This window comes from Marinobacterium zhoushanense (assembly GCF_014641945.1).
Lineage (GTDB): Bacteria > Pseudomonadota > Gammaproteobacteria > Pseudomonadales > Balneatricaceae > Marinobacterium_D > Marinobacterium_D zhoushanense.
The window spans coordinates 212691-270361 of sequence record NZ_BMIJ01000004.1; the positions used below are offsets into that span (position 1 = coordinate 212691).

Consider the following 57671-nt stretch of genomic DNA (forward strand, 5'->3'; position numbering starts at 1 on the left):
TCTGACCATCAAGTTTCTGCATCGCGGCGGTGTGATCCGCACGACGCTGCTATCGCTGATGGTGCTGGTGCTGATCTATGTCGTCTTCCGCCTGGTGTTCAAGGTCGTGCTGCCCGAGGGGATCGTCCCCGAGCGCGAGATCCTGGCCTACCTGTCCGATCTGTTTAACACGGGAGCGCCCTGATCATGCTTGAGGCTCTGCAATATTTTTCCATGGCCTGGGTCTCGCCCCAGTTGCTGTTCCTGACCGCGCTGGGCACCTTCCTCGGCATCTATGTCGGCGCCATCCCCGGCCTCTCCGTTACCATGGCGGTGTCGATCCTGATCTCGTTCACCTTCGCCTGGGATATCAACAACGCCCTGTGTCTGATGGTCGGCGTCTACATGGGCGGCGTCTACGGCGGTTCGCGCACCGCGATCCTGCTCAACATCCCCGGCGCGCCATCGGCCATCGCCACCGCGCTGGACGGCTTCCCCATGGCGCAGAAGGGCGAGGCGGGGCGCGCCATCGGCCTGTCCACGGTGATGTCGGTGGTCGGCGGCTTTATCGGCATCTTCATCCTCGCCATCGCCGCGCCCCATATCAGCGAGTTCGCGCTGACCTTCCAGCCCCGCGATTACATGATGCTCGGCATTATGGGGATCATGCTGGTCGGCTCCCTGTCCGGCGAGAGCCTGACCAAGGGTATCTTCGCCGGTGCCTTCGGCATGCTGGTCGGCACCGTGGGCCTGGATCCGCTGACCGCCGAGGAGCGTTTCACCTTCGGCGCGGTCGAGCTGTGGAACGGCATCAATCCGGTGGCGGTGATGATCGGCATGTTCGGCCTGTCCGAAGCGCTGATGCAGCTGCACCACCTGGACAAGGTGGCACTGAAGCAGAAACTGGACCGCATCATTCCGGCCTGGGCCGATGTGCGCAAATACCTGTCGCTGAGCACCCAGTCCTCGGTGCTCGGCACCATCATCGGCGCCCTGCCCGGCACCGGCGGCGATATCGCCGCACTGATGGCCTATGACCACGCCAAGCGGGTGACCAAGAATCCGAAGGTGCCGTTCGGCAAGGGCGCCAAGGAGGGGCTGATCGCCCCGGAATCGGCCAACAACGCCGCCGTCGGCGGGGCCTTTATCCCGATGCTGACGCTGGGTATCCCCGGTGATGCGGTGACCGCGGTGTTCATCGGCGCGCTGTTCATCCACGGCCTGAACCCGGGCCCGCTGCTGCTCACCGAGCGCCCGGAGATGTTCTGGTTCACCGTCGGCAACCTGACCCTGGCCAACATCTTCGTGCTGATCTTCGGCCTCACCGGGATCAAGCTGTTCGCCCGCATCGTCGAGTGCCCGAAGGGGATCCTGATCCCGCTGATCTTCCTGCTGTCGATCGTCGGCGCCTACGCGATCAACAACTCGGTAGCGGATATCTGGTGGATGCTCGGTTTCGGTGTGCTGGGCTACTTCATGAAGCTGTACGGCTACCAGGTAGGGCCGGTGATCCTCGGGGTGATCCTGGCCCGGCTGGTGGATGAGAACTGGCGCCGGGCGATCATCTCCGAGCGCGGCGACCTGGGCGAGTTCTTCAGCCAGCTGTTCTCCAGCCCGCTGTCGATCGTGCTGTTCTCGATCATCACCCTGGTGTTTGTCAGCCAGACGCCGCTGGTGAAGCTGTTCAAACGCAAATCCAGCAAATAAGGCCTATTCCGGCCAGGAGCACGCTCCTGGCCGGGACGTCTCTTGCATCCCATTGCTCCGCAACTTGCCCGATCCCGACTTGCGGCACCCAACAAAAGAGGTTCAAATATGAACCCCGTTCAATATTGAAACCTGCATATGGATAGAGAAGCCCATGGCCGCCAGCCTGCTACCGCGCGCACTGCATATCATCGAGCTATTGGCTGAGAGTCCCAGGGGGCTGAGCCTGCAAACCCTGGCCGATAGCGCCAATATGCCGAAAAGCGGTGCCCACCGGATGCTCGGCGAGATGATCGAACTGGGCTATGTGGAACAGGGCGCGGATAGCGGCCAGTACCGCCTCACCTATCGCCTGGCCGATACCGGTATTCGATTGCTCGCCAACTGCGGCATGGTCGACAGCGCCCAGCCACTGCTCGACCAGTTGGCCAAGGAGTGCCAGGAGCTGGTGCGCCTGGCGGTAATCGATCGCGCTCGCCCGGTGTTCATGTTGAAAGCACAGGGCGCCACCGGTGCCCTGCGTTACGATCCGGAATCGGGTGACGAGGCGCCGCTGTACTGCACCGCCACCGGCTTTGCCTGGCTGGCCCAGTTCAGCGACGATGACGCGATAAGGCTGATTGCGGCCCAGGGTCCGATAGCGCCTGAACTACACGGTCCGGACTGCCCCAGCAGCTTCAGTGACGTGCTGGAGCAAGTGCAACTGGCGCGCAAGCGCGGTTATGGCAAGGCAGTTAATATGTCGTCACCGGGCATGTCCGCGATTACCGCCGTGGTCAAAGCGCCATCCAGTGGCACCGCTGTCGCCATACTCAGCATCGGCGGTCCCAGCGCACGATTGACAGACGAGAGGATGGAGCAATACCTGCCCCTGTTGCAGGCCTGTGCGAAAAAGCTTTCCGCCCTACCGGACCTTATCGGTTATATCGAGCCGCTGGCACTGAACAGCGCAAGTTGATCGGTCCCACCAGCCCCCTCCCCCGTCATCGAGGTCCGGTCGCGCCCCGCTCTGGGAACAACGTATCGATTACGCGCTGGTTGGAGTGCTCGATATGCGCTTTCAACAGACTGCAAGCCTCCTCCTCGTCACGTCGGAATGCGGCCTCCATGATCGCCTCATGCTCATCTCCGGCCGGGGTGGTCTCAGCCAGGCTGATCAGTGACAAGCGACGAAAACGCTCCGACTGATCATACAACGTTGAGATGAATCGCAACTGCCATGCTGACGGACATCCAGAGATCAGCGCCATATGGAAGCGTCGATTCTCCCGAATCAGTTCGCCTGCATGCTCGCTGTAGTGCCCCTCCGCATTGCGCCGAACGGTCAGTTCACGATGTCGTGCACCGGCAATACTGGCCTCCCAATCCAGGTCACCGTGCCTGATTGACTGGCGAAACGCATCGACCTCCAACATCTCCCGTAACCGCGCTACATCGACAAACTCATCGACAGACACAGGGGCGGCCCAGTATCCGCGCTGCCCCTTGCGTATGACCAAACCTTCGGCCGCCAACCGAGAGAGCGCTTCGCGCACCGGCGCGGCGCTGGAGTTGTACCGGCTGCTGAGCTGTGCAATAGAGAGCTTGCTCGAAGGCTCGATGGAGCCATCGAGAATATCGTTGCGGAGCTGGTGATAGGTACTGTTGCTATCGGGCGCGTTCATGCTGCGTAATCTCATACAGAATCTGACTGGAAGCCCATCCCTGTGCGACCTTGCGAAGTTGAGAGCATATCACAGATGCAAGTATCGTTATCAGATACAACTAATAGCACCTAATTCAACAAATACTACCTATAAATTTTTATAGGATATAAAATATCCCCTAGCTACTATTTTGAAGACTCTCTCACCTATACTGAGGGACGCTTGCCTCACTGTGATATTTAGGGAGCCACCCATGCCTGAACACTATTTCGAGCGCTGCAACAGTCTGGATGCACCTGTTTTCGAAGGAGTGGAGTTCGTTGAGATAGCGACTAGGAATCGAGTGGCACTGGAGTCACTGCTTCTCTCTCTGGGATTCGCCGCGCAGGCAAAGCACCGCAGCAAAGAAGTTACGCTCTATCGGCAAGGCAATATCAATTTGCTGCTGAACTCTACCGAAGGCAGCTTTGCCGCCAAGTACGCAGCAAGTCATGGAAGCGCAGTCTGTGCGCTGGGCTTACGCACAGCCAACGCCAGTAGCGCCTACCAAAACCTGATTGCTCGCGGCGCTTGGGAAACCGCCACTTCGGCGGGCGCAATGGAGCTCAATATTCCAGCCATAGAATCGATCGGCGGCTCGCAGATCTACTTGATCGATCGTTATGCCGATGGCATCAGCATCTACGATATCGATTTCAAAGCGATTCCGGATGCGCCTGCAGATCCGGGCTTACTGCAAAATCTCCGCGAGCTGAGACTGACAATGGAGCCGGAGCGACTGGCGCCCTGGCGCGATTTCTTCCGCCAACTGTTTGGATTCCAGGCAGACAGCGCGAACAGCATTGTCATCGATACGCACACTGGTCTGCGGTTTGAAGCCAACGGTCGTCCCGATCTGCTAGATGAGCGTATCGATACATTGGTGTTCACCGCTGAGGATCTGGAGAAAACGCGGGCACACCTGGTCACTCAGGGACTCGAGCTGCGAACGGTCGAGGGGGCGCAAAAGATGTTCGAGGTACTCACCCCATCCGATACCCTTTCGATCCGTATTCTCATCGCCAGTTGACAGCCGCCAGGAGAGGTTCACCATGACAACGCCCAATTTCGCGATCAGTACATTGAGCCTGACCGGCACGCTGGAGGAGAAACTCGATGCCATTAGCGCATCAGGATTCAGCTCGGTCGAGCTTGGCGCGCTAGACCTATCTGGCTCAGCCGATGGTGTTTCCGGTTCGGTCACCAGGCTGAAACAGAGCGGAGTCGGTATCTGCGCATTACAGGAGATCAAGGACTTTGGCGGCCACTCAGGCCGCATACTCGCGTATAAAATGGAGCTGGCCAAATCCTATATCCAACTGATGCATAAGTTGGATTGCAGGCTTTTGATTGTGACCCCAGCCACTTCCGTCCACGTCAAGCACGATATGGACAAGATTGCGTCCGACCTGCGCGCGCTGGCCACACTGGCCACACCCAAGGGAGTACGTATAGGCTTTAAACCCCTGTCTTGGTCGCCCAGCGTCAACACCTATGCCGCAGCCTGGGAGCTGATCCAACGTGCCGACACGGCGAACCTGGGGCTGGTCATCGACAGTTATCAGCTAATGGCCCAAACCCACAGCCCAGAGCGGCTCGACCATATCCCTGCTTCAGCTATCAGCCTGGTGCAACTGTCCGACTTTGCCATGACTTCCGTTCCCCTGGTGGAGGACCTGATCGATATCGCCCGGCATCACCGACTCTACCCGGGTGAAGGCAGTCACGGTGTCGGCGTCTGCGAGCTGGTCAGATACTGCTTGGATAAGGGCTACACCGGTGACTTCGTCTTCGATGTTTACAATGACAAGTATCTGTCTACCTCGCCTGCCGATTCAATCCAGCATGCCGTACAGGCGAGAGAGTGGTTATTAAATCGGTTGAACGGGTGAAGGCTTCATCACCCGACTACGGATACGCTTCACCCGCCGCGGCCACAAACGCCATCTCCACGAGATAGTCCGGGTTTGCCAGCTCCGCTTTGACACAGGCCCGACTGGGTGCCGTACCGTCCGGGAACCAGTTATCCCACAGCGCGTTGAGCGCCGCCAGGTTGGTGAAATCGGTCAGGTAGATCGTGACCGACAGGATCCGCGTCCTGTCACTGTCGATGCGTGACAACGATTGTTCGGCCTGAGCGAAGATCTGCTGAACCTGGCTCTCTATACCCGCCGCAAGATCCGCTTCCGGCACTTCGACGAAGTGGGCGATTCCATTGAATACGGTGATGTCGGACCAGCGCTTGGTAGGATTGACTCTATGGATTTTCATTCAGTTGAAGCTCTTGAAGGAAAGTGAAAGCCGGCGCCGGGGGACCTTGGCTGGCAGCTGCGCAGTATAAGCGAAATATCTGACCACAGCTGACCGCGCGCTCATGAGCATCGGCCAATATCTGCGTTCGGCTGACTGAATAGAGATCAAGACTCTTCCAGTGCGTCCTGCAGTGCGTTTTGACGCGCTTGGGCCGCGAAGCGGATATGCGCATTGGCCTCTCCGTAGCGGTTATAACCGCCTTTGCGCTGAACTACCTCGAAGAATACGCCATGGGTTTCCACGGTATAGAAGTGGAAGAATTCTCCCCCCTCCTCGTTCCGGTCGTAAAGCACGTTGTACTGTTTCAACTGCTGCAGCAGCTCCGGAGCCAAGGCAAATTTGGCTTCGATGTCACGGTAGTAGTTATCCGGCACCAAAAGTACGCGATTTGGCACAACACCCGCCACCGCAGTGAAGATATCCTCGCACTCGAAGGCGATCTGCTGGAACCCAGACCCCTTGGAGCGCTGAATAAAGCGTTGCGGGGAGGTTTGTCGAGCCTCGCTCATATTGATTGGGATACGCACCCTGCCATTGCGACTCTCCGCCGTGCGGCTGACCACCAGACCGTAGATGTCGGGCAGGTCCTGACTTGGCTCGATGGTGAAGTCGAACAGCGACTTGTAGAAGAAGGAGGCGGACAGGAAGTCGGTATTGGAGACGGACTGCCCGATATGGTCTATCCGCGCCAGTCCCAAATCGGCGTTCTTTTCTCCGACAGGTACAAAGTCAATATCGAAGAAACGGAACTTGCCGCTACGCTCGACGAAATAGACCAGACTATCGCCAATCCCCCTCAGCGCCGGGATATTGAGTTCGCCAGGGCCTGCCTGGTTGGCAAAACGTTGCAGATGGTAGCGATCAGCCCGCTCCAGCATCGACTTGAGATCGCTGGTGGCGAGTGCCAGTGCACACACCGACACGCCGTGCAATTGAAAATGTTCGTGCGCCAGACTCTCCGGCTCGCGGTTGAGAATCAGGTTGATATCGCCCTGGCGCATAAGGCTCACATTCTTGGAGCGATGGCGATGGGTCTCGCGAAATCCAAGGCTCTCGAGCAGCTGGATCAGCTCTTCGCCGCTGTCACCCTCGATAGCAAACTCGACAAACTCCACATCGACGATCTCAGGCTCCGGCATGCTTGGCTTCTTGCTGGTCTGCTCCTCAAGCCAGATAAGCGAACGCATGCCATCGACCGCCTTCTCCTTTGGCGACGACGAGCGAAACTCATCGTTGAAAATCTCATGCGACAGATAGTCGTCGAACCCCTTATCCTTCAGGCACTGCACAAACGCCACTACCGGCAGGTCGCCCTGACCGGGAAAACAGCGGAAATGGCGGCTGTACTGCAATACATCCATCTGCATAATCGGGGCATCGGCAACCTGTACCAGCGCGATCTTGTCCACCGGGATCTCGTCACGCAGACAGTCCAGCGTATTGCCACGGGCAAACATATGGAAGGTATCTAGGTTGATACCCAGGTTGGGGTGGTCGGCCCGCTTGATAAGATCCCAAGCGTCTTCATAGTCGGCGATATAACGCCCCCAGGCAAGAGCTTCATACCCGACTCGCAACCCCTCTTTCGCCGCCATCTCGGCGATCTCATGCAGGTCAGCGGCGCACTGGCTGCGGTCGCTGCTGGCATGAGGCGAGACGTTACTGCACATGAGAAACCGGTTGGTGCCCAGTTCATGCATCAGCTCAAACTTGCGCTGGATGTACCGGAGCTTCTGACTGCGGTAAGGCTCAGGCATCCCCTCCATATCGCGGAAGGGCTGCAGGGCAATAATCTCGAGCCCCAAATCCTGAGCCATACGGCGAACATCGGCTGGCGATCCGTCAAACTGGGTCAAGTCGTTCTCGAAGATCTCTATCCCTTGGAAACCCGCTGCCGCGGCCGCTTCCAGCTTGGCCGGCAACGAGCCCGACAGAGTAACGGTAGCGAGCGCTGTCTTCATTATTTTTCCCCACTATCCAGCCCCAATGGCTGTACTCAGTATATGTAATGCCAGGCGCATCCACCTTGGCTTGATGACTCAATTTTATCCATCAATTGCCAAAATATCCTATACTTTTATCGATTGACCGATAAATTCATTTAGATACTATCTAGTCTTTGATGATAGTCTAGGGTGTGTGCGAATTCTGAATATGTGCATGCAAAAAGCTTATTTCACAGGGAGTGAATAAAGGTTAAGAATAGTCCTCCCCCGCGTCAGCCGAAGCCTGCCGGTCGTTCGACACCTTTCGTCTTGCAAAACAAACACCCGGCTCCATAATACAGTCCGCTTTTCATGGAGAGATGCAATGCTCGCCGTTTTGTCGATAACCGCCCCGATCTTTATTCTGATCGCGATCGGCTATACCGCGGTTAAAACCGGTTTAATGTCGCAGGATGCGATCCCGGGCCTGGGCCGCTTCGTGCTCTACTTTTCACTACCTGCGCTGATGTTCAGTACCATCTCTCGCATGGAGTTTGGCGCCGTCATCGAACCCAACTACCTGGCGGTGTATGCTATCGGCTCATTGCTATCCCTGCTGGGAGGGATAGGATTTCATAAGCTGGTACTGAAAAATTCACTGGTGGAAAGCGGCGTCAAAGGGATAGGGATGTCGATCCCGAACAGTGCTTTTATCGGTTTTCCGATACTGCTTCAGGTGTTCGAACCACCGCTGACGCAAGCATTTGCCATGGCGATCATGGTGGAAAATGTTTTTATCCTGCCGATTGCACTGGTGATCATCGAGTATGGCGGTCGTGACAACGGAGCCAATCTGCTTTCGATCTGGAAGTCTGTATTTGCTCGCGTGGTACGTAATCCTCTAATCATCACAATCTGCGCTGGCCTGCTGGCTTCCGCACTATCACTGAAGCTACCGGAAACACTCAATCAGAGCCTCGATATGCTGGCCCGCACATCTGCTGCCACGGCACTGTTCGTGATCGGCGCATCACTGGTAGGCAACCAGATTCGGGGCAATATCCTGAGTATCGGCTCTGTAGTGACCGGCAAGCTGCTGCTCCATCCGCTGCTGGTCGCACTGGTACTCTGGCTCTGGCCCGATTTCGATAACCGACTGGAGCTGGCGGTATTGCTGGTGGCAGCAATGCCGATGATGAGCATATTCCCGATCATCGGCAGTAACTACGGTATGCGTAACATCTGCGCCAGCATCTTGTTAGTTACCACCGTGCTATCCTTCGTGACCATAACGCTCCTCTTGCGTATCGCCACCTGAACGTCAACCAGTAACAGTCAACAAGCAAAAAGGCCGGGAAGCGATCACTACCCGGCCTTTGTTCTTAGGCAAACTTACTCTGCATTCACATATTGGGGATTTCCGTCCCCTTATTGATATGATCGGCCAGTATCGCCACTGCGCCTTCCACGTCGTCTGACAGAAGCGCATCGAGCAGTTCCCGGTGTTCGCCGGCAGCCGCTTCACCGCGAAACGGGCGCTTACTCAGCGCCAGCAGCTGATAACGCATCGACAGCTCCAATATCGAGGCATGATAGCGCATCAGCTGTTTGGAGCCGCAATTGGACACAATCGCCATATGAAAATCACGATCGGCCCTCTCCCACTCCTGCACATGGGCGGTTTCATCCTCCATCATCAGCTTCTCCATACAGCTGAGCCGGTAGTGGGCGCTGATCAACTTGGCTTTCCAGTCGATATTGTCATTTTTGTTTTGGAACGACTTGCGCAGCCCCAGGGTTTCCAGCGTTATGCGCAACTCGACCAACTCTTCAAGGTCCGCCACAGACACCGGCTTGACCTTGAACCCCTTTTGTCCTTCAACCTCGACAAAGCCGTCCGATACCAGGCGCATCAGCGTTTCGCGCAGCGTGTTGACACTGACACCATATTCACTGCGCAGCAGGTTTAACTTGAGCTTCTGGCCAGGCTGAAGCTTGCCCTGCATGATGTCGTTGCGGAGCTGCTCATAAGCCGACTGCCCAACAAGTTTACGATCCACGCTGATATTCATACCGGATTCCAAAACCCTCTTTCTTATAGTGCGATTTTACACCAACGACCCTTTTAAAGCGCGTTGATGGGATGAAACAGGGATCAAACGCTCATCCCGTAGACACAAAAAAGGGGGTTCTCCCCCCCTTAAAAACCAACGCCAGTCGCGAAGGTCGTGGTTTCGGGCTGCTGACACGGAAGAACCCGAACACCCTTTGAAACCGACCAACGGGAAGCTCAGTCGATCAGCTCGCTATGGATATCAAACTTTTGCTTGAACGCTGCCAAGGCTTGAGCCGGGTCCACCTGCATATCGGTAAAGATTTCAAACGCATCGATCCCCTGGTAGAAAAACAGATCGAATCCGGAAACCAGCTGCAGACCGTTAGTGTGTGCGGCAACCAGAAATTCGGTATCCAGCGGGGTGTATACCGCATCGAAGGCCCACCGCTGTCCGCCAAACAGCTCCAGCGGCAACGGATTACCCGGCGTTCTGTAGTGCCCTACCGGGGTACAGTTCACCAGTCCGTCAGCGTTGCGTGCTGCATCGGCCAGCATCTCGGGACTTACCGGTGACGCTTTGAAGCCAGCGGCATTCAACGAATTACAGAGGTCACGTGCTCCCGCTTCATTAAGGTCAAACACCAATACCTCGCTAGCACCCAACTCGAACACGCCAAATGCAACCGCCCGTCCGACGCCGCCAGCCCCCACCAGCAACACCCGCCCCGCTGGCTTATCACCCAGGCGACTGCGGTAACCACGAATGAACCCCGTGTAGTCGGTGTTGGCGGCACGCACCTCATCTCCCAGTGAAAGGGTGTTGGTGGACCCCACCAAGCGTACCGCTTCATTCACCTTATCAGCATGGGATACCGCAATCTGTTTATAGGGAAAGGTGACATTAGTACCCTGATAGCCCTCAGCTCGCAATTGGGCAAGCGTTTCCGCAAAGGCTTCGGGGCTGGCATCACGCGGTTCATGCAATTCATAGCTGACCGCACGACCATAGATCTCCCCCAGCAACATATGCAGCGAGGGTGCGCGGGACTTGGCGATCGACTGACCGATCAAGCCGAGTTTTATCATTCTGTGTTCTCCCGTCTTATCTACACCTTCACGGTGCGATCAAAGACTTTGTCTTAACTTGTTATAGACCCGCTTAGCAGAAGAATAAAAGCGACTCTCAACGCACTTACGTGTGTGAGGCAAACCCTCTGTCGGCGGAGTAGAGCGAGATCAGTATATGATAAAACTTAAAATATAGGAGATTTTATTTATCACCCTCCATTATTGACCATAGTCAATCTTACTGATAGCCTCCCATGAATCGTAAAGTTCCCATCCGACGGGTTATAGCTCCAAGGTTATGGCTTCGAACTGTATGCGATGTTGACCTGTAGTTACCTCGACAATAACAAGCAGGAACGCTGACCCGGTCCCTCCCGGGCAGGCCTCCTCAAAAAGGAAAACAGCATGAAACTTACAACAAGAAAACTCTGTGCCGCTCTGACCACGGCGGCCGCTGCCGGCCTTTTCGCCACTCAGGCATTGGCTGCTGATGTGACGCTAACCCTCGGCCACGTCGACCCGGCCGAATGGCAGACTTCCAAGAAAGGCGCGGCGGCCAAGGTATTCAAAGAGCTGGTCGAGGCTGAGTCCGGCGGTAGAATCGAAGTCAACGTTTACCCCAACGGCCAGCTCGGAGGCGAAACCGACCTGGTTCAGTCCGCCCAGGACGGCACCCTCAGCATGGCCTTCGTATCCGGTGCGTTCAGCAAGGTCTGCCCTGAAGCGTCGGTACTCGACACCCCCTACCTGTTCCCTTCAGCACCTATTGCCTGGGAGGTTTTGGATGGTCAGTTCGGTAAGGATCTGAGCGAGCACTGTCTCAGCAAGACCGGTCTGCGTACCCTGGCCTATGGTGAGACGGGGTTCCGCAATTTCACCAACTCCAAACGCGCAATTAAGGAACCGAAGGATCTGGACGGCCTGAAGATCCGCGTTATGACCGTGCCGCTGTTCGTCGAGATGGTGAAAGCGATGGGAGGTCAACCAACGCCGATCGCCTGGCCGGAGGTACCGTCTGCACTCTCTACCGGTGTGGTCGATGGTCAGGAGAATCCGGTAAGCGTGATCGCCGGTAACAAGTTCTACGAGATCCAGAAGTACATCACGCTGGATGGCCATGTATACGGTACCGACTTCTTCGTCATCAACGACGATCTCTATCAGGGTCTGCCGCAGACCGACCGCGAGATTGTGGCCCGTGCCGCCAAGGTAGCCGGTACTGTTGGCCGCGCCATTCAGCAGTTGAACTCGGCTCAGGGGCTGGGCGAACTGGCCAAGAATGGCATGGAGATCACCGCACTGACCTCCGAACAGCAGGCCCTGTTTCAGGCTGCTGCTCAGCCTGCGGTAATTGAGTGGCTAAAAACGCAGATCGAACCAAACTGGATCGACAAAGCGCTGGCAGCGGTAAAAGACGCCTCCGCCAACTAAGCCACTTTCTACGCTATGCGCCGGGGAGGCCCCCGGCGCACTTTCATCTGTGCCTCCCAGGGTAGTCCTCGATGAAACCTCTCTATAAGAAATTCCTTGCGCTGGCGACCGGAAGCTCACTGTTTGTGGTCTTCGCCGTTGTGTTGACCAGCAGCCTTATGCGCTACCTCTTCAACGCGCCGCTCCAGTGGAGTGAAGAGGTAGCCAAGTACGGCATGATTTACGGCACCATGTTCGGAATGGTGTTGTGCTACCTCGACGACATCCACATCAAGTTTGGTTTCCTCGAATATGGCGTACCCGCTTTCATAAAACGACTGCTTAACCTGGCGCTGGATCTGATCGCGCTGGGTACCGGTGCTGTTCTGGCCTGGTCCGGCTATCAATTTGTACTGAAAAGAGGCGGTATCGACGCACCCGGAACCGGTCTGCCAATGAGCGTGTTCCAGTCCGCCATGGTGATCGGCGGTGTCTGCCTGGTCATCGCAGCGCTGTTCCAGCTCCCGGCCCATTTCAAAGGCAAACAGACCGGGATCGAGGTGTAATATGACAGGTTTCCTGATTCTTCTCGTCCTGCTGATCATCGGCAGCCCGATCGCTTTCGCTATCCTGTTGGCGGTTCTCGCGCACCTGACCGAAACCCCTTTTCCGATCAGTCTGATCAGCCAGCGTATCTTTGCCGGCCTGGATTCGTTCGCCATTCTGGCGATCCCCCTGTTCGTGCTTGCCGGGGAGTTGATGAATGAGAGCGGCATCACCAGTCGTATTATCGCCTTTGCCAGTGCCTGCGTCGGCCATATGCGCGCGGGCCTCGCTCAGGTCAATATCTGGGCGTCGGTCATCTTCGCCGGACTATCAGGTTCAGCGGTAGCCGACACATCGGCCCTTGGACGTATTTTCATTCCGGAGATGGAAAAACGGGGTTATCCGCGTGACTTCGCCGCTGCACTGACGGCCGCCTCATCGGTGATCGGACCGATGATTCCACCCAGTATTCCGGTCATCATCTACGCATTGATCACCTCAGGCGTATCGGTACCGGCACTGTTCCTGGCCGGTGTGGCCCCGGGTATATTGCTGGCGATCGGACTCTCCATCTATGTCCGTGCCTTTGCCGGACACTTTGAAGCCCAGCATGACCCGCTGCCGTGGAAGGCGCGTTTCAAGGCGTTGATCGACGCCTGGGTTCCCTTGTTCATGCCGATATTCATCGTCGGCTCGATCCTGACCGGCGTCGTCACACCGACAGAGGCCGCCGCCCTGGCAGGCGGGTATGCACTGCTGGCCGGCATGTTCATTCTGAAGAGCCTGCACGTTCGCCAGTTGCCGAAAATCTTCGTCACCGCCATGCGCGACTCTTCGGTCATCCTAATCATTATTGCCGTGGTGTCGCTGGCCAACTGGATGCTTACCTTTTCCCAGGTACCGCAGAAGGTCAGTGCGATGGTACTGGCGGAGATCACCAGCCCATGGATGTTCCTGCTGATGGTGAACGGGATCCTGCTGGTGGTTGGCCTGTTCCTAGAGGGTATTGCGGCAATGCTGATTCTGCTGCCGATCCTTCACCCCATCGCAATGAGTCTTGGGATCGATCCGGTCCACTTCGGAATCGTGGTGATCTTCAACCTGATGATCGGCCTGATTACACCGCCCATGGGGATCTGCCTGTTTGTCTCGAACTCCATTGCCAACGTCGGTATCGGCGCCATATCGCGGCGGATTCTGCCGCTATTCCTGGTAGAACTGTTAGTATTGGCAATCATCACCTTCATTCCACAAACGGTGACCTTCCTACCGCGTGTGTTCGGGTTCTGATAAACAGAAGGAGCAGGAACCTTGAGTAAACTGATCTACGTATTGAACGGCCCCAATCTGAACCTGCTGGGCAAACGCCAGCCGGAGATCTACGGGCGCGAGACACTTGCCGACGTCGAGGAGCGGATGCGCAAAAAGGCATCGACTCTGGGTCTGGAGATCGAGTTTTTTCAGAGCAACTACGAGGGCGCGCTGGTCGAGAAGATCCATGAGGCCCGGGAGAAGGCCGACGGTATCATTATCAACCCGGCCGCGTACACCCATACCTCGGTCGCGATCCTCGACGCGTTAAACGCCTTCGACAATCCGGTGGTCGAGCTGCATATATCCAATGTGCACAAGCGCGAAGCCTTCCGTCACCACTCCTTCGTATCCGGCCGCGCTGAAGCCGTCATGGCCGGCTTCGGTACGCTGGGTTACGAGTTGGCGCTGGAGTATTTCAAGTAAGTCTGACAAAGGGCGCATGCCATTGATGGCAGCGCCCGGCGTTACTGTATCAGCCGGATAGAACCGTTCAGGCCGGCACAAATACCTTGATCGCCCCTTCACGGCCTCGGATAGTGGATTCCGCCACCAGCTCCATGGTTCGCCCCGTCACCTGCTTAGCGGTTTCTTCGGAAACCAGGATACGGGTGCCGTATTGCTTGTTCATCTGCTCCAAACGAGCCGCCATATTCACCGTATCGCCATGCACTGTGTAATTGGCCCTGGCACGCGCACCAACCACCCCGGCCACAACCGGCCCAGTACTGATCCCGATACGGCAGTTTAGTTTTCGACCGCTGAAACTTTGCCGGTCAACGCTATCAAGAATCGCAACCGCAGCCTCGACCGCACGTTCGGCGTGGTTTTCCAGCGCTATCGGCACATTGAAACTCGCCAACACCGCATCACCCTGAAATTGGGTAATAACCCCTCCGGATTCCTCCAGCAGTTCCGCCACGACGGTGAAGTAGCTATTGAGAATATCAACGATTTCAGACGGCTGTATCTGTTGAGACAGGGTGGTGAAATCTTGTAGATCACAAAACAGTACCGTCGCCACCACCTCTTGTGGCTCAAGCACTCCTTTGCTCTTACGCAGGCTTTCGACAACGGGGTCCGGTACATAGCGCACAAACTGGCTTCTGACCACCTGGTAATCACGCAGGGAAAGCACCATCAAATTGAACGCCGACGAGATCCGGTCCAGCTCAGATATATGACTGCCTCTTAACCTTGGTACCTGCGAGATCTCTTGGTGGGCGACAATATCGAACGCGGACACTATACGATTGACCGAAAGACTGATACGTCGGCTAAACCAAATCGCTCCGATCAACATCAGCACCAGTAGCACCAGCCCAGCAGCCAGGGTCATGTAGATTCGCTCGATGCCGTCAGAAACCACTTTCCAGCTAAAATAGGTTCCCACTGTCCAAGCGGGCAGACGGCCTGCGGCCAACGTCCTCGTCAAGACAACAAAATGCTCATCGCCAACCTTGACTCTTCGACTAACCAGGCCCGACGGCTGGATCAGATCGAAGGCTTCATCTTCTCCACGTAACAGTGCCGATAGCACCTGGTCGTTCAACTCGTCCATATCCGGCAGATGCTGCCCCGGCTGCAGCTTGACCTCCAGACGCTCGACCATGTTTGGATAGGCGATCACTCTATGTGAGTAATCCTGGAGCACGAATGGAACCCCATCGAATTCCGACTGCAACTCAGCCAAAAAGCTGGATAGGTCATCGATACCGATCACGGCGATAAGCAGTCCCAGAAACTTGCCATCGTAAGACACCGGCATCAATGCCGGGATAATGCTACGGCCCAATGAACTACTCCATTGAGGCTCCATCCACACCATGTCATCGGGCTTGTTCCGGAGGTAGTACCTGATCTGCTCCATACTGCGCTGGCGCCACTCTCCGACCATCACCTCGCCACTATCGCGGTTGGCATAGGTCAGGACGCCGGAGACGCCCATGAAACCTATACCAAGCACCTGAGGCGTGCCTGCCAATGCGCCATTCAAGGTTCTGCCAAGACGACGGTAGTCCCCTGAGTCGATCAACTGGGCAAACTCATCCGCAGACAGATACCTGAGTTGATACTCGACCGGGCTCAGCCTATCGACCAGCTTATCGGTGACATTACGCATCGAATTTTCGGCAAACTGCGTGAGTTGATCGATCAGGCTATCACGTGACTCGCGCACCGCGATGTAGCCTAGCGCGCCGAATCCGACCAGTATCAACAATCCGAATAGCATCACTAGCAGGTGTGTCACTGAAACCCGAAGGTTTTTCATCCCAAGCCTTCTATTCTGAGACACGGATCAGTTGAGCCGTAATCTTTTTCGGCAGTAGATCGTCCTGTTTGCGCGTAAACTCGAGCCACATGCCATCCTTGTTCAGGGTTCGGTTATACACTTGCAGATCAAACCCACCGTCGTCGGTTATGATCATCGCATACACCGTATGGGTATCACCCTTGATCCGCGCCCATACAAGAGGATCCCCTTTCGTCGGATCAAGGGGAACCGCTTTCCCAAACACATCCTGCGCCATCGCCGAAATATGAACGGCATTGCGGCGCGACTGAGTAAAGCGGATGTTGTAAGTGACCCGTTTGGTACGATCGCTGGATTTGTGAATCACTGTCGACCACTTGACATAGTAGTCGTCGCTGCCGGCTATCGGACCGATCGAGACGCTCATATCCCGTCCCAACTCCTCGGCCGTTTCTGCATGCCCTATATAGGTGCCGAAGAAGTCTTTGATCCTGCGGTCATCTGCCGACACACTACCTGTAAACAGCACCAGGAAAAACCAGACAGTTAGCGAATAGCGAACCTTGCGCATATAGATTCCTTAGAGCTGGACCTGAGATACCGATAATACTAGTCCTTCTTCGCCATTCCACTCAATAAAGTGCTTCATTACTCTATGCGGATCAGAACCTTATCTTCTATTATGCTGAGGAAAGGAATCGTTATGCCTATCCATTAAGCTGCAAACAGCACGAAGAACAATAATGCAGTTCAAGCAGGGGAGCGTACGGCCATTAAACCTTTACTTGACATAAAAGAGCTTGCGGTCGAGTTCAGTCTGCATGGAACTGTCGTGCCTGCTGTGAAAGGGGTCTCTTTTACCCTCTGGCCAGGACGGACTTTGGCCCTGGTCGGCGAATCCGGTTCCGGCAAAACGGTCACCGCCCAAGCGATCCTGGGGATCCTGCCTGCCAACGCGAAAATCACCAGCGGGCAGATACTCTTTACACCGCCTAAGCGCGATACGATCGATATCGCCAGCCTGAACCCAGATAGCGCCGCCATGCGTGATATCCGCGGCGATCAGATTTCGATCATTTTTCAGGAGCCCATGGTGTCGCTCTCCCCCATGCACACCATCGGCAACCAGATATCCGAAGCGATACGCTTGCACCGCAACATTCCCAAAGCGGAAGAGAAAGCGCTTACCATCGAGATGCTGGAGCTGGTTGGTTTCGCCAAACCCAACCTCGCCTATGATGCGTATCCCTTTGAGTTGTCAGGCGGATTGCGTCAACGCGCAATGATCGCGATGGCACTTATCTGCCATCCGGCATTACTGATTGCAGATGAGCCGACCACGGCGCTGGATGTTACCGTCCAGGCACAGATTCTCCATCTGATCAAATCACTGCAGTCAAAATTGGAGATGGCGGTGTTGCTGATCACCCACGATCTGGGCGTAGTGGCTAACATGGCGGACGATGTAGTGGTCATGTATCACGGCGAAGTGATGGAGAGCGGCCCCATCGATACACTGTTCCGCTCCCCCCAGCACCCGTACCTCAAGGCGCTGTTCAGTGCTGTGCCCCATTTCGATATGAAAGCCGGGGAACGTCTCAAGCCGATACGGGAGATCGCCCATGAAACGCGTCCATTCACACATGGATTGACTGCGAAAACCGATGCCCAGCGATTGGCCGCGCCGCATCTGAGTATCCAGAACCTGGATAAGAGTTTCGTGTCGCGTAAGCAAAGTTGGTTCGGCGGATCGCCCCAACAGACCATTCAGGCGGTACACGACCTGAGCCTCGATATCGCGGTGGGTGAATCGTTCGGTCTGGTGGGCGAAAGCGGTTGTGGTAAAACGACGCTCAGCAAGTTGTTGATGGGCGCCGTCAAGCCCGATTCGGGCTCTATCATCTATAACGCCCACGGCGAGCTGGTTGATATGTCGACGCTGCAGGGCGAACCCCTGCGCCGCTTCCGACGACGTATCGGCATGGTGTTCCAGGATCCGCATGGCGCATTGAACCCGCGCATGACCATTCTAAATATCCTGCGAGAGCCACTGATCATCCATAACTTTGGCGATGAAGCCAGTCAGCGCAAAAGGGCCGAAGACCTGCTGGCGCTAGTCGGTTTGAGCGCCCGCTTCCTCAACCGGTACCCGCACAGTCTATCCGGTGGCCAGCGTCAGCGCGTCAGCATCGCACGAGCCCTGGCGCTGGAGCCCGAACTGCTGATCCTCGACGAGCCGGTTTCCGCACTGGATGTATCCGTGCAGGCCCAGGTACTGAATCTGTTGAAAGACCTGCAGCGGGAGCTGGGGATGACCTACATATTCATCTCACACAATATTGCCGTCGTCGATTACATTGCGGACCATATCGGCGTGATGTGCAGGGGTCGGCTGGTAGAGGTCGGTCGACGCGAGCAGATTCTGCGCCAGCCGGAACACCCCTATACCCAGGCCCTGATGGCAGCCATCCCCTACCCGGATCTGGAACGGCCACTCGATTTCAAACAGATTATCGAAAGCAACTACAGCGAACCGCAGAAATGGCCCTCCCCCTATGGCCATCGCCCCGATCAACACACCGACTGGCATCCGGTCGCTGATGGGCATCTGGTGAGGGTCGCAGCAACGGGGAGCCAATCATGAAAAGCCTGATTCTGGCGTTGCTGCTGGTAACCTGCACGGTTGATGCAAGCGAACTACCGCAGTTGCATGAGACACCGGCGCTGGAGCAACAGGTACAAGCGGGCCAAATAGAGTCGATTGCACAGCGGCTGCCCGATACCCCCTATGTTGATACCCTGGCAGAGAAGCAGGCGGAGATCGACCTGGGCAGACAGGGAGGATCGATCCGTTTGCTGATGGGCAAAGCTAAAGATGTCCGAATGCTGGTCGTCTACGGTTACGCGCGCCTGATCGGTTTCAATGACCAGATGGAGCTGGAAGCGGATATTCTTGAATCGTTCGACGTAGTGGACAACCGGCAGTTCACTTTTCATCTACGGCCGGGGCATCGCTGGTCGGATGGCGCCCCCTTTACCAGCGACGACTTCCGTTACTTTTGGGAAGATGTGGCAATGAATGACGAACTGTCGCCTTTCGGTCCGCCACCCGCCATGGTCGTCGACGGCCAGCCACCGACATTCGAGGTACTCGACAAATACACGGTGCGCTACACCTGGCAGAGCCCCAACCCTGAATTTCTACTGGCGCTGGCGGGCCCCAGCCCGCTGTATATCTATCAACCGGCTCACTACCTGAAACAGTTTCACGCTCGCTACGCCGATCCGGACCGACTGGCACAGCTGATTGCAGAAGCCGATATCAAGAAAAAAAAATGGACCGGCCTGCACCAACGGCAAGATCATCAGTATAAATTCGATAACCCGGACATGCCGACACTGCAACCCTGGGTTCCGACCACCCCGCTCCCTTCCGAGCACTTCGTATTCAAGCGCAACCCCTATTACCACCGAATCGACAGTACGGGACATCAACTCCCCTACCTGGACGAGGTCGTGATCAATATCTCCAGCAGCAAGCTGATTCCGGCTAAAACCGGTGCCGGAGAGAGCGATCTGCAGGGGCGCTATCTTGAAATGAGTAACTACACCTTCCTGCGCGAAGGCGCTGAACGCAGTAAATTAGATGTTCGGCTCTGGAGCAGCTCACGCGGGTCCCGAGTAGCGATCTACCCCAACTTGAACGCCAACGACGATACCTGGCGCCCGCTAATGCGGGATGTTCGCTTCAGGCGGGCACTCTCTCTAGCGATCAACCGGCATGAGATCAACGAGGTGATCTATTTCGGCCTTGCGCTGGAGGGTGCCAACACGCTGATACCCGCATCGCCTCTGTACAAGCCGGAATACCGCAACGCCTGGAGCCGTTTCGATCTGAAGACAGCCAACCAGCTGCTGGATGAACTGGGGTTACATAAGCGCGATGCGCGCGGCATAAGGCTGCTGCCGGACGGGAGACCAGCGGAGATCATCATTCAGAGTGCCGGCGAGAGTACCGAAGAAACAGACGTGTTGGAGCTGATCCATGACAGTTGGATGGAGGCCGGCATCAAACTTCATGTCAAACCCACCGAGCGCGAAATTTTCCGCAACCGAGTTTTCGCCGGGGACGCCCTGATGTCGGTCTGGTTCGGCCTGGAGAACGGCCTCGCCACTGCCGATATGACCCCGGCGGAACTGGCCCCGACCTCACAACAACAACTGCAGTGGCCCAAATGGGGCAAGCATTACGAAACCGGACAGGATGAGCCGCCCCAACTGCCCGAAGCTCAGCATTTACTCGAGCTTTATCAGCAATGGCGTCACGCCAGCGCAACAGAGGAACGACGCCGAATCTGGGGCGAAATGCTCCAGATCCACGCGGATCAGGTGTATAGCATCGGCACAGTCACCGAGGTCAAGCAGCCTATCGTCGTCAACGCTCAACTGCACAATGTGCCCAAAACAGCGCTCTGGAACTGGGAACCCAATGCATTTTTCGGACGTTTCCGACCCGACCGTTTTTGGCGTGAAGCAGATGGCTCAAACGCGATAGCGGGAGGTCAATAATGGCGCACTATATCGGCCGACGCCTATTACTGATGATTCCGACGCTGATCGTGATCAGCTTCATCATTTTTGTCATCATTCAGCTGCCACCCGGGGACTACCTGGAAAGCTACGTCGCGGAACTGGAGAGTCAGGGCGAGTCCGTCGACCCAGCTCAGATCGCTGCCTTGCGCGAACAATACGGGCTCGACGAGCCGTTTCTGGTCCAGTACCTGACCTGGAGCACCGGCATGCTGCATGGCGACTTCGGTTACTCTTTTGAGTACGGGCTGCCGGTAACCGATGTGGTCGGTGACCGTCTGTTCCTGACCGTCACCGTATCGCTGTTCACCATACTGTTCACCTGGCTGATCGCGTTCCCGATCGGGATGTATACGGCAACCCATCAATATAGTTGGGGCGATTACGGCCTGACACTGCTTGGTTTTCTTGGGCTGGCCACGCCTAACTTCCTGTTGGCGCTGGTGATGCTTTACTTCGCCAACGTCACCTTCGGCACCTCGATCGGCGGTCTGATGGATCCAGAGTACCTGGATGCCGAGTGGAGCTGGGGTAAACTCACCTCGATACTTGAACATCTATGGATCCCGGTGATTGTAATCGGTACCTCGGGTACCGCAGCGATGATTCGCCGTCTGCGCGCAAACCTGCTGGATGAGCTGCATAAGCCCTATGTGGTAACAGGCCGTGCGAAAGGGGTTCCGCCGTTCCGGTTATTGGTTAAATACCCGCTACGGGTATCGCTCAATTTCTTCATCGCCGATATTGGCAGCATGCTGCCCAGTATCATCTCCGGTGCAGAGATCGTCGCGGTGGTGTTATCGTTGCCGACAACGGGACCGATCCTGATCGCTGCCTTGCAGAGCCAGGATATGTACCTGGCGGGTTCATTCCTGATGTTCCTCGCATTGTTGACGGTGATCGGTGTTCTGGTTTCCGATATCGCGTTAGCGCTGCTTGATCCCCGTATCCGCCTGGAGGGAGTACGTGCATCATGAAGGCACATCAGAGCAGCGAACATTTCGTATCGGACAAGCCTTTCGATCCCTACAGCATCGAGAAGATCACGCCCGAACAGGAGCGGCTCTATTTCGCGTCTCAGTGGCGTCTGATGTGGTGGGCTTTCAAGCGCCACCGGCTAGCGCTTTTCTGCGGTGTGCTGTTGGTCCTGATGTACTTGTCGATCCTGATTGCCGAGTTTCTGGCCCCCTACGCACTAAAAACCCGCCACACCGATTATATCTACTCGCCACCGCAGCCGATTCATCTGTTCCATGACGGGGAGTTCATCGGCCCCTTCGTCTACGGCTGGGACTATGAGCTGGATATGGACAGGTTGCTGCGCAACTACTCAGAGGATAGTGACAGAGTCTACCCACTCTCCTTCTTCTGCCACGGTGACCCTTACGAGTTCTGGGGTATCTGGAAAACCGACCGGCATCTGGTATGTGCCCCCGAAGGCTCAGTCCTCTTCGTTCTGGGTACCGACCGGCTGGGGCGGGACATGCTATCGCGGATCATCTACGGTGCGCGAATCTCTTTGACCATCGGACTTTTGGGGATCATGGTCAGCTTCGTGCTCGGTATCACGCTGGGTGGATTTGCCGGCTACTATGGCGGCTGGATCGACTCGACAGTACAACGCATCACGGAGGTGATCCGTTCCTTTCCTGAGCTACCGCTGTGGATGGCATTGTCGGCGATACTCCCTGTGACCTGGAGCCCGCTATGGGTGTTTTTCGGCATTACGCTAATTCTCGCACTGCTCGACTGGACCGGGCTGGCGCGAGCCGTGCGCTCCAAGCTGCTGGCACTGAGAGAGGAGGATTACTGTATGGCTGCAGAGTTGATGGGCGCTCCGCCGACCCGGATCATTCGCCGCCACCTGCTGCCGGGTATACTCAGCCACTTGATCGCGTCGGCTACGCTGTCTATTCCGGCGATGATCCTCGGTGAAACCGCACTCAGCTTCCTGGGCCTGGGCTTACGACCTCCCATTACCAGCTGGGGCGTATTGCTGAATGAAGCGCAGAATATCAATGTGGTCGCCATCTATCCCTGGCTGATGCTGCCGGTCATCCCGGTTATCATCATCATTCTGGCGTTTAACTTCTTTGGCGATGGTTTAAGAGACGCCGCCGACCCCTACAAGCATTGACGGCTGGTGCATCAATCGTTGAGCAACTGCTTGAAGAGTTCGCTGCCGCTTTCCAGCTCAGTAAAGCTACCCTGCTCTACAAGCTGTCCGTGCTCCAGCAACAGCACCCGATCGCAATACTGGGCCAGTTTTGGCTTGCTGCTGATCAATACCAGTCCACTTCCGGACAGGCTCTGTTTGAGGTTACTGATAACCCTGAACTCAGTAGCGGAATCCAGGTTTGAAGTGGCGTCGTTAACGATTACAACATCCGGCTTGCGCACCAGCGCGCGAGCGAACGCCAGTTTCTGGCGCTGTGCAATCGACAGCCGCCGCCCTCCGGTTCCTACGTTATAGTCCAGTCCTGTCTCGCGTATCAATCGCTCCAGCCCGACCCGACCCAACTCCTCATGGATCAGCCCCGATATCTTTTCATGGCCACGAATCACACCGTATACCATGCGCCCGAACAGCATATTTTCCAGCAGTGTCAGACCGGAGTTAAACTCCTCCTTGTTGAAGTACTCTATGTCGAGAGGCCGCTTCCCATCCTCCATGCCGTATCGATCGGCAAACGCTTTACGCGCCCTCAGAATACGTTGTTTTAAGCCAGCATCGATCAGGCCCAGGCGGTGACGCGCCGGGCACAGCTGGTAGGTCAAGGACAGCAACCTTCGGCAGATCTCCGGATTCTCGCTATCGAGTTCATCCGGATTCGTCTCCTTCAGCAGTGTGCGGTAATCCGGCAGATCCTCCGGATGGATAAAGCTGAAACGTTCAAACAGGTCGCTTTTCTCGTCCACGTCGGAGAAAAGTTCGACCATGATCTCCGCAAGACGACGCCCTATCAGCAAAAAGTCATGCAGCAATCCCTGCTCACGCAGAAATGCGATCGCGACGGGATTGGTTGTCGCGTCATCGATAGAGAGCCCCGGCGACCTGGAACCAAACAGCATGTTCTCATGTACCGTAAGGTTGTCGTTGTAACGGTCCCAATCAAAGGGCTCGACCAGTCCGCTGTATAGCTCCTCTTCCAGACGCATATGGATCGTTTTGCGAATGGCAAGAACCCCCTCTTTCAGCGCACTACTGGGCGCTCTTACCGTCATGTTCAAACCGAACTGAAACAGCTCCTCAAGCAGATCCATCTGTTCGATAACATGATGAAGGTGGTCGGCCAGTTCATCCTCGTCGCGCAACCCCAAGCGACCAAGGTCGATCCAGTGACCGCTTGGATCATCGCAACTATTACCCGCTTCACGCGCCATTCGAATATAGCGCTCCCGCTGAGATTCGTCGTCCATGCCCAGATAGCGTCTGCGCAGCGGATATATCAGGTTATCGCGGATCGATCCGGCAAACAGATGAACATCCTGGCTAACGTAGCCTATATGCTCACCGATCGCTGACTCCGGCAACGTTCGCATATCGGCTCCGGCGAACAGCAGATTACCCGCCGTCGGCAACTCCAAGCGCGCCAGCAACTGGCCAGTTTCATGAATGCCGCTACTGCCTCTTCCCACGATTGCCGTATGTTCATTCAGTGGTATCGTAAAACTGAGATGGTCCAGTTTTCGCTGCCCCAGGCTGGCATCATAGCTAAGTCGGCGGGCTTCCCAACTGCCATGTTCCAAGTCGAGCGCCAACACCGGCCCCTGCTGCAGCTCCGGGTCAATCATGTCTGGCAGATCAAACTGTTCCACGATCTGCTCATACTTTATACGCGCGTCCTCTTTGGTCTGGTAATAGCGAAGCAACTCCTTCCAGGGTGCATCGAGATCCTTGTAGGCTGCCAGAACTGCGACCAACGCCCCCAGGGAGAGGTTTCCCTTCAGCACGAAGTAACCGCCGATCAGATAGAAGAAAAACGGAGTAACTTGAGCAATGAAGTTGTTCAGAAACTTGATAAAAAACTTCTTCTTGTAGATCTGCAGGCGAATTTCAAAGATCACTCCCAGGCGACTGCTGATCTCCGCCTTTTCGTAGTGCGACGTATCATTTACATGCACCTCGTTGATGCCGGAAATTGTATCGCCAATCCGCTCCCCCAATTTACGGGCAGCCAGTACACGCTGCTTACCCAGCTGATTCACCCGACGCTGCAGTTTGGGTATCAGATAAAGTTGAAATGGATAGAGCGCTACCGCAGCCGCGCCAAGCAGGGGATCCTGGTTGAAAATAAAGAACAGGTAGGTCACCAACAGTCCGCCCTGGAAGGCAGGCAACGCATAAGCCTCGCCGACGAAGCCGCCCAGGGGTTCCGTCTCGGCAATAATGATCGGGATCAGCTCACCTTGAGAGACGCTTTCGAAGCGCTTGGAACGAAAACGCAGCAGACGTTCGAACAGATGGTAGCGCAGGCGTCTTAATGTGCGTTCACCGACTACACCACGGTAAACATTCAGTACGTATTTGAGCGCTCCGTTAAGCAGCACCAGACCGAGAAAGATAAAGCAGAGTAGAACGAGGTAATCCAGCTGGTCGATCTGGTAGCCGAACACCTCCCGGGGCGGATTTGCTCCACCGATGGCATCGTTAACTATACGTTTGGGGACTTCGAGCGTCGCATAGACAAAAGGGAAGGAGATCAGCGTAAGCAGCAGGATAAGGACCTGGTCCTTAAGTGTATAACGCAGAATGAATCTGAATATCGAAGAATCCATCCCACCTTCCCTTGATCCAATAGGTAATCGCCGACTTGGTTCCCCTGACCCATAATATCACTATATCATCTGTGCCGCCGTTCACTAGGATACAATCGATGATAGCGTTAGTTTTAAAGGGATACCCCCGACTGTCGGAGACATTTATAGCTCAGGAGATACTTGCTCTGGAGCGCCGGGGGATGAAGTTGTTAATCGTATCCCTGCGACACCCCACAGACAGCAAGCGCCACCCTATCCACGCCGAGATCAAATCGCCGGTGCTTTACCTGCCCGAGTATCTGCACCAGGAGCCTTGGCGGGTGTTAAAAGGTCTTATTGCCGCAATCCGGCAGCCGGGTTTTGGCCGCGCATTCAAATCCTGGTGGCGCGACCTGATGCGCGACTTTACCACTAATCGCATACGACGTTTCGGACAAGCGCTGGTGCTCGCCCGCGAGCTACCGGCGGAGACCTCCGGACTCTACACCCACTTTATCCATACACCAGGCTCTGTAGGGCGCTATTGCAGCTTGATTACAGGGCTCGACTGGGTCGGTTCAGCACACGCAAAGGATATCTGGACCCTATCCGATTGGGAACTAAGCGAAAAGCTGGCCGATATCGGTTGGTTGGTAACCTGTACACACGCCAACCGGGACTATCTGGCCCAGCTTTCGCCCGATCCAAAGCGAGTCGAGCTGGTCTATCACGGTATTGACTTCAACCGTTTCCCCGCACCCGAGAGAACAGACGAGTTGGATCGAGATGGAGTCGCGCGCGAGGTCCGGCTGATCTCCGTCGGTCGCGCTGTCGATAAAAAAGGATATGACCTGTTGCTGGCCGCTCTGGCACGTCTGCCCAGTCATCTCAAGTGGTCGTTTACCCATATAGGTGGAGGCCCCCTGCTGGCGCAGCTCAAGGCACAGGCCACAGCCCTGGGGCTGAGCGAACGCATAGTCTGGATGGGAGCTCTGGCACAGGCACAGGTACTGGAACATTATCGCCGGAGTGACCTGTTTGTACTTCCTTGCAGGATAAGCGAGGATGGCGACAGGGATGGTTTACCCAACGTGTTGATGGAAGCGCAAAGCCAGGCGCTCTGCTGCTTGGCAACCAACGTATCGGGTATTCCCGAACTGATCATCGATGGTGAGTCCGGCGTCTTGGTGGAGCAAAACGACATCTCAGCGCTAAGCAGGGAGCTAGAGCGACTCGTGCGCGATCCACTACAACGCCAGCAGATGGGGCAAGCGGGGTATGAGCGCGTGCGCAGCCAGTTTTCGTTTGAGCACGGAATTGATCTTCTGATAGAAAAATTCGAGGAGAGGGATCTGTTTCGACAACCAGCGTTAGCATCACCGGAATCCACATGACGCCTCACCCCAGGCTGGCCTTTTACGCGCCCCTCAAGCCACCAACCCATAGCAACCCCTCCGGCGATCGCCTGATCGCAAACCGACTAATGCAGACACTGCGGCTTGCGGGCTTCAGTGTCGAACTTGCCTCTATTTTTCGCAGCTATGATCGTACCGGCGATAAGGCCCGCCAAGCTCGCCTTAAGCGACTGGGGGAGCGTATTGCCGATCGTCTGATCCGGCACTATCGCCGTGTGCCACCCGATCAGAAGCCTAACGTCTGGTTTACATATCACCTGTACCATAAGGCGCCGGACTGGATCGGCCCAAAAGTGAGCGATGCCCTGTCGATCCCCTATATTGTTGCCGAAGCATCTTATGCGGCAAAACAATTGAATGGCCCTTGGTCACTGGGACTAGCAGCGACGGTAGAGGCATTGCAACGTGCCGACCTGATTCTAAGCCTCAACCCGGCAGATCGGGAGGGCGTGATGCAGATCGTGTCCGAGGCCAAAATGGCCTACCTTGCCCCTTACCTGGACCTGAGCCCTTTCAGCACCGAGCCAGCGGAGCCGCGTATCACATTGGCACAACGCTATAGTCTGAACCCTGAGCGGGTATGGCTGATCAGCGTTGCGATGATGCGCCCAGGTGACAAAGCCGCTTCCTATCGTCTGCTGGCACAGAGCCTGCGGCGGTGCAAATCGACTAACTGGGAGCTGATTGTGGTCGGATCAGGCAAGGCCGAAGTAGAGGTGCGTCAGGCGTTTTCTGGGATCGAGCGGATACACTTTGTAGGCAAACAGGATCAGCACACACTGATTCCGCTACTACAGGCGGCAGACCTGATGGTGTGGCCCGCTGTTAATGAAGCTTTCGGCATGGCCTTTCTGGAAGCCCAGGCCGCCGGCTCCTGGGTTATTGCCGGTAATGAAGGCGGCGTGAGCAGCCTCGTCATAGCGGACACCAGCGGTACATTAATACCGCCGCGAGACCCGGAAGCGATGGCCAGGGCGATAGATGCCCTGACCGCTGATCCTAATCACCTTCGCACGCTTGGCAAGCGCGCTCAGCGCTGGTGTGCTGCCCATCACAGTGAGACGCAGGCTGTTACCACCCTGAGTACGTTACTGACACCGTTATTACGTACGGGATCATCGGCATGAAAACAGAACGCGCGGGGCAGGCTGCCGAACTGGATCTATTTGTCCTCCGACATGCTGCAACAGAGTGGAACGCGCAAAAACGTTTCCAGGGGCGGCGTGATATTCCGCTGAGCGAGGAGGGCCGAATAAGCCTGCAAGGAAAACGCTTACCAAGCGAATTTAGGTCAATCCCCTGGTTCGTCAGCCCTCTGCAACGGGCCCAACAAACAGCCCAAGAGCTGGGTATTACGGAATATATCACCCCAGCGGCATTGATCGAGATGGACTGGGGCGACTGGGAGGGTGAGCGACTGCCCGATCTGCGTAAACAGCTGGGCAGTTCGATGCAAGATCAGGAAAGCCGGGGACTGGACCTTCAACCTCCGGGAGGGGAATCTCCCCGCCAGGTCCGTCAACGTGTGCTGCAGTGGCTAGCCGATACGCCTTTCACTACTGCCCAGGCGGGCATCATCTCCCACAAGGGGGTTATCCGTGCGATGTTAAGCGCAGCGCTTGACTGGGAAATGCGCGATAAGTGCCCGCTCAAGGTAAGATGGGACGAGGCACTTAGGTTCAGGTGGTCGGACGGCAGGTTAACGCTGGTGGATTACAATATCCCCTTGAGCGATTAATCAGTACCTGCAGAAAACAACGAGGCTGCCGGACACCAGAGAGCTCCCTGCTCTCGACTGATCTCAAACAACCGTGCAAGGAAGGCCCAAACCTGCTCATCATGCACCAGGTGGTGAGTCATAATACCCGTTGCCTCCCGAGGATCCGCCTTCGCCTCTCGCCTCATCCGTAGATGAGTAACCAGCTGAGCAAGCGCCTGTTGCTCACCGACGAACCGTCGACCAGCGCGCCAGTTGATCAGATCGACATGCACATTCACCTGCTCTAGACCAAGAGCGCTCCCACCACGCGGCCCCAAGGTTGATAGTCCGATGAAACCCGCTCTGGGCAGTAACTCGACCAGCTCGACGCAGAGCCTGTTCCAAGGCGGCACCAGAACGGGACAAAAACGCTCTGTAAACATCTGCGTCAGAATGCCCTGCCCCAACTCCAATTCGGCTCTGATCTCTGAAAGTGGTCGATCCAGACCCAGCTCACATTTACGCTCTCCGACCGGAGCATGATTCTCATGGGAATAGCCGTGCTGCAACACGGTCAACAGCGGATTCATACCCACTAACTCAACCAGGCTTGAATCGCTCCCTTTGGGTATTGAGGCCAACGCCAGGGGCACGCCATGGGCTTGGCTCAAAGCCGCAAGGCGCCGCAGTTCAGGCGAATCTTTCCGGGCATCGTCATCTCGCCACCAAAGCGTCGGCATTACCCCGGCATCGCACCAACACTGAAGTTCAGCTTTCAGTTCGGACCAATCAGCCATGCGTGCTTTCCCAGCGTTGCAGCAACAGCTCCGCGCTTCGACGCGCGCCGTCAACATCGATCGACAACTCGGCAGGTTGCAGTTCAATTGCGTCATTCACCGCAGCGGCCAGCGTTTGCGCACAAAGCTCGGACTCTCTCACCACCACACAGTGCCCGAGCGCTGCAAGCCGGACAGATCGCTCAAGCTGCTCTGTTTCGCCCTCCCCTTCGAATGGCACCACGACGGAGCGGGCATTTGCCGTCAACAGATCCATCATCGTGTTGTATCCACCTTGGGAGATAGAAAGCCTGCAGTTCGCGAGAAGCTGCGGAAAATCCGGCCGCAATGGTTCAATTATTACACCGTCGGACGCCAGCTGTTGTAATGCGTCGCGTCGCGAGCCTGGCAGATTCGGCCCAACAAGAAATCGCCAGGTTGCGTTCGCCAACACCGTTGCCGTGCGCCCTCGCAATGCAGACTCCATTAATTTGAAGCCCACAGCCCCGCCTCCGGCCGAAACCAAGACCTCCCCCTTACCGAGAGACTCGGAACCCACCTCCTGTTTCGATTCGGTTACGTAACCGGTATACAGCAGCCGATCTTCAATTTTATCAGCCTCAGGAAAACTGCTACCGAAAGGTACGAATTGCCGGTCGCCATGCACCAATACGGCATCAAAATAACGCTCGATAAGTGAGACAGCTTCCGCAACACGTTCGGGGCGACGCCCCTGCACAATATCCCGCACTGAACAGGCAATAAGCGGACGAGGTTCGCTGGTCATCGCACGCTCGAGCAACGGCAACAACTCCCAACGCAGCTGTCGGCGGCCAAAAGGATAACTTTCGATTACCAGAATATCCGGCCGCTCGGCTTCAAAAACCGACAGCAACATCTGGGTTCGCTGCTGTTTGAACAGCTGATCCGGCTCCCGACCGGCACTGTCAACCAGACCGCTGAAACTTTCATCCCTTGCACGTAGGGATGGCAACTGCACAACCCTGGCACCCGTGAAGCGGAACTGGGGAACCGACTCCCCACCCATCACAACCGTCACCCTTATACCGGCCGACACCCATCCCTGAACCAGCAGCGCAGCTCGTTTGATATGGCCTATCCCGAGCAGATGCTGAACGTAGAATAGCAGTCTGGGATTTGATCCCGTCATGCGTTGTTATCCTCTTCCCCAAGCCCGATTAGATCGGCGACCTGGTCGCGCACAGTGTCCAGCCCGCCGAGGAAATGAGGTGTCAGTCTTGAAGAGGGTTTAGGCTTCAGATGAAGTGTCTTAAGTGCCTCCGACAAAAGACGATCCAACTCCTTTTCCGATAGATCGATAGCGGTTACCAAGCCAAGTTCCTGTGCCTTAAGGGCACGCAGCCACTGCTCTTGACGCGGCTCCTTGCGCGGTAGCAAGAGTGCAGGCTTATCGAAGGACAATATCTCGCAGAAGGTGTTATATCCCGCCATGGCGACCACCGCTTCGGCCCGTTGCATTAACGCCTCCATGCAGTTATCGAACATGATCATGCGCACGTTACTGTGCACAGCTGCCCTTTTTTGAAAATTGTCCTGTACATCCTTGGGCATGAACGGTCCGAGCACGATCAGTACATCCAGAGGCAGATCCAAACACTGTTCATAGGCTCTCAAAACAGCATCAACCATCGCGATGCCGTCACCTCCCCCGCCCGGCGTAACCAGGATGTAAGGCTCCTTCAGTTGCTGCAAGATCTGTGAGCTATAGGTCTCCGGCAGTGAACGACGCAGGTATCCGGTGTACACCACCCTGTCACCGACCTCCTCACTTCCTGCTACGCCATCCAACGGGTTACCCATGCTGGGATCACCGTACACCCAAACCTGGCGATAATATGTCTTGATCGCCTCTATCGCCCGCTTCTCTTCCCACTCCACTCTCAGCAGGTGCGGTGCGTCCAATACGTCGCGCACACCCAACACCATCGGCACACCTTTCTGCTTGAGCATACTCAGGGTCGGCTCGATCTCCCCCTTCAGCCCCAAGGGCTCTTTGTCGACGATGAACAGGTCCGGATCGAACAACTCCGCCGTGTGGCGAATGATTGACTCGCGCAGCGCCAGCGTCTGGCTCAAGTCTTGCAATAAGCTTAATGAGGTGTACTGTCCGTTGTGCAGCTTAATCACACCGGGGATTCGAACGAAGTCGACCCGAGCCTTGAAGCTGAAGCTCCCGATTATGGGGGATCCTGTCAGGATAAGTACCGAAACAGACTTGTAGCGATCGACGATCGCATGGGCAAGTGCGCGACAACGGCGCAGATGCCCCAAACCAAAGGTGTCATGACTGTACATCAAGATGCGACGGGGCATATTTTTATCGACTTCCAACATAAACCTTCCTTGCCCCCTCAGTAGCGCGATAGTCCGCGTAATGTCGCATAGAGATGACCTCGTTCAAAGCTTATCGAACACAAGTTTGGACGAAAACACACATTTTTCATGACCGCCGGGAGTGGTCTTACGAGCAGTTGGACTATGATGCATGTTATAGAGCAAGTGCACAAAAGCGTGAGAATATCCGCGTTGACTTTGTGGCTTAACAAACTCAATGCTGAAGAATCAAGGCCTTCAAGCCTGTCGAGCGCCTAGATTTGTCAACCAACTAGCGAAGCAAACGTGAATTCGTCGGATGGAATCAGGAGAATAGCGAGCTGGATGCGCTCTCCCGCAAGAGGAGGGCCAGGACGAACACTGACCGAACTCCCTCCGCGCATTCTGCGAGAGATCGAGCAACATCAAGCCGGCAGCGAACGCCTCATTGCCTGGATTCAGATGCTGGTAGTTTTTATATTTGGGATGCTCTATCTGTTGTCGCCAAAAACCTATCCCGAAGAAGCCAGCTTCGTTCCAGTTCCCTGGGTCCTGCTATTCTATCTTCTGTTCACCCTTCTGCAACTTTATGTCAGTCGCATATGCCTGCCGCCGGACTGGGCAACCTATATGTCGATTGTTGGCAATATCAGTCTGCTTTACCTCCTGATCTGGAGCTTCCACCTCCAATACATGCAACCGCCAAGTTTCTATCTCAAGGCCCCGACGTTGCTCTATATATTCATATTCATTGCCCTACGGGCACTGAGGTTCGAAGTCAGATTTATACTTTTTTCTGGACTGTGCGCCTCCGTCGGTTGGTTGATCATGGTGTATTACGTCTATCAAGACTCTGGGGCGGGTGCTTTGGTAACCCGCGATTATGTGGAGTACATGACCTCCAATAAAATGCTGATTGGCGCTGAGTTCGACAAGATAATCACCATTATCGTCGTGACGTTGGTACTGGCAATGGCTATTCACAGAGCCAAGCAGATCCTGATCAAATCGATAATTGAAACAACTATCGCCTGCGACCTGTCACACTTTGTACCTCAACAGGTAGCCGACAGCCTGGCCCAGGCGCCGGAAGAACCCCAGTCGGGACACGCGAGACAGACTGTCGCAACCATCATGTTTATCGACATTGAGGGGTTTACGGCGCTTAGTGAACGCCTGAAACCCAATGATGTGGTATCCACGCTCAATCTGTTTTTTTCTATTGTGGAAAGCGAAATAGAGCGTTACAACGGCATCATTAATCAATTTCAGGGCGATGCTGTTCTGGTCAGTTTCGAGCAGGGTACTCAGGACCACTCTCCTCCTGAGTGCGCGCTGTTATCGGCACTGAATATTAACGCTACGCTGGAAAGAACTCTCTTTGTTGACGATACCAAGCTTAAATGTCGTATCGGTATCAACACCGGCCAGGTCGTCAGCGGATATATGGGATCCCGTTCCCGACTGATCTACACAGTCCACAGCGATGCCGTGAACATCGCCGCCCGACTGGAGCAGCATAACAAGGAGTTCCGCACCTCTATCCTGGTCTCGGAAGCCACTAAAAAGGAGTGCAGGTCGGGACTAGCCCGCTTCGACATGAGAGGAACGATTGCGCTCAGAGGCCGGAACCATGGCGTCCAGGTTTACTCTGTTGAGCCTCTAGACGCATAGCAGCGAGGCGTTCTTTGCGCTGCTCCAGCAGCTCCAGGATACGCGCGATATTCTCTCGCGCCTCAGCTTCGTGGTATTTCCTGAAGGGAGGACTGAAATAGATGTGGGGACGTGCCGCCAGGCCGTTAAGGAAACAGATCTGCCGTTCGCAGAACTCCAGATCATCGATATCTTTCTTTTCGCAACGGCATTTTACTGTATCGATGAGGAATTGGTGCCATGGCCGACAGAAGCTGGCAAGATCGATATCGACGAGCAGCGCCTCCTCGCTGGTCTGCGGAGCGCCTGAGTGGGTGGTATAGCCGATCATCTTGATGATCTTCTCCTTGCCCGCGCTGCTCATCCCATCCGCTACCATCAGGTTGAATAAACGAGCACTGCGCTCTTCATGCCCCTGAGGACTAGGCAAGTAACAAGCATCATGGAACCATATCGCCAGCTCCACTGCATCCGGATCATCTACCGTTTCGGCGTATCGATCGAGCCAACCCAGGCACTGATCGATATGCGTCTGGTCATGATAGCTGCGCGAAGGCTGGCTATACTGCTTTTCCAGATAGGCATAGGCCTCTGCGGCACTCCATGCATTCCCATCCGGAGCAACGTTACGAGCCCATAATTTTTCAAACCGTTCAGCGCTCATCTTCATTATCGCTACCGCAATTGTCCAACTCCTGAAGCCGAACCCTGAGGACATCATTGCTATGCACTGCCTCAGCCAACTTATTGCTCAGCTGCCGCATGACATCCAGCGCAACTGTTGGGTTCGCCGTCACGAGATCGAGGAAGACACCTTCATCGATCTTCATCACCACAGTATCGCACAGCGCTTTCACCGACGCGGTCCTTCTGGTTTTGGAGAGCACTGCAATTTCGCCGATCAGATCACCGCGTTTACGAACTATGGATGAGGACCTGCCGCAATCCGTCTTGGACAGAATCTCCAACTCACCATCCATGACCAGATAAACGCAATCCGATGGATCATTTACCTTGATCAGTATCTCGTCTTTTCGACAGCTCAACAGCTCGCTGGTGAACGCCAGCAATTTCAGTTTCGAAAGCTCGACCTTCGAGAACATCGGTATCGCTTTGAGTCGTTCGACTTCCTGATTAATATCCAAGCAAATCCCATCCCACCGAAAAAGGGCCGCTGATATGTAGAAGATTTACATTCTCACGGCTGTTGGTCAAGTACTACACTTTTTCGCTGTTTTGACGCCAGTTTGTGCACTAATTCCAGCAGATGACTATTCAGGAGGAGCAGGTAAGACAGATCCCCCCCGCCCAGTCCGGCGGCGCCCCCGCGTAGCGGTCCAGTGCCGGATCAACGCACGCGGGATCTCGCAGCAGAGAAAGTAGTTCGTTCAACGGCCGGTAATCCCCAGCGTGCGCTTGACGTATCACCTCCTCCGCCATGTAGTTACGCAAAATATAGCGAGGATTGACCGCTCGCATCTGCGCCATTCTGATAGGAGCACTGGCCACTTCGAGTTTCAGACGAGTTTTATAGTCACCTAGCCACTCAACCAACTCGCCCGGTAGCCCACACAGTCCCAGCATATCTGCCAATTGGTCATCGGAGGGCAAATCTGACAGCTGGTACAGGAAACGGGTCAAATCCAGCTTGTGCGCAGCGGCGATCTGCCTCAGCCTGACAATGAGGTCAGCGTCCCCCTTTTCTTCCAGTTGGAGCCCAAGCCGCGCACGCATCCTCTTCAGCTCATGGAATCTAAAGCGCCCCATAAACTGGGTAAGCGCCTGTTCAAGTTCGGCCTGCGGCACCAGCGGAACGAGAGCTTGAGCGAAAGCGCTCATGTTCCACAGCACAATCTCCGGCTGTCGCTTGAACGCATAACGTCCTTCATCATCGTTTTTATTGGCAACATGATCCGGCTCATGCCAGTCCATGAAGGTATAGGGTCCGTAGTCGAATGTTTCGCCCAATATCGACATATTGTCGGTGTTCAATACACCATGAACGAAATCATAACTCTGCCACAGCGCCACCAGTTCAGCCGTACGCTCCTGGACCTCCAAATAAAGCGCCAAGTATGGATTATCAGACCCACGACACTGCGGGTAGTATCGATCGATACTATAGTCCGCAAGTGTCTTAAGCTGATCGTATTGGCGGCTGTAAAAGAAATACTCGAAGTGCCCGAAACGGATATGGCAAGGTGTTACACGCACCAGCAAGGCACAGGGCTCCATGCCATTTCTCTGGGTGAATTGTTCACTTGCGATCAAGCAGAGAGCCCGTGTTGTCGGAATACCCAGTCCGGCCATCGCTTCCCCGGCCAGATATTCACGGATGGTTGAGCGCAGCACGGCGCGTCCATCGCCGAAACGTGAGAAGGCGGTGCGCCCCGCCCCCTTCAAATGCAGATCCCAACGCTCGCCGTTCTGGTTGACCACCTCACCGAGCAGCAAACCGCGACCATCACCCAGATCGGGATTGTAGAAACCAAACTGATGGCCGGTATACTTCATGGCCAAAGGCTCAGCACCAGGCAGCGCGATCTCACCATTAAAGTAGCGAACCAACTCATCGAAATCGATGGCGCAGGGGTCCAGACCAATCAGTACACCAACATGGGGATTGAAACTGGCCAGATGCGCGCCCTTAAGGGGTTGGGGCACGGTACGTTGATACCACTGCTCAGGTAACCTTGCATAGGTGTTATCGAAATTGAGCCTTTCCAGGCCGCGCCCCTGTTTCACGTACACCTCACTAAACACGCTCATTGCCAATACCCTACCATTACTATCAACAATTATCTATCGGCGGTACCGAAGCCCCCCCCTCGCCGGAACTCGCATTTCCCGGTGTCGATTAGTTGACAGCCAATCTGAGAAAAGCTGCTCAATTAAAGGAATAAGCAACGAGTGCGCCAGTTATATGAAGGGACGAAAGAATCATCTGCGAAGATGCAACATCAGTTCAGCAACTACGATCTGCACATGCGTTAACCACAGACAGTTTCCCGTCTAGTGCACAGTACAGAGAATTTGGCGGGGAGAAAAACCGATACGGTAGGTATGCGGCCACATTAACCTGGCCAAGAGTGATATTTACACCTGCATCCCTTGCAGGCCCATAAACCAAAAAAGGCTCCCGAAGGAGCCTTTTTTTCTAGAAGTAATCCAAAAGTGGATTAGAACTTCAGAGTGTAACCTACAGAGAAGACGTCAACGTCGTCGCTGCCAGTGTCAGCGCTTACGAATTCAGCGTCCAGAGCGGCCATTTTGCCCAGGCTGTAGATAGCGAACAGGCTGTACTCGTCGTCGAAGCCGCTAACATCTTCATCATCAGCTGAGTGGTAGTTAGCACCCAGAGTCAGAGCGTCGATAGAGTGAGTCAGCATAACGCTGGCGATTTCGTTGTCGTCGCCAGTGTTTTCGTCACGGCTCTGGTAAGCCAGACCCAGAGTGGTGCTACCCAGGGTGTAGGAACCACCGATAGCAGCCCAATCGTAGTTAGCAACAGCACCGCTGTAGTCGCTGTCTACGTCCCAGTAGCCAGCAGTCAGGCTCAGGCCGCCCATTTCGTAGCTTGCAGTTACAACGTACGCATCAGCGTCAGAGAAATCGTTATCGCCTTCGATCTGAGCTGCAACACCTGCAGACAGAGTTACACCGCCGAAGGACGGAGAAACGTAGGCAGCAGCGTTACCCAGACGGTCCGGAGTCAGGTCGTATGCGAAACCAGAAGCACTCTCAGACAGGTTACCGATGTAGCCGATTACCTTCTCAGCCGGGTTACCGAACTGACCGACCAGCGCGGTACCCCAAGAGCCGGTAGCACCCATGTATACGTCACGAGTGGTCAGGCTGGAAGAACCGGTGTCGGCACCAACATCAATGTTCGGGTTGATTTCGGTTTCGTACTTGAAGATACCCTTGGTGTCTTCCAGACCCAGATCCACGTCGCCTTTCAGGCCAACACGGAAGTCGTCAGACTCGAAGCCAGTATCAGAACCGGATACGTTCTTCAGACGCATTTCGAACTTGCCGTACAGAGTAGCGTCAGCCTGAGCTACCATCGGAGCAGCCATGGCGCCAGCAACAGCCAGAGCGATCAGTGACTTTTTCATCAAATTTCCCCTTCAACATTCAACTTACTAGTAGTGAATTCTAGTTTTTCTTAGCACACCGGAGTGCTAGCTACGAAAAATACTATAATTCTTAAATATTTCAAACCAGTGAATGAACTTTTTTGATTTAAGCCATATACCGGTTTTTAAAACATTTAACTGAGCAAAATCTGAGCACTTCAGGAACTAATTTCCGCACTTCTTTTTAATCCGCTCAATCCTTAGGAGCCACAGAGCATTCGCTTGCAATCTGCACACCTAAATTGTGCGCATTACAACATAGCCCCTTTGCCCTTGCAACCCTTTGTAATACCTGAATCTGATACTTGTATCGGCGCTGCTCAACATTAACTCGGCACTACTTTCGATTGAGCTTTCAGCCGTACTCTCAGCTCAACTCCGCCAACCGCTTTCTGAGTCGCTTTTCCGATACAGAAAAACGAGTTCCAAGCTGCTGGGCAAATAACGAAACACGGTACTCCTCGAGCCACCAGCGATACTCTCTCAATCCATCGCTGAGTGAATCCTGAGCCTTCGCCTCCTCCCTGCGCTTTTCATACTGCTGCTGCAATGTCTGTAACTGCTCAGTCCATACGGTCTGTTGCCGCAGTTCGCGCTGAAATCTATCCAGGCGCATCTCAATCGCCTCAAGGTATCGAGGATACTGCTCTAGCCAGAGATCGGGCGTTTCCGACAGGTAGTGGACATGCATTAATCCTGTGAGCTGCTGTTTGATATCGTTCAAGATGGTTACGGCACTGAGATCAATGCGCCCGCCGATACGCTTCTCTATAGAATGAAGGCGCTGATGGCATAGCAGCACAAACTGACACAGCCCGTTAGCGTACTCTGCCAGGTTGGCACGCCCGTGCTCAAGGGCGGATTCAAACCCAGCCTGGGTTCTAAGGATCGAGTCATCACTCAAACCGGCAGCACGCCAGATCGCTTTTAACAGAATCTCGTCTTCCAGGCGCCGTCGCTCGAACCTTTTACCACCCAGTAGCATTATCTTATCCATCGCCGGTAACTGACGACGGACATACTTAACAACTTCAGGAATGCTGAGCAGCATTAAACGGGCAACTGCACGCCGGGTTCTAAATACCGCTTCATCGGCACTGGCAAACAGCTTCAGCTCTACACTTTCCCCTTGATCTTGCAGTCCAGGCCAGGCTTCGACCTCAATTCCTCCGGCCTGTTTGACGCGCACGCTCTCCTTCAGATCACCGAAGTCCCAACGAACTATGTTCTCCTGCCCCCAGCTGTCGCCACTGCCGGACTGAATCGCTTCCTCGGCCTGGGCTGAGTAGCGCTGACTAAGCCCTTCCCAATCACGCCCCTCCCCTACGGTTTGCTCCTGGGCATCGATCAGGCGAATATTCAGTTGCTGGTGGGGCTCTAATACCGACTCTCTTAACTGCTCCGGCGCAACCCTTACCCCAGCCATCCTCAGCAACTGATGACTGAGTGCCTCATAGAGATCTCCATCAGCAAACACCACCTGCTCACAAAAGGCCCGCGCATACTCAGGTACGGGAACGAAATGCTTGCGCAGCTGCTTCGGTAACCCCTTCAGGATTGCGATGACCTTTTCCTCAAGCATCCCCGGCACCAGCCAATCCAGCCGCTTTTTCGGCAACACCCTTAACAACGCCAAAGGACACTGAAGTGTCACGCCATCCTTCGAGGAGGCCGGATCGAACTGATATTCGAGTTTGAGTTCCACACCGTCCATACGCAGGGTGTCCGGATACTGGTTTGCACTGACATGATCCGCGGAGCGCTGAAGAATATCGGCTTCGGTCATCTTTAACAGATCGGGATCGCCCTGACGCTGCTTTTTATACCACTTCTCGAATCCGGCGCCGTTGACGATGTGACTGCCACCATGTTTCTCGAACTGTTCCGCATAGAAGCGGTAAAGCGTTTCTTCATCAACCAGAAGATCACGCCGACGTGCTTTGGACTCCAGGTTTTCCACGCTCTCCAACAGTTCGCGATTATGGTTGAAAAAAGCCGCCTGGGTATCGAACTGCCCCTCTACCAGCGCGCTGCGAATAAAGATCTCATGGGAGGCTTTCGCATCGATGGCACCATAGTTCACCCGCCGCTTCGGCACGATGATCAGTCCATAGAGCGTCACCTGTTCGGTGGCCACCACCTGAGCACGTTTTTTCTCCCAATGGGGCTCGGACCAACTCCGCTTCACCAAATGGCTGGCGGGGGGTTCGATCCACTCGGGTTCGATCTTTGCCATCTGGTGCCCATAGAGCTTGCTGGTTTCAATCAGCTCGGCCGCCATCACCCACTTAGGACTCTTCTTGAACAGCCCGGAGCCCGGAAAGATACGGAAACGGCGGTTGCGCGCGCCTAGATACTCGCCCTTCTCCAGTAAATTACCTATATGGCTGAGCAAACCGGCCAGCAGCGCCCGATGTATGGGGGCGTATTCGGCAGGCTCGCTGTTTTCCCGCAGTTTGAGTTCCCTGATGCTAAGGTGGAGCTGACGGTGCACATCACGCCACTCTCGCATCCGCATATAGGAGATAAAGTGTTTCTGACACCAGTTACGCAGCTGACTCTGGCTTAACTCCGCACGCTGCTCTTCATATAGATTCCACAGATTTAACAGCGTAATAAAATCCGAATGTTCATCGCTATAGAGTTTGTGTTTTTCGTCCGCTGCCTGACGTTTGTCGTGAGGCCTCTCTCTGGGATCCTGCACACTTAACGCGCTGGCGATGATCAATACCTCATTAAGCGCATCGTACTGCGCCGCCTCGATCACCATCCGCGCGATACGCGGGTCCACCGGCAAACGCGCCAGTTGCCGCCCCACCGGAGTCAACTGACGGCGTGCGTCGACCGCACCAAGTTCCTCCAGCAGTTTGAAACCATCGGTAATGAACCGGGAATCCGGCGGATCGACAAAGGGGAAGTCGGTGATATCCCCCAGCCTTAATTGCAGCATCTGCAAAATAACGGCGGCCAGGTTGGTACGTCGGATCTCCGCATCGGTAAATGCCGGCCGGTTATTGAAGTCCTCCTCAGAGTAGAGGCGAATGCAGGTACCGGGGGCGACGCGACCGCAACGACCGGCACGCTGATTGGCACTGGCCTGAGAAACAGCCTCGATGGGAAGCCGCTGAACCTTGGAGCGGTAGCTGTAACGGGAAATGCGCGCCAGGCCCGGATCGACCACATAACGAATACCCGGCACCGTGAGCGAAGTCTCGGCCACGTTGGTGGACAGTACGATTCGTCGTCCAGCGCCGCGGGTACCGTAAAACACCCGATTCTGCTCCTTCAGGGAGAGGCGGGCATAGAGTGGTATAACCTCTGTATCCCGCAGCTGCGCCTTGCGCAACAGGTCGGCTGTTTCCCGAATCTCACGCTCCCCCGGCAGGAATACCAATATATCGCTGGGACCGGAGCCGCGACTCTGGCGATCGATCAGGGTCAGCTCATCGATAGCGGCCAGGATCCCCTGCTGAAGATCCAGCGCCTGCTCATCTTCAGCCTCCATCTCGTGCAGCGGACGATAGAGGATATCCACCGGATAGGTACGTCCGGACACCTCAACCACAGGTGCATTATCGAAATGAGCGGAGAACCGCTCCAGGTCTATTGTCGCCGAGGTGATGATCAGTTTGAGGTCGGGACGCTTCGGCAGTATCCGCTTTATATAGCCAAGCAGGAAGTCGATATTGAGGCTGCGTTCATGCGCCTCGTCGATAATCAGCACCTCGTACTGCTCGAGAAAACGGTCGTGCTGGGTCTCAGCGAGCAGAATCCCATCTGTCATCAGTTTGATCTGGGTGTTATCCGACACCTGATCGTGGAATCGCACCTGATAACCGACCCGTTCCCCCAACGGCGTATTCAGCTCCTCTGCGATACGCGCGGCGACATTTCGTGCCGCCAGCCGGCGAGGCTGGGTGTGTCCGATCATACCCAGGCAGCCAAATCCCAGCTCCAGACAGAGCTTGGGAATCTGCGTGGTCTTACCCGATCCGGTCTCGCCGGCAATCACCACGACCTGATTATCCCGAATCACCTTGAGCAGCTCTTCACGCCGGGCAGAAACCGGCAGCTCCGGGTAGTCGATCGATGCAGGCAGTGCCCTTCTGGACTCGACACGCGCGATAGAAGCTGCGATCTCACCACCCAGCACGGCAAGAACGTCGGCCCCGGCCCCGGCACCTTCACGCTGCGCCGCATCCAGTCGTCGTTTAAATCTGAAACGATCGGCAATACGGCACTGGGCCAGGCTAGACCTGAGTGTAGAAAAAGAGTCGTGGGCGGTAGAGGCAGTCAAAAGCAGATAAACCTTGGAGTTTCACAGGGGCGGAATTCTACCGCAACAGATGTCGGCAAGGCGAACCTCGCTATGAGACGCGGTGCTCTTTTTGTCCTTCGTGAAGCTCCCGCAATGCGATCTCCCGAAGCTCTCGTCGCTGTACTTTTCCGATCGCGCTGCGCGGCAGGTCGCGGCAGAACTCGACACTGCGGGGCACCTTGTAGGAGGTCAATCGCTGGCGGCAATACTCCCTCACACCGCGCATAGTAAGACGCGGATTATTCGCCACCACGTAAACCTTGATCGTCTCGCCATACTCCTCATCAGGCAATCCGATCACTGCGCACTCTAAAATATCGGGATGGGCGCTGATTACGTTTTCCAATTCGCTCGGATAGACCTTAAAGCCGGAGATACTGATCACCTCTTTACGCCGGTCAATGATGCGCAGCTCGCCATTACCATAGATCTGCCCTATATCTCCAGTGGCCAGCCAACCGTCCTTGAGCACCCGGGCCGTTTCCTGTGGCTGCCTCCAGTAACCGAGCATCACCTGCGGCCCGCGCACCTGGATTTCGCCACTCTCGCCTATCGGCATCAGCTCCCCGGAGTCGCCAACGATACGCACCTCCGTCCCCGGCAGGGGGCGACCGACAGTGCCGACATGCTCAGTGCCTGGCGTGGCAACGCTGACAACGGGCGAGCATTCGGTCAGGCCATAGCCCTCGGTTATGCGACAACCGGTCACCTCTAGCCAGCGCTTGGCCGCCGATTCCGTCAGCGCCATACCGCCGGATATGGTCAGTTTTAACGCACTGAAATCGAGCTGGGTAAACTCCGCGTGCTGACATAGCGAGATAAATAGCGGGTTGACCCCCGCAAACAATGTAGGCCGAGCCCTCTCAAACGCACGCGACAGCTGTTTAAGATCCTGCGGATCCGGAATCAGCTCGATATAACTCCCCTGTGACAACATCGCCAGCACCAGCGTGAGTGAGTAGATGTGGTACAGAGGGAGGGGTTGCATAACGACTTGAGGCGCATCCATACCCGCTTCGCTCAACCTGCTGCGAATCTGTTCAAGATTGGCCAGCAAGGACGCATGGGTCAGCATTACCCCCTTGGCCGGCCCCGTGGTGCCGCCGGTGTACTGAAGCAGCGCCGTTTCCGCCTCAGTGATATCCGGCTGCAGCCAGACACGCCCGCTCTCAGCCTTCAGAACCCGGGATAGACGCAGACTGCCCTTGATTCGGTAGCGCGGACTCGACCCTCGGCGCATCCGCATGTAGGAGTTGATAGCCCAGCGCCGCCAGCCTGGGTGCAGGTCGGCAATATGGGTCGTGATCACGCAACTAACCGGCGTCCTTCGCAGCGCGCGCGCGGCGCGCCAGGCAAACGCCTCGTAGACGAGCAATGCCTGTACTCCGGCATCGTTGAACTGACGCTCCAACTCGTCCGGAGAAAGCAGAGGGTTGATATTGACCACAATCAGTCCGGCGCGCAGTGCGCCGAACAGCGCCACCGGATACTGGGCACAATTGGGTAACTGAATCGCAATACGATCGCCCGGTTTCAGGTCGGTATGGTGCTGCACCCAGGATGCAAAGCGGCGCGAGAGGATATCAAGGTCTGTAAAGCTGAGGCTCTGGCCCAGGGAGCCGACTGCCGGCCGGTCCCCGAAACGTCGACTCAGATTGCTTATAAACTCAGCCAACCCCAGCCGCATCAACGCCCAGCCCCATCCTGACTGCTGATCTGCCGCTCCACTTCACCGTCAACAAATACCACCATCTCCCCCGGCGCCAGACGCTGCCACTGCTCATTGTCGGTCAGAGGTTCTGTCGCAATCACCGTCACAATGTCGTTCGGTGTCGTCTCCTTATAGAAGTCGACCGACATATCCCGGTCACGCAGATGGGCCTCTCCAAAAGGCGCCCTGCGGGTGATCCAGCTGAGCTTTGTTGAGCAGTAACAAAACAGCTGCGTCGACTCACTGAGCAACATGTTGAACACGCCGAGACCTCGCAGCTTCTCACAGCAGTCATGCACCAGCTCAACCAGGGCGGACGGATCCTGCGGCGGCGCGTCGGGGTAGTGGGCACGGATCTGATCCAATATCCAGCAGAAGGCATACTCGCTATCCGTGGTGCCGGCAGGTCGATAATAGGTCAGCGGCCAATCGAACAGCTGCCTGTCCAACTGACCGTTATGTGCAAAGCACCACATCACACCCCAGAGTTCACGACTGAACGGGTGGGTATTGGCAAGACAGATATCGCCGACGTTCGCCTGTCGAATATGGCTAATCACCACTCGGCTCTTGATCGGATAGGCGATCAGCAGTTCGGCAATCCGCGAGTCGGCACTGGGCAGCGGATCATGAAAGGCTCTTAAGCCTCGCCCTTCATAAAAAGCGATCCCCCAGCCATCGCGATGAGGGCCGGTTTCCCCACCGCGGCGAATAAGACCAGCAAAACTGAAACAGATATCGGTCGGCACATTCGCGCTCATGCCGAGTAGCTCACACATCGCCAGCCTCCATATTCTGCGCCGAGCCTGCTATTTACGTGACAGCGTGATCCTGTCCGGCAGAGAGTCGATCAAACCGGTTTCCAGATCGATCACCAACTCTTCAGCGTCGGGCCTATCCTCCGATTCCACATGCCGGGCCTCGGCCTCCCAAGTCAACCTCCGATGCTGCCCAGGGAGATGACGTTCGCCGACAAAATGGCCATCGGGATCTATGGATAGTGTAGAGCAATAAACGTTGGCACATACGCGCCCACCGCGCTCGATATGCAGCGACTCGCAGATAAGTTCACCCTCGAGCTCACCGCTGACGTTAACCGCATGGGCCCGAACTCTGCCGCAGATACGGCCCGACTTGCCGATCGATATGTCGTCACTGGAGTCTATGCTGCCTTCGAACTCACCATCGACGTGCATCTTCCCGGAAACGCTGGTTTCACCGTGAAAGCGGTTTCCCTGAGCAATAATTGTTACTGAGGAGCGGTTTGATTTAGCGGATACATTGCGCTTAATGATTCCCACGGGATCTCCTCGACATCGGTAAAGATTGAATCAAAGTTATCCAGCCCCCACTTCATGAAGGGCTCCGGATCGAGCGCCGTATAGAGTTGACGAACTTCGTAGTGCAGATGGGGCCCGGTTGAATTTCCGCTGTTGCCGCTGAGACCAATCTGCTGTCCCTTGTGTACGAATGCTTTGGGCTTGACCAACACCTTCTGCAGGTGGGCATAGACGGTCCTGAACCCCAGATTGTGGTCGATCCGCACCATGTAGCCGTAGCCGCTGCCCTTATTATACCCGGCGAACTCCACGACACCGTCTGCCGTGGCATACACCGGCGTACCGATCGAGACTTTAAAGTCGATACCGCTGTGCATAATGCGCTTCTTCTGAATCGGGTGCATCCGCATGCCGAAGCGATCAGTAATCCGTTCACTTTGAATAGGCACGCCATTGGGTACACCGTAGAGCATGAACAAGCGCTCACGCGCGGCCGCTTTCGCCACCTCGGCCCGTTCCTTCGCCGTCGTCTCCGAGTCACTCTCCAGTATGCCCAGCATTGACTCAAGATCACCCAGTTCGGTTCCCATCACATGGTTCTGCTGGACCAACTGGTCGCGTTCGACCGACAGCTGCGACAGCGCATCGCCTAGAGATTCAAGTTCGGTTCGATAGAGCTGCTGGGTGCCCAACATCAGCTCATACTGATCCGCCAACTGCTGGTGGGTATCCTCAAGGTCCAACAGTTCATCGGTCGTTTTAACCAGCAACAGGTTGGAGACAAAAAAGCTCAGGGCCGCCATCAGCAGGAAGGCCGCAACAAGATATTTCGCTAACTGATTTAACGTATATTGCCGTGATCCGTGCACGGTCGTCAGCGTAACTACTAGCTTACGTCGCAAAAACAACCACCCGCCGCTGGCCAGAAAATCGGGCTAATATAACGTCTTAGAAGGCTTATGTCATAATGAAATATCCCCCCTTGACCGAGCCCCCTACCCAGGGGCGATTCATATCGACTCAAACCGCCGCGGGTTGCACCGGCCTTCTCATTGACCGATAAAGTGCATCTAGCCGCGCTCATCGAGAAACAATTCGGATAAACTTGGGCGTCACGTCCAGACCAGACAACACCAGGAAGGTACCCCATGTTACCGCTACCGCTCTATTTTGCTGATGAGTTTCGGCTCATACCGGCGAGCCAGCTATTTCGTGCGGTACAGCAGTCGGCGCTATGCAACAGCGACGCATTAAAGCTTCAATTCGAAGCGCTCGGATTCAAGTTCCGACAAGGGCAAGTACTAGAGGCGGAACCTGAGGGTGCTTCGGCGCACTCCAGTCCTCCCGCGCTCATCCACCTTCCCTATACAAACACCCAGGCCAACCACCGGTTCAATCTGTATCTCCAGGCGATAGAGGCCCATGACCAAGCGATAACCTTACCTACTGCACAGCCTGTGGTGAATGTAAATCCGCTCCACTTGCACCCAAACTGCTCCGTGACGCCGTCGGCCAATACCTTTGAGATACTGGTCCGCAAACTGACCGCGCTGACCCAGGTTGCGCGCGCTCATAACGTACGCCTACAGTTGGCAGCGCCCGGCGAGGAGCAACTGGAGCTCTGGTTGAAATTGATCGCACGCGTCTTGTCGGAACTTTCTTCGGTCCGCTCTTCGGAGCTTTCTTCCGAACCCTCTTCGGAACCTTCTGAAGCCGCTATAGGGCTAACCATCAGCGCCACCTCAAACCGGCTACTCCCGTCACTAGGCTATCTGGCCAGGCTCAGCCTGGATACGAACCGAACGCTGGCAATCCGCCTGATTCGGGGCAAGAGCCATAACAACGCTAAACAAGAACAAATAAAGCATGCGCCGACTGGTATCGACTCGCCAGAGATCGCGGAACTCAATTTTGCTGCAGCCTGCGCCTTCTTCGAAAGCGAGAACAGTGCGCACCTGAATCCTGAGCTGGCGATCGATGGTCCGGGCTTACGTCCAGATGCGCCAACTACTTACCGACGGCATGACTATCCGACACCCTGTACGCTGAAGGGCATCGACAGCATAACCCAGCAGTTCGCAGAAGCTCTGAACGACGTGAATGAGCGACCGATTCAAGCCAGCCCGATCATAGCTGGAACCCCCCGCCCAGAGCAGGAGACAGCGACGCTGTTCTGTCCCGGTGCGATCCACTCGCCAATCGGCTCGCTGGTGCCTACAACGGAGTCACAGGCACGCGCGGCCTATTCGACTTGTAACGACGCCCAATTGAGCTGGCAAGCACTACCTGTCGATAAACGCTGTACTTCAATCCAGAGTTTCGCCACCCTGCTGGCACAAAGGCAGATCGAGCTGGCAACTCTGTGCGCGCGCGAAACGGGCAAGCCAACTGATGACTGCCTGCTCGAAATTGAAGATGCATTGACCCTGCTATCCCAGCACCTGAACCTGGTCTCTCAGCTGTACCAGCCCAAGCCGCTGCACTCCATTGAAGGCACCGAGTCACAACTCTTCCCTAGACCACTGGGTTGCGTACTCGGCCTGCCGCTCTGGAACCAGCCGATACTGCAGTTCTGCGCCATGAGCAGCGCCGCCCTGCTAACCGGCAATGCCATCCTGTTCAAGCCGGATGCACACGCGTCCCTGGTGAGCACAAGGCTGTTTCAGCTACTGCTTCAAGCCGGCATACCGCCGCAACTGATCGCACTGATGCCCGGGCCTTTGGCAACTGCAGGCTCCGCTCTGCTTGACGACCATCGCCTCGGCGGCGTGCTGTTTACCGGCAGCCCGCTTGCCGCAGGTGAGATTCAGCACCGCCTGGGGAAACAGCTAGGTATCCACCCCCTTCCCCTATTAAGCGATACGGGCGGCGTCCATGCGGCACTGATAGACGCGGATCAGTCTGCAGAGGAGTTGCTCCCGTTGCTGCTCAAGGCAGCCTTCTCACACGCAGGACAGCATCCCGCCTCATTACGGATTCTCTATCTGGAGGAAACAATTGCCGACGACGTCGAGCAATTGCTGTGCGAAGCGCTGCCCTATCTCAGAGTCGGACAAGCTGAATCGCGCGACACCGATATCGGACCGCTCATCACGCGGGAGCAGATGGACAGGGCCTATCTGCATATCGAGCGCTTTAGAGTGAAGGGCCGGCTGATTGCACAACCGGAGCTGCACACCGACTTGGAGGAGGGGTATTTCATTCCACCGACGTTGCTGCGCCTCTATACCCTCGACGAGCTTCAGGAGCAGGTGGAAGCGCCTGTATTGCATCTGGTGAGATTCAACCGCGACGACGTCATCCGGTTACACGACGAGATCAACCGGTCGGGGTTCGCCATGGCGGTATCAGTGTTCTCGAATGATCAACAGCTGTGTGATCAGGCGATGCTGAAGTTGAAGGTGAGCGAATTGAATATCAACCCGGCGCAGCTCTATCCGCACAGCTCGCACTGTCCTGGCCTTGGCATAGGACTCTCCGGCACTGCGCCGCTGCCGGGGACCGTCGACTATCTGCGCGCGCTGATGCGCCTGCAGCGAATCAGCCAGCCACCCACGCGGCTGGCTGACAGGCTACCTCAAGTTCCGGTTTGACTGCCTTCGGGGCGGGCCAGACGGAAACAGGGTCTATAGTCCTCGTGGTTGATCTTCATCCTGCGCTGCTCAACGAATGAGCTGAGCAGCCGATCCAGCGACTGCATCACCGAAGGCTCGCCGTGCAACTCAAACGGACCGTACTGCTCGATCGCCTGGATCCCCGGTTCCTTGACGTTACCCGCGACGATACCGGACAGCGCGCATCGAAGCTGAGCGGCCAACTCGTAATCGGGCTGATTACGCGACAGGTTCAGTGCCGCCATGTTGGCATGGGTGGGCTCGAAGGTTTGCTGCAGTGCCCGCGGGATATGGAGCTGCCAATTATAGTGGAACGCCTCTCCGGTAGCGCGTCGATGGGCGGTTACCTCCTTGAGCGACTCCCTGGCTCGAACGGCGACCCCATGCGGATCATCGATTATGATCTCGTACATGCTGCGAGCACGCTCACCCAACGTCTCCGCAATGAACCTGTCCACGGTTTCAAAATAGGCCTCACTGCCCGCAGGGCCGGTAAAGATAAACGGAAAGGGTACCTTAGTGTTCTCTTCGCGCAGCAATATGCCCAGCATATAGAGGATCTCCTCGGCGGTACCTACACCGCCAGGGAACACCAGGATGCCATGCCCAAGCCGCACGAAAGCCTCCAGACGCTTCTCGATGTCGGGCATGATGATCAATTCATTCACGATCGGGTTGGGTGATTCCGCCGCAATGATGCCGGGCTCGGAGATCCCCACGTAACGGGCAGCGTTGATACGCTGTTTCGCATGCGCTATCGCCGCGCCCTTCATCGGCCCCTTCATCGCGCCAGGACCGCATCCGGTACAGATATTCAAGCCACGCAAGCCAAGCTCATACCCCACTTTCTTGGTGTACTCGTATTCATGGCGAATGATCGAATGTCCGCCCCAGCACACCATAAGATCGGGTTTGACATGAGGCTGCAGTGCGTTGGCGTGGCGCAACAGGTGAAATACAACATTGGTTGCCATTGCCGACGGATCAAGGTCATCACAACGACTGCTGAACTCATCTTCGACATACAGCAGGTCGCGGACGACCGAAAACAGGTGTTCCCTTATACCTTGTATCAACTCACCATCCACGAACGCGCTGGCCGGTGCGTTGATCAAGTTCAACTGCACTCCGCGATGCTTGTGGCTGATCTGTATATCGAAGGTGCGGTAACGTTCCAGCACGGTGCGAGTACTGTCGAGCTCGCTGCCGCAGTTCAAGACCGCCAGCGCGCACTGTCGCAGCAATCTGTACAACCCGCCCTGGCTTTTATCCTGAAGTTTAGCCACCTCATAAGGCGAGAGCATATCGAGACTGTCCAGCGGTTTTACACTGGCGTTTACAAAAGCTTCGGTCATCATAACGACCTCCCTGTGCAGGCTAATGCGTACAGCTCCGCAACTCCGGAAATCGCCTTTCCGGAGAAAGGACCTGCCCATTCAATATGAACCTAGATTTTAAGTTTGGCTACTATCCGCGTAAAAAACAGACACTTGCAAAATCAACAATTGTAAACGGGAAGCCGTTGAATTAGTTTTGGTTTCATAGCCCTCCGCAGAAGGAACCGCTCAATGACTGCGTCCAAGCTGTATATCCTCGATACCAACGTTCTACTTCACGACCCCAAGTGTCTGTATGAGTTCAAAGAGCAGGATATCGCGATACCGATGACTGTTCTGGAAGAGCTCGACGACATCAAGGACCGCAAGAAAAACGTCGCCGCTGAAGCGCGCGTGGCGATCAGAGCCATTGATGACATCATCAGTACCGCCAAGGATGCCAGCCAGATTACCAAGGGTGTGCAGATCCGCCTTGAGGGTAAGGATCGGCCGATCAAGCTCGGTCATCTGTCGATCTTTCCCGACCATGAACTGACCAGTCGACAGGGTTTCCTGCCCGACGAACGCAACAAAGACAACAAGATCATCAATTGCGCCCTGCATCTGCAGGCGACCTACCCCCACCGCCAGGTAATCCTGGTCACGAAAGATATCAATATGCGCCTCAAGGCGCTCGGCGCTGGACTGCAGCGGGTTGAAGACTATCGTACCGACCAGCTGGTATCCGATATCGAGCTGCTGCCGGCGGGCCACGTACATCTGGAGAAACCCTTCTGGGAGGGGGTGGAGCAGGTCGACAGCTACCAGGAGGATGGCAACACCTACCATCGCGTCGACCGCGCGCTGTTGCCCGACACCTACCCCAACGAGTTCATCTACGATGACAGCAAGGATTTCGCCGCACGCACGATCAGCGTCAGCGGGGACAAGGTCACCCTGCTCGACCTCGGCTACGAGCGACTGATGCAGCAGAGCTGCTGGGGGATTCAGCCGATCAACCTGCAGCAGGCGTTCGCCATGCAGGCACTGCTTGATCCCAACATCGACCTCAGCATCCTGCTCGGCGCCGCCGGTTCAGGCAAGACGTTGATCGCACTGGCCTGCGCGCTGGAGATGGTGATCGAGGAGCGACGCTACAACAAGATCATCGTCACCCGCTCCACGCCACCGGTTGCTGAGGATATCGGCTTCCTGCCCGGTACCGAAGAGGAGAAGATGACACCCTGGCTCAGTTCGATAAACGACAACCTGGAAGCGATGCACGAGCACGACGAACGTCCGCAGAGCAGCGTCAAATACGCTATCGAAAAGGCCAACATCCAGTTCAAGTCACTGAACTTCATCCGCGGTCGCAGCATTCAGAACGCTATCGTTTTGATCGACGAGTCCCAGAACCTGACCCCGCAGCAGTTGAAGACGATCCTGACCCGTTGCGGCAAGAACACCAAGATGGTGTGCCTGGGCAACCTGGCACAGATCGATTCCAACTACCTGACCGCCCTGACCTCGGGATTGACCTATATAGTCGAGCGATTCCGCGGATTCGAGGGTTCCGCCAGCATCCACTTCGAAGGGATCTTCCGCTCCCGTCTTGCGGAATACGCAGAAGAGCAACTCTAGCCCACACATCGACCGACCCGCCACCTGCTCAGGGTGGCGGGTTGGACCGAGACCTCACGCCTTTTTCCCGTCAGACTTTGGTCAGAACGACGAAAGTCGTATACCACCATGCACCCCCTGAAATAGCTGACACTCGACCACCAAACAGCAGATTCAAAGCAGATATACACGCAACTCACAGGTTTTATTCCTGCTCCGAATGCCTATAATGCAGCGCAACAACAATCTAATTACAAAAAAATTAAAATCTCGCCCTGCGCATGCGTTTGCAGACACACCTCTCAACGGATACGCCAGGCGCGACTGATTAGAACCGGCCTGTCTATTGGCCCCCTCCCCGAACGATCCTGACGGCTGGCTAACCCGGGCGATCAGTTCGGAAGACGATACCCGAACAGCGGCTCAAGGCTCTACACCTGACCGCTGGCGAGGCCAAAAGCCTTTGTGGGTTTCGTAGTGAATCCCATTGTTTACTATCAATTGGCGAACTCATATGACTACAAAAACTGTCGACGTATTGCTGGTCGGAGCAGGTGCGATGAGCACAACCCTCGGGATGCTGCTCAAACAGCTCGACCCGGAGCTCAAGATCTGCATGGTTGAGCGTCTTGACTATGTGGCCCATGAAAGCTCGGACGGATGGAACAACGCAGGCACGGGACATGCCGCCTATTGTGAACTGAACTACACTCCGCAAAAGCCCGATGGCAGCATCGATACCACCAAGGCTTTTAATATCAACGCGGCGTTCGAAGTCAGCCTCCAGTTCTGGTCTTACCTCGTCAAGCAGAACGCACTGCCCTCACCGCGACAGTTTATCAATCCGACCCCGCATATGAGCTTCGTCTGGGGCGAAGAGAACGTCGAATTTCTGCGTAAGCGCCACGCGGCGCTTTCAGCACACCCGGCCTTCGCCGACATGGAGTACAGTGAAGATCCCGCTGTGCTGCGCGAATGGATGCCGCTGGTGATGCAGGATCGCAATCCTGCCGATAAGGTTGCAGCCACCCGCGTCGGTTACGGCTCAGATGTGAATTTCGGCGAACTCGCACGCGCCATGGCTAAATACCTGGGTACGCAGCCCGACTTCGACCTGCTGCTGAGCCGTATCGTAAAAGATCTGGACAAACAGAGTGACGGTAGTTGGAACGTGGTACTCAAGAACACTGAAACAGGTGCCAGCGAGACAATTAACAGCAAGTTCGTATTCCTCGGTGCCGGTGGCGGCGCACTGCCCTTGCTGCAAAAATCCGGTATAGAAGAGGGTGCCGGCTATGGTGGCTTCCCGGTCAGCGGCCAGTGGCTGGTGTGCAAGAAGCCGGAGATCGTCGAACGGCATCTTGCCAAGGTATACGGAAAGGCACCGATTGGCGCTCCGCCGATGTCCGTTCCTCACCTGGACACACGCATCATCGACGGTCAACGAGCACTGCTGTTCGGCCCCTTTGCCGGCTTTACTACCAAATTCCTTAAGCAGGGCTCATTCCTGGACCTGCCCTTGAGTATTCGCCCGGGCAATATCAAGCCTATGCTTTCCGTAGCGATGCATAACATGGACTTGACCCGCTATCTGATCAGCGAAGTGATGCAATCACACGGCTCACGCGTCGAGGCCCTGCGCAATTTCTTCCCCAACGCCAAGGACGAGGATTGGACCCTGTCCCACGCCGGCCAACGTGTCCAGATCATCAAGAAAGACGCCGACAAAGGCGGCAAACTTGAGTTCGGCACCGAGGTCATCACCGCCGCCGATGGCTCAATCGCCGCACTGCTGGGCGCATCCCCTGGCGCCTCAACTGCGGTCGGCACGATGATCAGCATCGTAGAAAAGTGCTTCATCAAGATTGGCGGCCACAGCGACTGGACCGCTCGTATCAAGGAGATGATTCCATCCTACGGCGAATCGCTTAATGACAATCCGGAACTGCTCAAACGCGTGCGCGCTTATACCCTGAGCACACTGCAGCTGCAGGAGCAAAAGGAAACTCTGGCACAGGTACAGCAGGCAGACACGCGACAATCTGCATGACCTGTATGCCACCCCACCCGCTGCCGAGCTATTGGCAGCGGGTGACATTTCACACTATGTTGTCAGAGTAACCTCAGAGAGGAATGCAATGACAACGCTTCGCCGCGGCATTATTCAACTGCTCAAATGCCCCATCAAGATCTATCAGTATCTGATAAGCCCACTACTGGGCAACAACTGTCGCTTCTACCCCAGCTGTTCTCACTACACGCTAGAGGCAATCGAAACCCACGGTCCTCTGCGTGGATGCTGGCTGGGATTAAAACGCATCCTGCGCTGTCACCCGTTCAGCGACGGTGGCATCGACCCTGTGCCGCCGCCTCGCCATCTGTGCAATCACGAGCCATCTAACAGCTGCGATCATACAACTGACGATTAGCTGCCAACGGGAAGTTTCATATCAGATTTGGAGGCTGAGGAAATTAAGCTGTGGACGGCCTGAAATATATAGATATGCAAGCGCTCCCCTCCTAGGCAAGAAGGGGAGCTGATGCCTTACTCTTCTGCCGCACTGCTGGTATGTACCTGCATCTGCGGATAAGGAATGGTAATACCAGCCTCGTCGAATCGCAGTTTGACCTGCTCGGTCACATCCCAGTAAACCGCCCAGTAATCTGCCGTTTTAACCCAGGGACGAACGTTGAAATTGACACTGCTATCCGCCAGCGCGGCAACTGCGACCATGGGAGCCGGCTCGCTCAGCACGCGCTCGTCGGAGGTCAGAATCTCCATCAGGATCTCCTTGGCCTTACGCAGGTCATCGTCATAGCTGATTCCGAACACCATGTCGACACGACGCGTCTCGCGCTTGGAGTAGTTGGTAATCACCCCAGCGTAGATACCACCATTCGGCACGATCACCTCGCGGTTGTCACCAGTACGCAACACGGTATTGAAAATCGCAATGTGTTCGACAATGCCGGAAATACCGACCACCTCTACGAAGTCTCCCTCTCGGAACGGCCGGAACACGATCAGCAACACCCCTGCTGCAAAGTTTTTCAGTGAATCCTGGAGCGACAGACCGATGGCAAGACCTGCCGCACCCACCAACGCAATAAGCGATGTGGTATCGATACCCAGCTGCCCCAATGCCGCGACGATAATGAACAGCAACAGCAGCACATTCACGATCGATGAGACGAATTTCACTAACATCTCGTCGACACTGGCACGCCGCATCATGCGTCCGGCCAGAAGTACCAGGTGCTTGGCAAGCCAGCGCCCGACAAAGAATATCGCCAGTGCCAGCGCTATATTGATAGCCCAAGGCAGAATATAGATATCCCAGAAGCTTTCCATCTACAGTCCCTCGATTCCTTTTTTCATACCGCCAAAGGCATGATTTACTTATGGATATACAGGTAAAAACCTATCGATAATAGACAGGCAAAGCATGAGATCCAAATACCGCAAAGTCAATTAAGGCGATAAATTCAACACCACTTATTCCCCGCTCGGCGACGCATGCGTGTTAACATGCGCGGAACGGTCCAACCCCATGATTTTAACGACAACCCTTTGAACTTAGCCAAACAAGAGCAGTCACTGTTGTAATTCTGTCGTAACTGACGATGGAGCATTTCCCTAACAGGCTTTCAGGCAATAGCTTCGGACAGTTGAATGAAAAAAGTGTTACTTCTCGCCCTGCTGGGCACCCTCACCACGACCGCTTACGCCGAGCCGGCGCATATCGCTGACGATGCGTACGTATTCATGAATAGCGGCCCGAGTGATCAATATCGCATAAACGGCAGGGTTAACAGCGGCGAACCAGTCGTGATTCTCGACCGAAAGAATAACTATATCCAGATACGCACGGAAAGCGGACGCGTTGGTTGGGTGCCCGACTCGCTCATCGAGCCAGGTCCGAGCGATCTGGTTCGGATGCCAAAGCTAGAGTCCGACCTTGCAGAGGCTCGCAAGCGCATTGAAGCACAGAAGAAAGAGATCGAAATCCTGCAGAGCTCCGCACAAAGCAGGCGCCAGGAGAGCGAGGAGAGCCAAGCCAGGGTAAGTGAGCTGGAAAAAGAGATCACATCCCTCAAATCCCAGATCGCCAACATGGATCAATCTAACCTGATTCGCTGGCTTACTCATGGCGGCTTGGTAGCGCTGGGTGGTGTTCTGCTTGGCCTGCTGGTTCCCTACCTGCCCAAAAGGCGTAAACCACGCAATGACTGGTTTTAATAGCCGTATGCAATAACATCCATAGAACATATTGATTGTTCATTATCATCTGCCGCCTATTTAATGAGGTCACATCGTTTTTTGACCTTACAGGGAGACGCTGATGAAACGTATTACGATCTTCGGCCGCGAAGGATGCGGCTTCTGCAGGCGCGCCAAGGAGCTCTGCGAGATGCGTGAGCTCGATTACCGCTATATCGACATCCATGTAGAGGGGATCAGTAAGGCGGACCTGGAAAAAACCGTTGGCAAGCCCGTCGAAACCGTTCCACAAATCTTTTGTGGCCAAGAGCACATTGGCGGGTATACTGAGTTTGCAGCCTTCGTCGAAAAGACTCTGGCAGAGGCAGCAGAGACAGAGTAAGGTCGGGATAGGCAAGGTTACGACCATTTGAGGCCTGGACCACCTGAACCGAAAGCCGAGCGTTGCGTGGCCGCGGCTCGGCCCAGCCCAGAAAGGAGAAGATCCGATGCTGACAACTCTGGTTATTTTGGCCATGATCGCCGTAGCAGGTTTTGCGTGGGCGCAGTTTAGTGCGCTCAACCAGCAGCAGCGAGATGTTGCGCCCTTACGCATCCGGTCTGACGAGCATCGTCCACGCCGCCGTCGCTAACGTTAAATATCCTTATCCGGTTTGGCAGTTGCATTGGTTCGATCGACGCAATTGCCAGACTCTACACCAGCAAGATTTCGTCACACCAATACGCTCTATTACAAAGCCGCTCTATTAACAACAGTCACTGGCTACCAAGTCCACATGATAGCTCGTCAAAGCAATCATAGAATGCCACTACCTGCGACACACCGACTTTGTCGACTACCTGTTAATCGACTACCTGATACCCCCCCATAACCAATTTCAAAATCGACATATAAAAAAAGGCCGCGAGCGTTTACACGCCCGCGGCCTTAACGAATTCACTTGCTAGCCGAGGCATTATTAACCATGCCTCGCTGCGCGGGTACGCCTTCCATGTAACCGGCAGTGGTGAAAAGGGCCAATATTATAGCACTGGAAATTACAGTGTGTCACTAGACCTGCCTGAGCTGGGGATCACCCCTCCTTCTCCGCCACCTCAACCAGAACCTCCTCCACCGGCCTGGGATGAAACTCGCCAAAGCCGCCCTCTATCGTCCAGAGCTCAAGCCCCTGCTCGACACGCACAACCCTGTCGAAACGCTTGCGAAGATAGGGCACAGCTTCCTCAAGAGTGTCGATATCACACAGCATGACACCGCCTCGCCCATTCTCGGTCGTAAAGAGATAGCTCTTCATTCACTCCCCCCGCTCAAAAAAGAGATGGCCGAATACTGTTCGCACCACTCCACAAACGCCTCTGCACTCTTCGGTCGGCAGATCAGATACCCCTGCGCCTGATCACACCCGAGTTCTCGCAGCAAACCAAGCTGCTCAGGCGTTTCAACCCCCTCTGCGACTACGCTGAGTCCCAGCGCCTGACTCATGGCGATAATCGCTTTAACCAGCTGGCGATCACGCTCCGACTCGGTAATGCTATTGATGAAGCTACGATCGATTTTAAGATGATCCAGCGACATGGTGCGGATATAGCTCAAACTTGAGAAGCCCGTACCGAAGTCGTCGATAGACACCCCCACTCCGCGCTCGCGCAGCGCCAGCAGCGTTTCAGCTGTCTGTTCCGCATTATCCATGAAGCTGGTTTCCGTCAACTCGATACTCAGCCAGCGGCTATCCAGGCCGCTTCGAGCCAACTCAGATTCAATACGCTGCAAAATCGAACCATTCTGGAACTGGCGCGCCGAGATATTGATTGCAACCGGCACGGCACACCCCTGCCCCAACCACTGCTGCACTTGTGCCACCGCCTCTTGCAGAACCCAATCACCGATATCGTTGATCAGCCCCGTATCCTCTGCCAACGGGATAAAGAGATCCGGCGGAACCGTGCCCAACTCGACGTTATGCCAACG

Annotated in this window: 48 protein-coding genes and 1 pseudogene (1 of these 49 only partly in view); 25 read left to right on the plus strand and 24 right to left on the minus strand. The window is 55.5% G+C overall.

Annotated features, from left to right (window positions below; all coding sequences use genetic code 11):
- The 3 genes and pseudogenes from IEX40_RS10720 to IEX40_RS10730 form a co-directional block, all read left to right on the plus strand.
- Nucleotides 1-184, plus strand: a pseudogene (locus IEX40_RS10720) (tripartite tricarboxylate transporter TctB family protein); the annotation flags it as partial.
- Nucleotides 185-186: 2 nt separating this feature from the next.
- Nucleotides 187-1686 (plus strand): tripartite tricarboxylate transporter permease, encoded by a 1500-nt coding sequence (locus IEX40_RS10725; RefSeq protein WP_188748075.1) that lies wholly within the window; start codon nt 187-189, stop codon nt 1684-1686.
- 154 nt (nt 1687-1840) lie between these two features.
- Nucleotides 1841-2644 carry an IclR family transcriptional regulator gene (locus IEX40_RS10730; RefSeq protein ID WP_188748077.1) on the plus strand — a complete coding sequence of 268 codons (804 nt, stop codon included), beginning with the start codon at nt 1841-1843 and terminating at the stop codon, nt 2642-2644.
- A gap of 25 nt (nt 2645-2669) precedes the next feature.
- Here IEX40_RS10730 and IEX40_RS10735 read toward each other — a convergent pair whose 3' ends face one another.
- Nucleotides 2670-3350, minus strand: a complete 681-nt coding sequence (locus tag IEX40_RS10735; protein WP_188748079.1) for a GntR family transcriptional regulator — start codon at nt 3348-3350, stop codon at nt 2670-2672.
- 235 nt (nt 3351-3585) lie between these two features.
- On the opposite strand from IEX40_RS10735, the gene IEX40_RS10740 reads away from it, so the two are divergent.
- Together IEX40_RS10740 and IEX40_RS10745 are read left to right on the plus strand one after the other, a co-directional pair.
- Nucleotides 3586-4401 carry a glyoxalase gene (locus IEX40_RS10740; RefSeq protein ID WP_188748081.1) on the plus strand — a complete coding sequence of 272 codons (816 nt, stop codon included), beginning with the start codon at nt 3586-3588 and terminating at the stop codon, nt 4399-4401.
- A 22-nt stretch (nt 4402-4423) separates the two neighbouring features.
- On the plus strand, nt 4424-5263 hold the full coding sequence (locus IEX40_RS10745) for a sugar phosphate isomerase/epimerase family protein (RefSeq protein WP_188748083.1): 840 nt from the start codon (nt 4424-4426) through the stop codon (nt 5261-5263).
- Between the two features lie 16 nt (nt 5264-5279).
- Here IEX40_RS10745 and IEX40_RS10750 read toward each other — a convergent pair whose 3' ends face one another.
- Nucleotides 5280-5642 carry a RidA family protein gene (locus IEX40_RS10750; protein ID WP_188748085.1) on the minus strand — a complete coding sequence of 121 codons (363 nt, stop codon included), beginning with the start codon at nt 5640-5642 and terminating at the stop codon, nt 5280-5282.
- A 146-nt stretch (nt 5643-5788) separates the two neighbouring features.
- The gene (locus IEX40_RS10755; RefSeq protein WP_188748087.1) at nt 5789-7645 is read right to left on the minus strand and encodes a bifunctional sugar phosphate isomerase/epimerase/4-hydroxyphenylpyruvate dioxygenase family protein; all 1857 of its coding nucleotides are present in this window, start codon (nt 7643-7645) and stop codon (nt 5789-5791) included.
- 349 nt (nt 7646-7994) lie between these two features.
- Here IEX40_RS10755 and IEX40_RS10760 point away from each other — a divergent pair, with 349 nt between their 5' ends.
- Nucleotides 7995-8927, plus strand: a complete 933-nt coding sequence (locus tag IEX40_RS10760) for an AEC family transporter (RefSeq protein ID WP_188748089.1) — start codon at nt 7995-7997, stop codon at nt 8925-8927.
- 85 nt (nt 8928-9012) lie between these two features.
- Here IEX40_RS10760 and IEX40_RS10765 read toward each other — a convergent pair whose 3' ends face one another.
- A complete protein-coding gene (locus IEX40_RS10765) occupies nt 9013-9681 on the minus strand; it encodes a GntR family transcriptional regulator (RefSeq protein ID WP_188748092.1) in 669 nt (222 codons plus the stop codon).
- Between the two features lie 218 nt (nt 9682-9899).
- On the minus strand, nt 9900-10751 hold the full coding sequence (locus tag IEX40_RS10770) for a shikimate dehydrogenase family protein (protein WP_188748094.1): 852 nt from the start codon (nt 10749-10751) through the stop codon (nt 9900-9902).
- Between the two features lie 387 nt (nt 10752-11138).
- On the opposite strand from IEX40_RS10770, the gene IEX40_RS10775 reads away from it, so the two are divergent.
- The 4 genes from IEX40_RS10775 (at nt 11139) to aroQ (ending at nt 14426) form a co-directional block, all read left to right on the plus strand.
- Entirely contained in the window at nt 11139-12164 is a 1026-nt protein-coding gene (locus IEX40_RS10775; protein WP_188748095.1) for a DctP family TRAP transporter solute-binding subunit, read from the plus strand.
- A 71-nt stretch (nt 12165-12235) separates the two neighbouring features.
- The gene (locus tag IEX40_RS10780; RefSeq protein WP_188748098.1) at nt 12236-12709 is read left to right on the plus strand and encodes a TRAP transporter small permease; all 474 of its coding nucleotides are present in this window, start codon (nt 12236-12238) and stop codon (nt 12707-12709) included.
- 1 nt (nt 12710) lies between these two features.
- Entirely contained in the window at nt 12711-13979 is a 1269-nt protein-coding gene (locus IEX40_RS10785; RefSeq protein ID WP_188748099.1) for a TRAP transporter large permease, read from the plus strand.
- Nucleotides 13980-14000: 21 nt separating this feature from the next.
- On the plus strand, nt 14001-14426 hold the full coding sequence (gene aroQ, locus IEX40_RS10790; RefSeq protein ID WP_188748101.1) for a type II 3-dehydroquinate dehydratase: 426 nt from the start codon (nt 14001-14003) through the stop codon (nt 14424-14426).
- A 67-nt stretch (nt 14427-14493) separates the two neighbouring features.
- Here aroQ and IEX40_RS10795 read toward each other — a convergent pair whose 3' ends face one another.
- Both IEX40_RS10795 and IEX40_RS10800 read right to left on the minus strand, forming a co-directional pair.
- The gene (locus tag IEX40_RS10795; RefSeq protein WP_188748103.1) at nt 14494-16272 is read right to left on the minus strand and encodes an adenylate/guanylate cyclase domain-containing protein; all 1779 of its coding nucleotides are present in this window, start codon (nt 16270-16272) and stop codon (nt 14494-14496) included.
- Nucleotides 16273-16282: 10 nt separating this feature from the next.
- Nucleotides 16283-16825: a hypothetical protein gene (locus IEX40_RS10800; RefSeq protein WP_188748105.1), complete on the minus strand. Its 543-nt coding sequence runs from the start codon at nt 16823-16825 to the stop codon at nt 16283-16285.
- Between the two features lie 261 nt (nt 16826-17086).
- On the opposite strand from IEX40_RS10800, the gene IEX40_RS10805 reads away from it, so the two are divergent.
- The 4 genes from IEX40_RS10805 to IEX40_RS10820 are packed head-to-tail and all read left to right on the plus strand — an operon-like array spanning nt 17087 to nt 22981.
- Nucleotides 17087-18898 (plus strand): dipeptide ABC transporter ATP-binding protein, encoded by a 1812-nt coding sequence (locus IEX40_RS10805; protein WP_229680707.1) that lies wholly within the window; start codon nt 17087-17089, stop codon nt 18896-18898.
- Complete coding sequence (locus IEX40_RS10810) at nt 18895-20823, plus strand: ABC transporter substrate-binding protein (RefSeq protein WP_188748107.1); 1929 nt, start codon at nt 18895-18897, stop codon at nt 20821-20823. Before IEX40_RS10805 ends, IEX40_RS10810 begins: the two co-directional genes overlap by 4 nt.
- Complete coding sequence (locus IEX40_RS10815; RefSeq protein ID WP_188748109.1) at nt 20823-21821, plus strand: ABC transporter permease; 999 nt, start codon at nt 20823-20825, stop codon at nt 21819-21821. The genes IEX40_RS10810 and IEX40_RS10815 overlap by 1 nt, the downstream gene beginning before the upstream one ends.
- Entirely contained in the window at nt 21818-22981 is a 1164-nt protein-coding gene (locus IEX40_RS10820; protein WP_188748111.1) for an ABC transporter permease, read from the plus strand. The genes IEX40_RS10815 and IEX40_RS10820 overlap by 4 nt, the downstream gene beginning before the upstream one ends.
- 11 nt (nt 22982-22992) lie before the next feature.
- On the opposite strand, the gene IEX40_RS10825 is transcribed toward IEX40_RS10820, so the two are convergent.
- A complete protein-coding gene (locus IEX40_RS10825) occupies nt 22993-25623 on the minus strand; it encodes an ABC transporter transmembrane domain-containing protein (RefSeq protein WP_188748113.1) in 2631 nt (876 codons plus the stop codon).
- 182 nt (nt 25624-25805) lie between these two features.
- Here IEX40_RS10825 and IEX40_RS10830 point away from each other — a divergent pair, with 182 nt between their 5' ends.
- From IEX40_RS10830 to IEX40_RS10840, 3 genes are read left to right on the plus strand one after another with little or no spacing between them, the layout of a single operon-like run.
- Nucleotides 25806-26978: a glycosyltransferase family 4 protein gene (locus IEX40_RS10830; protein WP_229680708.1), complete on the plus strand. Its 1173-nt coding sequence runs from the start codon at nt 25806-25808 to the stop codon at nt 26976-26978.
- Nucleotides 26975-28126 carry a glycosyltransferase family 4 protein gene (locus tag IEX40_RS10835; protein WP_188748117.1) on the plus strand — a complete coding sequence of 384 codons (1152 nt, stop codon included), beginning with the start codon at nt 26975-26977 and terminating at the stop codon, nt 28124-28126. Before IEX40_RS10830 ends, IEX40_RS10835 begins: the two co-directional genes overlap by 4 nt.
- On the plus strand, nt 28123-28737 hold the full coding sequence (locus tag IEX40_RS10840; protein WP_188748119.1) for a histidine phosphatase family protein: 615 nt from the start codon (nt 28123-28125) through the stop codon (nt 28735-28737). The genes IEX40_RS10835 and IEX40_RS10840 overlap by 4 nt, the downstream gene beginning before the upstream one ends.
- Here the strand turns inward: IEX40_RS10840 and IEX40_RS10845 are convergent.
- From IEX40_RS10845 to IEX40_RS10855, 3 genes are read right to left on the minus strand one after another with little or no spacing between them, the layout of a single operon-like run.
- Nucleotides 28734-29495 carry a polysaccharide deacetylase family protein gene (locus IEX40_RS10845; RefSeq protein WP_188748121.1) on the minus strand — a complete coding sequence of 254 codons (762 nt, stop codon included), beginning with the start codon at nt 29493-29495 and terminating at the stop codon, nt 28734-28736. The two genes, IEX40_RS10840 and IEX40_RS10845, sit on opposite strands and share 4 nt — an antisense overlap.
- Entirely contained in the window at nt 29488-30645 is a 1158-nt protein-coding gene (locus IEX40_RS10850) for a glycosyltransferase family protein (protein WP_188748123.1), read from the minus strand. Before IEX40_RS10850 ends, IEX40_RS10845 begins: the two co-directional genes overlap by 8 nt.
- On the minus strand, nt 30642-31850 hold the full coding sequence (locus IEX40_RS10855; protein WP_188748125.1) for a glycosyltransferase family protein: 1209 nt from the start codon (nt 31848-31850) through the stop codon (nt 30642-30644). Before IEX40_RS10855 ends, IEX40_RS10850 begins: the two co-directional genes overlap by 4 nt.
- A 324-nt stretch (nt 31851-32174) precedes the next feature.
- Between IEX40_RS10855 and IEX40_RS10860 the strand changes: the two genes are divergently transcribed.
- The gene (locus IEX40_RS10860) at nt 32175-33503 is read left to right on the plus strand and encodes an adenylate/guanylate cyclase domain-containing protein (RefSeq protein ID WP_188748126.1); all 1329 of its coding nucleotides are present in this window, start codon (nt 32175-32177) and stop codon (nt 33501-33503) included.
- On the opposite strand, the gene IEX40_RS10865 is transcribed toward IEX40_RS10860, so the two are convergent.
- The 9 genes from IEX40_RS10865 to IEX40_RS10905 form a co-directional block, all read right to left on the minus strand.
- Nucleotides 33448-34152 carry an HD domain-containing protein gene (locus IEX40_RS10865; protein ID WP_188748128.1) on the minus strand — a complete coding sequence of 235 codons (705 nt, stop codon included), beginning with the start codon at nt 34150-34152 and terminating at the stop codon, nt 33448-33450. The two genes, IEX40_RS10860 and IEX40_RS10865, sit on opposite strands and share 56 nt — an antisense overlap.
- Entirely contained in the window at nt 34136-34627 is a 492-nt protein-coding gene (locus tag IEX40_RS10870; protein WP_188748130.1) for a cyclic nucleotide-binding domain-containing protein, read from the minus strand. The genes IEX40_RS10865 and IEX40_RS10870 overlap by 17 nt, the downstream gene beginning before the upstream one ends.
- Before the next feature lie 130 nt (nt 34628-34757).
- Nucleotides 34758-36251 carry a protein adenylyltransferase SelO gene (locus IEX40_RS10875; protein WP_188748132.1) on the minus strand — a complete coding sequence of 498 codons (1494 nt, stop codon included), beginning with the start codon at nt 36249-36251 and terminating at the stop codon, nt 34758-34760.
- 410 nt (nt 36252-36661) lie between these two features.
- Nucleotides 36662-37600 carry a porin gene (locus tag IEX40_RS10880; RefSeq protein WP_188748134.1) on the minus strand — a complete coding sequence of 313 codons (939 nt, stop codon included), beginning with the start codon at nt 37598-37600 and terminating at the stop codon, nt 36662-36664.
- A 388-nt stretch (nt 37601-37988) separates the two neighbouring features.
- A complete protein-coding gene (gene hrpA / locus IEX40_RS10885; protein WP_229680709.1) occupies nt 37989-41918 on the minus strand; it encodes an ATP-dependent RNA helicase HrpA in 3930 nt (1309 codons plus the stop codon).
- 70 nt (nt 41919-41988) lie between these two features.
- Entirely contained in the window at nt 41989-43614 is a 1626-nt protein-coding gene (locus IEX40_RS10890; RefSeq protein WP_188748135.1) for an AMP-binding protein, read from the minus strand.
- A gap of 11 nt (nt 43615-43625) precedes the next feature.
- A complete protein-coding gene (locus IEX40_RS10895) occupies nt 43626-44429 on the minus strand; it encodes a class II glutamine amidotransferase (protein WP_188748137.1) in 804 nt (267 codons plus the stop codon).
- 30 nt (nt 44430-44459) lie between these two features.
- Complete coding sequence (locus IEX40_RS10900) at nt 44460-44951, minus strand: bactofilin family protein (protein WP_229680710.1); 492 nt, start codon at nt 44949-44951, stop codon at nt 44460-44462.
- Entirely contained in the window at nt 44900-45832 is a 933-nt protein-coding gene (locus tag IEX40_RS10905; RefSeq protein ID WP_188748140.1) for a M23 family metallopeptidase, read from the minus strand. The genes IEX40_RS10900 and IEX40_RS10905 overlap by 52 nt, the downstream gene beginning before the upstream one ends.
- A gap of 246 nt (nt 45833-46078) precedes the next feature.
- Here IEX40_RS10905 and IEX40_RS10910 point away from each other — a divergent pair, with 246 nt between their 5' ends.
- Nucleotides 46079-48523 (plus strand): aldehyde dehydrogenase family protein, encoded by a 2445-nt coding sequence (locus tag IEX40_RS10910; protein WP_188748142.1) that lies wholly within the window; start codon nt 46079-46081, stop codon nt 48521-48523.
- Here IEX40_RS10910 and ppnN read toward each other — a convergent pair.
- A complete protein-coding gene (gene ppnN, locus IEX40_RS10915; RefSeq protein WP_188748143.1) occupies nt 48508-49902 on the minus strand; it encodes a nucleotide 5'-monophosphate nucleosidase PpnN in 1395 nt (464 codons plus the stop codon). The two genes, IEX40_RS10910 and ppnN, sit on opposite strands and share 16 nt — an antisense overlap.
- Nucleotides 49903-50112: 210 nt before the next feature.
- Between ppnN and IEX40_RS10920 the strand changes: the two genes are divergently transcribed.
- The 3 genes from IEX40_RS10920 (at nt 50113) to yidD (ending at nt 53909) form a co-directional block, all read left to right on the plus strand.
- Complete coding sequence (locus IEX40_RS10920; protein WP_188748145.1) at nt 50113-51501, plus strand: PhoH family protein; 1389 nt, start codon at nt 50113-50115, stop codon at nt 51499-51501.
- A 493-nt stretch (nt 51502-51994) separates the two neighbouring features.
- On the plus strand, nt 51995-53530 hold the full coding sequence (gene mqo, locus IEX40_RS10925; RefSeq protein ID WP_188748147.1) for a malate dehydrogenase (quinone): 1536 nt from the start codon (nt 51995-51997) through the stop codon (nt 53528-53530).
- Nucleotides 53531-53618: 88 nt separating this feature from the next.
- On the plus strand, nt 53619-53909 hold the full coding sequence (yidD, locus tag IEX40_RS10930; protein WP_188748149.1) for a membrane protein insertion efficiency factor YidD: 291 nt from the start codon (nt 53619-53621) through the stop codon (nt 53907-53909).
- Nucleotides 53910-54025: 116 nt separating this feature from the next.
- Here the strand turns inward: yidD and IEX40_RS10935 are convergent, their stop codons facing one another.
- Entirely contained in the window at nt 54026-54832 is an 807-nt protein-coding gene (locus tag IEX40_RS10935) for a mechanosensitive ion channel family protein (RefSeq protein WP_188748151.1), read from the minus strand.
- A 321-nt stretch (nt 54833-55153) separates the two neighbouring features.
- Between IEX40_RS10935 and IEX40_RS10940 the strand changes: the two genes are divergently transcribed.
- From IEX40_RS10940 to IEX40_RS10950, 3 genes are all read left to right on the plus strand, one after another.
- Nucleotides 55154-55720 (plus strand): TIGR04211 family SH3 domain-containing protein, encoded by a 567-nt coding sequence (locus tag IEX40_RS10940; RefSeq protein ID WP_188748153.1) that lies wholly within the window; start codon nt 55154-55156, stop codon nt 55718-55720.
- 103 nt (nt 55721-55823) lie between these two features.
- Nucleotides 55824-56084, plus strand: coding sequence for a GrxA family glutaredoxin (locus IEX40_RS10945; protein ID WP_188748155.1), 261 nt, complete (start codon nt 55824-55826; stop codon nt 56082-56084).
- Between the two features lie 106 nt (nt 56085-56190).
- A complete protein-coding gene (locus IEX40_RS10950) occupies nt 56191-56334 on the plus strand; it encodes a hypothetical protein (RefSeq protein WP_188748157.1) in 144 nt (47 codons plus the stop codon).
- Nucleotides 56335-56775: 441 nt separating this feature from the next.
- On the opposite strand, the gene IEX40_RS10955 is transcribed toward IEX40_RS10950, so the two are convergent.
- Both IEX40_RS10955 and IEX40_RS10960 read right to left on the minus strand, forming a co-directional pair.
- Nucleotides 56776-56997 (minus strand): hypothetical protein, encoded by a 222-nt coding sequence (locus tag IEX40_RS10955; protein WP_188748159.1) that lies wholly within the window; start codon nt 56995-56997, stop codon nt 56776-56778.
- A protein-coding gene (locus IEX40_RS10960) for an EAL domain-containing protein (protein WP_188748161.1) crosses the window boundary here: on the minus strand, nt 56994-57671 show its end. It continues 1860 nt past the right edge of the window; 678 of the gene's 2538 nt are visible here — the last part of the coding sequence; the start codon falls outside the window, past its right edge; its stop codon occupies nt 56994-56996. The genes IEX40_RS10955 and IEX40_RS10960 overlap by 4 nt, the downstream gene beginning before the upstream one ends.

Bases quoted from the DNA above. Each gene is read 5' to 3' on its own strand.
- IEX40_RS10725 (WP_188748075.1), top strand. From the start codon at position 187: ATGCTTGAGGCTCTGCAATATTTTTCCATGGCCTGGGTCTCGCCCCAG.
- IEX40_RS10730 (WP_188748077.1), top strand. From the start codon at position 1,841: ATGGCCGCCAGCCTGCTACCGCGCGCACTGCATATCATCGAGCTATTG.
- IEX40_RS10735 (WP_188748079.1), bottom strand. From the start codon at position 3,350: ATGAACGCGCCCGATAGCAACAGTACCTATCACCAGCTCCGCAACGAT.
- IEX40_RS10740 (WP_188748081.1), top strand. From the start codon at position 3,586: ATGCCTGAACACTATTTCGAGCGCTGCAACAGTCTGGATGCACCTGTT.
- IEX40_RS10745 (WP_188748083.1), top strand. From the start codon at position 4,424: ATGACAACGCCCAATTTCGCGATCAGTACATTGAGCCTGACCGGCACG.
- IEX40_RS10750 (WP_188748085.1), bottom strand. From the start codon at position 5,642: ATGAAAATCCATAGAGTCAATCCTACCAAGCGCTGGTCCGACATCACC.
- IEX40_RS10755 (WP_188748087.1), bottom strand. From the start codon at position 7,645: ATGAAGACAGCGCTCGCTACCGTTACTCTGTCGGGCTCGTTGCCGGCC.
- IEX40_RS10760 (WP_188748089.1), top strand. From the start codon at position 7,995: ATGCTCGCCGTTTTGTCGATAACCGCCCCGATCTTTATTCTGATCGCG.
- IEX40_RS10765 (WP_188748092.1), bottom strand. From the start codon at position 9,681: ATGAATATCAGCGTGGATCGTAAACTTGTTGGGCAGTCGGCTTATGAG.
- IEX40_RS10770 (WP_188748094.1), bottom strand. From the start codon at position 10,751: ATGATAAAACTCGGCTTGATCGGTCAGTCGATCGCCAAGTCCCGCGCA.
- IEX40_RS10775 (WP_188748095.1), top strand. From the start codon at position 11,139: ATGAAACTTACAACAAGAAAACTCTGTGCCGCTCTGACCACGGCGGCC.
- IEX40_RS10780 (WP_188748098.1), top strand. From the start codon at position 12,236: ATGAAACCTCTCTATAAGAAATTCCTTGCGCTGGCGACCGGAAGCTCA.
- IEX40_RS10785 (WP_188748099.1), top strand. From the start codon at position 12,711: ATGACAGGTTTCCTGATTCTTCTCGTCCTGCTGATCATCGGCAGCCCG.
- IEX40_RS10795 (WP_188748103.1), bottom strand. From the start codon at position 16,272: ATGAAAAACCTTCGGGTTTCAGTGACACACCTGCTAGTGATGCTATTC.
- IEX40_RS10800 (WP_188748105.1), bottom strand. From the start codon at position 16,825: ATGCGCAAGGTTCGCTATTCGCTAACTGTCTGGTTTTTCCTGGTGCTG.
- IEX40_RS10810 (WP_188748107.1), top strand. From the start codon at position 18,895: ATGAAAAGCCTGATTCTGGCGTTGCTGCTGGTAACCTGCACGGTTGAT.
- IEX40_RS10815 (WP_188748109.1), top strand. From the start codon at position 20,823: ATGGCGCACTATATCGGCCGACGCCTATTACTGATGATTCCGACGCTG.
- IEX40_RS10820 (WP_188748111.1), top strand. From the start codon at position 21,818: ATGAAGGCACATCAGAGCAGCGAACATTTCGTATCGGACAAGCCTTTC.
- IEX40_RS10825 (WP_188748113.1), bottom strand. From the start codon at position 25,623: ATGGATTCTTCGATATTCAGATTCATTCTGCGTTATACACTTAAGGAC.
- IEX40_RS10830 (WP_229680708.1), top strand. From the start codon at position 25,806: ATGAAGTTGTTAATCGTATCCCTGCGACACCCCACAGACAGCAAGCGC.
- IEX40_RS10835 (WP_188748117.1), top strand. From the start codon at position 26,975: ATGACGCCTCACCCCAGGCTGGCCTTTTACGCGCCCCTCAAGCCACCA.
- IEX40_RS10840 (WP_188748119.1), top strand. From the start codon at position 28,123: ATGAAAACAGAACGCGCGGGGCAGGCTGCCGAACTGGATCTATTTGTC.
- IEX40_RS10845 (WP_188748121.1), bottom strand. From the start codon at position 29,495: ATGGCTGATTGGTCCGAACTGAAAGCTGAACTTCAGTGTTGGTGCGAT.
- IEX40_RS10850 (WP_188748123.1), bottom strand. From the start codon at position 30,645: ATGACGGGATCAAATCCCAGACTGCTATTCTACGTTCAGCATCTGCTC.
- IEX40_RS10855 (WP_188748125.1), bottom strand. From the start codon at position 31,850: ATGTTGGAAGTCGATAAAAATATGCCCCGTCGCATCTTGATGTACAGT.
- IEX40_RS10860 (WP_188748126.1), top strand. From the start codon at position 32,175: ATGCGCTCTCCCGCAAGAGGAGGGCCAGGACGAACACTGACCGAACTC.
- IEX40_RS10865 (WP_188748128.1), bottom strand. From the start codon at position 34,152: ATGAAGATGAGCGCTGAACGGTTTGAAAAATTATGGGCTCGTAACGTT.
- IEX40_RS10875 (WP_188748132.1), bottom strand. From the start codon at position 36,251: ATGAGCGTGTTTAGTGAGGTGTACGTGAAACAGGGGCGCGGCCTGGAA.
- IEX40_RS10880 (WP_188748134.1), bottom strand. From the start codon at position 37,600: ATGAAAAAGTCACTGATCGCTCTGGCTGTTGCTGGCGCCATGGCTGCT.
- IEX40_RS10895 (WP_188748137.1), bottom strand. From the start codon at position 44,429: ATGTGTGAGCTACTCGGCATGAGCGCGAATGTGCCGACCGATATCTGT.
- IEX40_RS10910 (WP_188748142.1), top strand. From the start codon at position 46,079: ATGTTACCGCTACCGCTCTATTTTGCTGATGAGTTTCGGCTCATACCG.
- ppnN (WP_188748143.1), bottom strand. From the start codon at position 49,902: ATGATGACCGAAGCTTTTGTAAACGCCAGTGTAAAACCGCTGGACAGT.
- IEX40_RS10920 (WP_188748145.1), top strand. From the start codon at position 50,113: ATGACTGCGTCCAAGCTGTATATCCTCGATACCAACGTTCTACTTCAC.
- mqo (WP_188748147.1), top strand. From the start codon at position 51,995: ATGACTACAAAAACTGTCGACGTATTGCTGGTCGGAGCAGGTGCGATG.
- yidD (WP_188748149.1), top strand. From the start codon at position 53,619: ATGACAACGCTTCGCCGCGGCATTATTCAACTGCTCAAATGCCCCATC.
- IEX40_RS10935 (WP_188748151.1), bottom strand. From the start codon at position 54,832: ATGGAAAGCTTCTGGGATATCTATATTCTGCCTTGGGCTATCAATATA.
- IEX40_RS10940 (WP_188748153.1), top strand. From the start codon at position 55,154: ATGAAAAAAGTGTTACTTCTCGCCCTGCTGGGCACCCTCACCACGACC.
- IEX40_RS10945 (WP_188748155.1), top strand. From the start codon at position 55,824: ATGAAACGTATTACGATCTTCGGCCGCGAAGGATGCGGCTTCTGCAGG.
- IEX40_RS10950 (WP_188748157.1), top strand. From the start codon at position 56,191: ATGCTGACAACTCTGGTTATTTTGGCCATGATCGCCGTAGCAGGTTTT.
- IEX40_RS10955 (WP_188748159.1), bottom strand. From the start codon at position 56,997: ATGAAGAGCTATCTCTTTACGACCGAGAATGGGCGAGGCGGTGTCATG.